Here is a 49,550-nt window from a genome sequence, read left to right as displayed (position 1 = left end):
CGTTACCTAAATAACGGATATACACACCAACACCCACTAGCTCATCCAATTCCCCCCATCAACGTTATACGTCTGCGCCACCACATAATCCGCCTCCGCCGAAGCCAAAAACACCGCCATCCCCGTCAAATCCTCAGCCGTCCCCATCCGCCCAAACGGCACCTCCTCCCCTACCCGCCGCTTCTTCTCCCCCGGCGCCAACCCTTCATGCCGGGCAAACAACGCATCCACCCCATCCCAATGCTCCCCATCCACCACACCGGGCGCGATGGCATTGACGTTGATCCCCTGCTTGATCAGATTCAACCCCGCCGACTGCGTCAGGCTGATCACCGCCGCCTTGGTCGCGCAATACACCGCCACCAACGGCTCACCCCGGCGCCCAGCCTGGCTGGCCATGTTGATGATCTTGCCGCCATGCCCCTGGCGGATCATCTGCCGCGCCGCCGCTTGCAAGGTGAACAACGTCCCCGCAACGTTGATCGAAAACAGCCGCTCATAACTATCCCGGGTGATATCGACAATGGGCGCCAGATCAAACAGCGCCGCATTGTTGATCAAGATATCCAGCTTGCCGACCTCGGCCACCACGGCGGCAATCGCAGCGTCGATGGACCCCTGGTCGGTGACGTCCATTTCCACGGCATACGCCTGTGGCCCCAGTTCGGCGGCGGTTGCCTGGGCCCGTTGCAGGTTGATATCGGCGATAGCGACGCTGGCGCCCTCCGCAATGTAGGCCTGGGCAAACGCACGGCCGATCCCGCGCGCGGATCCGGTGATCAGCGCGCTTTTACCTTCAAGTCGTTTCATGGGGCATGTCTCTGAAGAATTATTTTGGATAACCCGCGCGTTTCATTTCGCGCTCGGTGGTGGACTGGGCCTGGAGCAACGCCTGGTCAACCGACATACCTCCGGTCAGCGCCGCCGAGAACATCTTGCCCACCGAGGTGCCGATGGCCTGGAACTCAGGGATGGTCACGTACTGGATGCCCACGTACGGCACCGGCTTGGCCGACGGGTGCGCCGGGTCAGCGTGTTTCATCATCTCCAGGGTCACTTGGGCAAACGGCGCGGCTTTCAAGTAGGCGTCGTTGTAGGTGGACTGGCGAGTGCCGGGCGGTACGTTGCTGATGCCTTCTTTATCGGCGACCAGTTGGATGTAGTCCTTGGACGTGGCCCAAGTGATAAAGGCCTTGGCCGCGTCTTTGTGCTTGGACGTGGCCGGGATCGCCAGGGACCAGGCGTACAGCCATGAGGAGCCTTTGTCGGTGACTTCGGTGGGCGCGGCGGCAAAGCCTACGCTGTCGGCAACCTTGCTTTGGCTCTTGTCGGTGGTGAAGGAGCCGGCAACGCTGGCGTCTACCCAGATCGCGCATTTACCGCTGTTGAACAGCGCCAGGGTTTCGTTGAAGCCGTTGCTGGACACCCCCGGGGGGCCGTATTGCTTGAGGCTGTTGACGTAGAAATTGGCGGCGGCGGTCCATTCCGCGCTGGTCAGCTCAGGCTTCCACTGCTCGTCGAACCAGCGCGCGCCAAAGGCGTTGGCCATGGTGCTCAGCAAGGCGATGTTCTCGCCCCAGCCGGCCTTGCCGCGCAGGCACAGGCCGTATTGGTCTTTATCCTTGGCGGTGAGCTTGGCGGCGAATGCGCCGAGTTGGGTCCAGGTCGGATGCGCGGGCATGCTCAGGCCGGCTTGCTGGAACAGGTCGGTGCGGTAGTAGGTGACGGTGCTTTCGCCGTAGAACGGCAACGCGTAGAGGGTGTTGTTGACCGACAGGCCCTGGCGGACCGAGGGGAAGATATCGTCGACGTCGTAGTCGGCTGGCAGTTGGGTCAGCGGCTCCAGCCAGTGCTTGGCGCCCCACAGCGGGGTTTCGTAGGTGCCGATGGTCAGCACGTCGAATTGCCCGCCCTGGGTGGCGATATCCGTGGTGAGGCGTTGGCGCAGCACGTTTTCTTCGAGCACCACCCAGTTGAGCCTGATGTCCGGGTGCTGCGCCTCGAACACCTTGGACAGGCGCTGCATACGGATCATATCGCTGTTGTTGACCGTGGCGATGGTCACGGTGTCGGCGGCGTAGCTGGGCATGGCCAAGGCCAGGCCGGACAGCAGGAACAACGCTTGCGGGAGCTTGAGCATGGCGGTATCCACCTGTTGTTTTTGTTGTTGAGGGCCGATTACAGCAGGTTGGTCCAGCCCTCACAAACCCGTGACGGATGCGCGACTGGTACTTTTTTAACCTTGCGCCCCGGGTTAAAAAAGTATCAGTGCCCGGCAAAACGAGGGGTAGCGCCGACACCGCGCAGGCGCGTATTTTGAAGCGCTACCAAGAACAACAAGAAGCCCCGCCATGCCTGTCAGCCGCGCCCAACTGTTCGAGCACCGCCCCGCCGAACTGGAAGTGATCCTGCCCGAACCGGACCACTGCTTTCGCTGGTTCGAACACGACTATCCCTACGACCTGGCGCGCTGGAACCACCACCCCGAGTTTGAGATCCACCTGATCCGCCAAGGCAACGGCAAGCTGGTCGCGGGCGACTATATCGGCGCCTTCAGTGCCGGCCACGTCGCCCTGATCGGCCCCGACCTGCCCCACGACTGGATCGGCGAACTGGCCCCCGGCGAGTACCTCAAGGGCCGCGACGTGGTGCTGCAATTCGACGGCGCCGCCCTGCTCGCTTTGCGCAAGACGCTGCCAGAACTGGGCGACTTGCAACCGTTGTTCGAGCACGCCCGGCGCGGCCTGCAATTTCACGGCGATACGGCGTTGCGTGCCGCCGTGTTGATGGAAGACATCGGCAACGCCCAGGGCCTGCAGCGGCTTGTCTTGTTCCTGCAACTGCTCGACACCCTCAAGAGCGCCCCGCCACCACACGTCCAGGCGCTGGCCAGCCCGTGCTACGCGCCCACCCTGGATGCGCGCAGCGCCGAGCGCATCAACAAGGCCTTCGACTACCTGATGCGCGAGCTTACGGGGGACGTGCGGCTGTCGGTCATCGCGCAGCAATTGGAGATGAGCGAACCGGGCTTTTCGCGCTTTTTCAAGCGCAACACCGGCCACGGTTTTATCGACCTGATGCGCAAGTTCCGCGTGCAACGCGCCTGCCGGTTGTTGTTGCAAAGCGAGATGTCCGTGGCGGCGATCTGCTTTGAAGTGGGCTACGCCAACCTGTCCAATTTCAACCGGCACTTTCGCATCGAGATGAATCAGACGCCGAGCGATTACCGCCGGGAAACCGCGCTGCACCGGTTCAACCCCTCGACAAAATGACACCCAGTCAATTCTGACCAAAAGGTCGACTAATCGCGCTTTTTTCCAGTCTATTCAAGCCAATAGTCAAAGTTGGTACAGCCTATGCAAACGTTTGCGGAACGAACTTGCCAGCCAAGTTCACCACAACCCGAAGAATCGGGTCCAAACCGCGTACGAATAGGGATTTTCAATGCACTCCACTGCAAGACACCCTGCCGCCCTTGGTGTTTCCCTGCTACTGGCCGCCGTTACGGGACTACTCAGCGCGCCCATTTTGGCGCAGGAAAAACCCGTCGATGACTCAGCACAGGGCGAAACCCTCAGCCCGGAAGCCAACCCGACAAAAAAAGGCGTGTACCTGTCGGACTGGTTCAACCAGGACCTGACCTTGATCGGCAGCAAAGACATCAGCTTCGGCCCCAAGCCGTCAGACGATATTTACCTGGAGTACGAGTACTTCGGCCGTAAGGGCCCGTTCGAACTCTACGGTTATATCGACGTGCCGAAGATCCTCGGCATCGGTAACAGTAATGACAAAGGCGTGTGGGACCATGGCTCGCCGGTGTTCATGGAGCACGAGCCGCGTATTTCCATCGACTACCTGGCGGGCCGCAGCCTGGCCATCGGGCCGTTCAAGGAATGGTATGTGGCGTTCGACTGGATCTACGACCACGGCAGCAACAAGGCCAACCGTGCCAACACCCTGTACAGCGGCCTGGGCACCGACATCGACACCCACTCGCGGGTCAATCTGTCGGCCAACTTCTACGGGCGTTACCAGTGGGAAAACTACGGCGCCAGCAATGAATATTCGTGGGATGGCTACCGCGCACAAATGAAGTACATCGTGCCCATCGGCAAGTTCGACAACGGGGCCTCGCTGACTTACATCGGCTTCACCAACTACGACTTTGGCTCCGACCTGCACAAGGACAACCCGGCACGCACGGCCAACTCGTTGGTGGCGACCAATGTGCTGCTGTATTCGTTTACCCACCTGCGGTTCACCCTGGTCGGTCGTTACTTTCATAACGGCGGCAACTGGGAGGATGGCAGTGAGTTGAACTTCGGCGAGGGCAACTTCCGCGCCCGTTCGGACGGCTGGGGCTACTACGCCGGCGTCGGTTACCAATTCTGATAGAGGAGCTTTTGGATGAACGTACTTTCCCGCCTGTCACTGGCTGTCGGCCTGGCCCTGTTGCCCCATGTGGTATTGGCGGATGCGCCGATCAAACCCAAGGTGATGCTGATCACCATGTTCGCCCCCGAGGCACAGACCTGGATCGACCGCCTGGAACTCAAGCAAGAGGTGCGCGTGCCGGGCCTCTCTGCCGAATACCCAGTGATCCGCTGCAACACCCAGGACGTCTGCCTGCTGGTCACCGGCATGGGCCAGACCAACGCCGCCGCATCCACCCTGGCCCTGGCCTTGTCGCCCAAGTTCGACCTGCGCCAGAGCTACTTCCTGATCGCCGGGATCGCCGGCATCAGTCCCAAGCACGGCACCATCGGCACCGCGGCCTGGGCCCATTACCTGGTGGAGTTCGGCACCCAATGGGAACTGGACTCGCGGGATGCGCCCAAGGATTGGCCGACCGGTTACATCGGCATCAACACCAAAGGCCCCAACGAGAAACCGCCGCTGGACTACAAGACCGAAGTATTTGAGCTCAACCCCAAGTTGCAGGCCAAGGCGTTTGCCCTGTCGCACCAGGTTGAGCTGACGGAGAGCAAGGAATCTGCCGCCTGGCGCAAACACTACCCCGCCGCCCCGGCCAACCAGCCGCCTCAGGTCACCCGCTGCGATACCCTGGCGGGCAACACCTGGTTTTCCGGCACGCGCTTGAGCGAACGCGCCGAGGTCTGGACCAAACTGCTGACGGACAACAAGGGCGAGTACTGCACCACCCAGCAAGAGGACAACTCCACCTATGAAGCGCTGCTGCGGGCCAGCCGCGAGGGGTTGGTGGATATCCAGCGCTTGGCCGTGGTGCGTGCGGGCTCGGACTTTGACCGGCCATACCCGGGCTACAGCGAAGTGGACAACCTGCTGAAGTACGCAGATCAGGGTGGGTTTGTGCCGGCGCTGGAGAACCTGTACCGCACGGGTAACCCGCTGGTGCAGGCGATCCTCAAGAACTGGTCGGCGTGGGAAAACGGTGTGCCCGAGGCCTAGTAAACATCAACCTGTGGAAACGCGGTTGTGTGGGAGCGGGCTTGCTCGCGAATGCAGTGTGTCAGTCGCTGGAGATGTTGACTGATCCACCGCATTCGCGAGCAAGCCCGCTCCCACACTGGTTTTCCTACAGTGTTAAGAGCGGGTCAGGGCAGAAAGATGATCTTGTCTGCGCTGCCGCTATTCACTTCCCCATAACTCTGCAACCCCTCTGCCAACGCCACTTCGCGCAGGCCAGTGGGCAGCGGCAGCGAGCCCTCATCAAAAAACCGGCCGAACTGCTCCAGCATCACCGCACACTGCTCGCAGTTGTAGAGCAACGAGTTGATTCCCACCACCGACCCACCCTTGCGGTACAACGCCAGGGCCGGCAGTTGCACCTGGCCGTCCACCGGCGCGGCGATGATCGCGATGCGCCCAAACGGCGCCAACCCGGCGACGGCTGCGGGCAACCAGAAACCGGTGGTGTCGAAGATCACATCGGCGCCGCCCTTGAACACGCGGTTGACCTGCATGCCCAAGTCTTCCGGCGCACCCAAGGCAATCGCCTCAACCCCCTGCCCTTGCAACACCTCCACATGCTCCGCCCGCCGCACCGCCGCCAGCACCTGGGCGCCACGAATTTTCGCCAGGGCCAAGGCCGCACTGCCTACCGCACCATTGGCACCGATCACCAGCAACCGCGTGCCTTTGCCGACACCACTGCGCTCCAGGGCGTCCCAGGCGGTGGTGTATGGCACGCCAAGGCTGGCGGCCTGGGTGAAACTCAGGTGGCTGGGCTTGTGCGCCACACCGCTGGCTGAAACCTTCACAAATTCGGCGTGGGAACCGTCGGCAAAAAAGCCGAGATCGCGACCCGTGCCCCAGACCTCCTGGCCAAGCAAAGCCTGCGGGCCTTCGACGACAACGCCGGCAAAGTCACGCCCGGGAATGCGTGGCAAGGTGGTGTAGGGGAAACGACCGAGCACGTTTTTCACGTCGCTGGGGTTCAGTCCCGCCGCCTTGATCTGCACCAAAACTTCACCGGCGGCGGGCACCGGAGTGGGGACGTCGACGAAACGCAGGGAGGCGAGATCGCCAGTAGCGGAAAATTGCAGGGCTTTCATGGCCAATATCCATCGAAGGGAAAAAGGGGATCAGGACAACCAACCGCTGACCAGTTGCCGCCCCATGGGCCAGAGCTTTTCGCCCAGCAGCATGCCCATCAGGCCAACCAGGGCGATGGCCGGTGGCGCGGGCGAGCGGAAGTCCAAGGCGCCGTAGAGCACGCCGACAAACAGGCCAATGGCGAGGGAAATCAGGTAACTCATGGGATGGCGCCTGGTGGGTGGATGGGCTCAGTGTAGAGAGCCCATTCCTGAAGCATCGGCCAAGTGCTTCAGGATTTCGGCCAAACCCTCAACCGACGTAGTTCGACGGCGCCACGCCGAGTTCGCGGCGGAACATGTCGCTGAAACTGCTCGGCGAATAGCCCAAAGACCGCGCGATACGGCTGACCGGCTGGCCCTGGATCAACTCCGCCACCGCCGTGGCCAGTTGCACCTGGCGCCGCCATTCGGCGAAACCCATGCCCAGGTGGTGCTGGAACAGCCGCGACAAGGTCCGCACGCTGGCACCGGCCGTCTCGGCGTGTTGTTCAAAGGGGACTTCCAACGAGGGCGCGGCCATCACAGCCTGGCAAGCGTTGATCAAGCGCCGGTCGGCCTCCACCGGCATGGCAATGCGGATCGGCGAGCGGCGCGCCCGTTGCAATTCCAGCAGCGCCAGGCGCACCACTGCGTCGTAATAGCCCGTTTCAGCGCTGTCGCCCTCTTCCACCAGCGTGACGATCAGCTCGCGCAGCAAGCCGCCGACCTCGATCACCTGCACCTGGCTGTCCAGCGTCGCCGCCAACGCCGGGCGCAGGTAGATATTGCGCATCTGCAAATCCGACACCACCCGAATCCCATGCTCCACCCCCGGCGGCAACCACACGGCACGCTGAGGCGGGACCACCAGGGCTTCGCGCGGGGTTTCGACCCACATCACGCCGCTCATGGCGTAGAGCAATTGGCCCCAGTCGTGGCGATGGGGCTCCACGTACAACCCACGCGGGTAGGTGCGTGCCAGGGGTTGCACGGGGACGGCGTGATCACTGAGGTCGGGAGGCGCGGCCAGGGCCATGGGGAGTACGTCAGTCGGGATGTGGGCGTTCATGGTAATCAGTGACGCCCGCCAAGCCGAGCTATTTTCCTAAACTGGAAACCCGCTCCCACATGGATCACTGCCACATTTTTTGACCGCGTCAGTCCGCCTGGCGGGTGTTACTGCGATACATGAACACCAGCGCCAACGCCAGGCACAGCATCGCCACAATCCGGCTCCCTGACAGCTCGATCGCCGGGTTGCCCAACCAGCCAAAGTTGTCGATCAACATCCCCATGCCCAACTGCCCGACGATCACCGCCACCGTGGCTACCGCCGTGCCCACAATCGGCACCGCGCCGACCATCACCATCATGTACACCACGCCAAACAAGGCACCGGTCAGTTGCCATTTCGGCACGTCCAGCAAGCTCACGGCCTGGGCGGGTTCAAAGAAGAAAATCAACAGCGCCGTGGTCAGCGCACCCACGCTAAAGGTCAGCAAACTGCTGCGCAACACGCCCACCGTCTGGCCCAGGCGCCCGTTGATCGCGGCCTGCACACTCAACACTGCGCCGGCGGCAATCACCAGCACCAACAATAGAATCAGATTCATCGCCTTACCCTCGTGCAATCAATATCAGTGCCGCCACAATCAACGCCAACGCAATCCAGCGTTCACCATTGACCCGCTTGCGCGCAGTGCCGAACCAGCCGAAATGGTCGATCAACACACTCTTGCCCACCTGCCCGGACAGAATCGCGATCATGGTCATGGCGATGCCGATATGCGGCGTGGCCAGGGTCAGCACCACCACGTACATCGGCCCCAGGAAGCCGCCGATCAATTGCCAGCGCGGCAGGTCGGTCAACGCCGGGCCCTTTTGCGGGCCGCTGAACAACAACAGCACATACAAAATCGCCGAACCGACGCCGAAGATGCTCAACGTCGCCCATAAATGCCCGACCTGCACACCCAATGGCCCCAGCAACCCGGCCTCCACTGACAGGCCCATGCCCGCCAGGATCACCAGCGGCAGCAACAACAGCCGCAAAAGGTTTTTCTTCGGCACGGCCAACGCCGCACCCTCGATAGAACTTGCCTGCATACATCACCTGCGCTTCAAGAAAGAGACATGGCGCGCATTATCCGGTGGTGGTTCTGTGCGATAAATGGCAGCATGCGGACAACACCTTTGCGCAACACGCACAGCACGGAGCCACGATGCAGGGTTTGAATGAATTGAGTTTCAAGGCGCTGCGCCTGTTCGTGGCCGTGCTCGACCATGGCAGCTTTTCCGCAGTGGCCCGCCGCGAAAGCCTGGCGCCCTCCTCCATTTCCCGGCAGATCCAGCTGATGGAACAGGCCCTCGGCCAGCAATTGCTCTACCGCCACACCCGTGCGGTCAGCCCCACCGAGGCCGGGCGCCTGCTCGGGCATCACGCACGTTTGCTGCTGGAGCAACTGGAAACTGCCGGTCAGGCCTTGCAGGAACAAGAGCGCGAACCGAGCGGGCTGGTGCGCATCAACGCGCCGATGGTGTTCGGCCAGCGCCACCTGTCACCGTGGCTGGGCGAGCTGTGCCGGCGCTATCCCAAGTTGCAGCTGGACATCCAGCAGACCGACACCTACGTCGATCCCCTGCAAGACGGCACCGACCTGCTGTTTCGTATCGGCGTGCTCAACGACTCGGGCATGCAGGCGCGCATCTTCGCGCCGCAGCGCTTTCGCATCGCCGCCAGCCCCGCCTACCTGGCCCGCCACGGCACGCCCAAGCACCCCGACGAACTGGCCAACCACCACTGCCTAGCCTACAAAGGCATCACCGGCCAGCAACGCTGGTTCTTCCGCCGCGACGGCGGCGACTGGACGCCCTACAGCGTCAAGGGCCCGATCACCGGCAACCACGCCGACACCCTGACCCACGCCGCCGAACAAGGCCTGGGACTGGTGGTGTTTCCGTCCTGGCTGATTGGCGAAGGCTTGCGCGCGGGCACCTTGCAAGCGGTGCTCACGGACTACGAAGTGGCGACCACGCTGGAGCCGCAACAGATCGCCGCGCTATGGCCGGGCAGCCGGCGGTTGTCGCTGAAAGTGCGCACCGTGATTGATTATTTTGTGGAGTGTTTTGGGGCGGTGCCGTATTGGGATCGGTGATTTAAAACACCCACTGCCCAATCAACCACCCATTCGCCCCACTGATCACCGCAAACAGCAACCACGCCAACACCCGGGTCGGTAGCTTATTAACAAACGGCCCCATCAGCTGTTTATCCCCGGTCATGCGGATCAACGGATACAACGCAAACGGCAACTGCAGGCTGAGCACCACCTGGCTGAGAATCAGCAACTTTCCAATCGCACCATCGCCCAGCAGCCATACCCCGAGAAACGCCGGGATCAGCGCCAGCCCTCGGGTAATCAGGCGGCGTTGCCAGCATGGAATACGCAGGTTGAGATAACCCTCCATGATCACTTGCCCGGCGATGGTGCCGGTGAACGTCGAGCTTTGCCCAGACGCCAGCAGTGCAACACCAAACAGGATGCTGGCAAACGCGCCGCCCACCAGCGGGTCGAGCAAGTGGTAGGCGTCCTGGATTTCGACCACATCGGTATGGCCGGTCTTGTAGAACGCCGCAGCGGCCAGCACCAGGATGGCGGCGTTGACCAGCAAGGCCAGGGCCAGGGAGCCGATGGTGTCGATGCGCGCCAGCTTGACCGCGTCCTGTTTGCTGGCGAGGTCCTTGCCGATCAGGCGAGTCTGCACAATCGAGGTGTGCAGGTAGAGGTTATGTGGCATGACTGTGGCACCCAGGATGCCGATGGCCAGGTACAGCGGTGCAGCATCGCTGATGGCCGAGAGTGACGGCGTGAAGCCGCTCAACACATCCGGCCAGTACGGCTTGATCAGCAGCAGCTCGATGAAGAAACACACGCCGATAGTCGCCACCAGCGCCAGCATGATCGCTTCCAGGCGGCGGAAACCACGGTTTTGCAGGGCCAGGATCAGCAACGTATCGAATGCGGTGATGACAATGCCGGTGGTCAGCGAAACGCCCAGCAGCAGGTGAAACGCCAGGGCGCAACCGAGCACTTCGGCCAGGTCGGTGGCGATGATGGAGATTTCCGCCAACAGCCATTGGGTACGTGCAGAACGCTGGCTATAACGCTCGCGGCACAGCTGCGCGAGGTCCTTGCCGGTGGCGATGCCCAGCCGCGAACACAGGCACTGCACCGCCATCCCCGCCAGGCTGGCCAGCAGCACCACAAACAGCAGGCTGTAGCCGTAGCGCGAGCCCGCTTCGATGGCCGTGGCCCAGTTGCCGGGGTCCATGTAGCCGATGGAAATCAACAGGCCGGGACCGGCAAACATCAACATCCGCTTGAAGAACGACGCCTTGGGGTCAACGGCAACGGAGCCGGCCACCTCCGGCGGGCAGAACGGGGCGGTGGCGATTTTCGGCAGGCTGAATTTCACGCGGTATTCCAGGCAAATGCATATATCGGGAAGCTTATCAGTCGGATGCAACCGTGCGCATCACCGTGTCCCGGGGCAGGTCAAACGCTTCCACCACTTGTACCACCAGATCCATTTCCTGGTTCAGCGCCTCGCGTTCCATGCGCTGGCGGATCACGCCCACCACCAACACCGCCAAGGTGGTGATCGAGTAAGCCGGGCCGGAAAACGCGCGCACCCCGCTGACCAATAGCATCGCCGCCGCCAACGCCTGGCCCACCACCGGAATCGCCGTGGCCGCCCCGCGCCGCAGGATAAACCCGGTGAGCCCCGCCAACGCCGTGCCACTCAACGCGGTGGTGGCCGAGCGGCCTACGCTGAAGCGCGCAAACACCCCCTGTTCCTTTTGCGCCGCCGCCTGCAACTCGACGTCGAAGGCCTGCCGGTCGGCGCTGTTGAGTTTGTCCTTGTATTGCTCGATCAGGTGTTCCGCGACCTGGGCTTCGATATCCGCCAGCTCGACGGTGTCAACGGGCTGATCGAACTTGATCCCCAGCCGCTGCGCGACATCTTCGGCGATCTGGCGGTAACTCACGCCATGGCCACGGGCGAGGTTCATAAAGCTGTCGCCGCCCATGCGCTGCAACTCGATGGCCAGTTTCAACGGTTCGCGCACGCTGGCATCAATCGATGCACTGCGCTTTTGCGCCATCAGTTCGGCGAGGAACTTCAACTCATCCGGCCGTGCCTGCACCAGCGCCGGGAACAGTTCCCCATCCTCTTCGGCAAACCGTACTTCGCTGCTGCGCTGGTCAGCGCGGATCATGCCGCGCCGTTCCTGCAACAGGTCGGTGTACTGCACCACGGTCTTTAATTGCGGCCAATACGCGGCATGATCGAAGGTGGCCAGGTGCACATTGCTCACCTTGGCCTTGAGGGCGGGCGTCAGCGGGATGGCGTAACGACCGATGCAACGCTCGTTATCCGGCTTGATCGCCAGCGCCCAGTCCTTACTGGAATGACAGTTGATCACCCGCCCCTGGAGCGACGCCGACACTTCATCCCAAGGGCTCGACGTACAAATCGCCCCGCCCATCAGCAACACGTTGTTCAACGGCAGTTCACGGGCCGCCTCTGGGCTGGCCAACAGGCTCTTGACCAGGATGCGTGCGCCCAGGGAATGGCCGACCAGGTTGATGCGCCGTACCGGCAGGGCTTCGGCATGCAGGTAGTTGGCCAGCTCGGGCAGCAAGGTCTGGGCGACCTCATCGACACGCGCCTCGACACTTTTGTAATGGTCAAGAAAGTAGGCAATCGCCTTGCCCACGCCCACGGTCGCCGCGCCCAGGCCACCACCGCCGAGCAATGCCCCGATCACCTCCTTGAACGGAGCGAAGAGGTTTTCCAGGAAATGCCCGGCCGGCCAGAACAGCATCACATTGGTCGAGCCTTCGATGCTCGCCAGTTGCGCGGTGAAATTGCCCAGTTGCTGGCGGTTGAAGAAGGCCGAGTAACCGTGAACGTAGAGATTGAGCACATCGCCCTGGGGCTCGCCGCACATCACAAAAGTGGGCTTACGGGTGCGGTGCATTTCATCCCACTGGTGCTGCATGGGGCGGTGACTCCTGGTGACGAAGGACGGCGATAGTAACAAAGCGTGGCTTGGGCGAAGGTGAATCCTGACCGGCGTGGCCTCAGAACAACGACGCGGCCTTGGATTTGGCCAGGTAACGCGCCGGAGAATCCCCCAGGTTGCGCCGGAACACCGAGGTGAACGCGCTGGAGCTGCTAAAGCCCAGCCCCAGCGCCACATCGGTGATGGACACACCGTGGCTGAGCCGCGCCGTGGCTTCCAGCAGGCACACCTGCTGGCGCCAGGCCACAAAGGTCATGCCCGTGTGCTCCAGGAACTGTCGGGTAAAGGTGCGCCGGCTCATGCTCGACCACGCGGCCATGGTGTCGAGGGCAATGGTCTGCGTGGGTGCGTCCAGAAAACGCTGGCAGGCGCGGGCCAGGCGCGGCTCTGCGGGCAACGGCGCACTGAGGGGCAACTCGGGCATGGCGCCAATTTCATCCACCAGCAGCGTCAGCACACAGCGTTGCCGAACACTGAGCCGCGCCGTCGGCTCGATCGTCAGTGCCGCTTCGAGCAGATGCCGCAGCAGCGGCGAGACTTCGAACACCTGGCAATGGCCCTGCAAGCCCGCACGCCCAGCGGCTTCGTCGTCGAGGTAGGTGTTGAGCATGAGCACATCCCCGCGCATATGCATTTCGTGGGGCACTCCGCCAGGCACCCAGATCGCGCGCTGCGGCGGCACCACCCAGTTACCGAGGTCGGTGAACATCTTCAAGGCGCCGGTGGACGCATAGGCGAACTGCCCACGGGCATGGGTATGCCGCGCAAACACGGTACCGGACGCGTATTCGTGCAGCGTCACCAGCGCTTCGGGGTCGTTGTCAGCAAAGGTCGGAATCATGGCCCGATATTGTCAAAGGATGACCTGAGATAGCAAGCGGGCCATTCAGCTGCGACTTAACATCAACGCCTTTGAACATGCCTGCCCGCTTAAGGAAAAGCCCATGCAGAAAAAACACCTGGCCCTCGCCCTACTCGTCACCCTCGTCTGGGGCCTGAACTTTCCGATCACCAAGCTTGGCCTGCGCGGCATCGATCCCTTTGTGCTCACCGGCATCCGTTTCGCCCTCGCCGCCTTGCCACTGGTGTTTTTCATCCGCCGCCCGGCCGTGCACTTCGGCTACGTCGCGGCGTATGGCGTGATTTTCGGCTTGGGCATGTGGGGCGTGATCAACTACGGCATCCAGGTCGGCGTGAGCCCTGGGATCGCCTCGCTGATCATCCAGCTCAGCGTGTTTTTCACCCTCGGCTGGGGCGTGGTGCTGTTCAACGAAAACCTGCGTGACGCACAACTGGTCGGCGCCGGCCTGACCTTGCTCGGCCTCGCGGGGATCGTCGTCACCCAGGACGGCAGCCACGCGGTGCTGGGCGTCATGCTGATCGTCCTCAGCGCGTTTGCCTGGAGCGTGGGCAACGTCATCATCAAGCAGTCAGGCGTGAAGGAAATCTTCGCGTTCATGGTGTGGGCCAGCCTGTTTCCGCCGATCCCGCTGTTCCTGATGGCCTGGTGGATGCGCGGCAGCGCCGCGTTCGAAAGCCTGCCCGCCAGCCTCGACGTGATGGCCATCGGCTCGATCCTGTTCCAGGTCTACCTGGCCACGCACTTTGCCTACTGGGGCTGGAACTCACTGCTAAAAGCGTACCCCGTCTCGACGGTGGCGCCCCTGTCATTGCTCATCCCCGTGTTTGGGATCGCCAGTTCGATGCTGATCATTGGTGAACGTATCTCCACGCTGGAACTGATCTCGATAGCGATCATTCTGGTGGGGTTGGCGGTGGGGTTGTATCGCCGGCCGGTAACACTGACCACACAGAAAGAAACACAGCCGGGCAGCGCTCAATAGGCGAAGTTGTCGATCTTGACCTGACCATCTGGAAACGTCGCAATGATCTCCAGTTCGCCGCCCATTGCGCGGATGTAGTCGCGCAATGTGCTGATGTACATATCCGTGCGCCGCTCCATCTTGGAGACCGCAGCCTGGTTGATATTCAATGCCTTGGCCAGGTTTTCCTGGCTCAACTGTTGAGCCTTGCGCAGCTCGTGCAGAGGCATTTCCTTTAGATGTTGCTGGAACAACTGCTTGGCTTCGGCCTGAGATTGCGGCGTCATGCGTGCTTGCAGTTCAGCGAATTTTTTAGCCATTGTTTTGGCCCTCTTTAGCCAATGCATCCAAATGTACGTCGTATAGCCTTTCTGCTAGCGGGACGTGTTTTTCATACCATCGGTTCTTACCGGTCTTATCCCCACCGACCAGCAATAATGCGCATCGTCGTGGATCAAACGCGTACAACACCCGATAGGGCCTCCCCGTGTGCTGTATCCGCAGTTCACGCAGGTTCCCGTGTCGGGAGCCCTTGATGTCGCTGCTGTGGGGATAGCCTAGACCCGGCCCCAAAAACCCCAGCAGATCCACGCTGGCGGATACCGAAACCTGTTCCTTTTCCCCCAGGCCATCCCACCAGCCTGCGAATTCATCCGTGTATTCAATGTCCCAGCCCATGCGAATATGCCATCCAAGGAATATAAACTCAAGGGCATAAAACTAGGTGATGAATCGGCCCGCCTCCACCCGCTGCGCCAGGACAATTGTTTGTACATCCTTCAGAAACACCAGGAGGACGGTAAAAAGAGCGCGACAGGCGCAACACTCACCGCAAAAACACAATTTTCGACACGTAAAAAGCGCTCTAATACGCTCCTGTTGATTCGTTTTTTAGATCCTGGAGTCCCCAATGCCCCATGAAGGCAACCTGTTACAAGCAGCCGTGGTGTTCCTGCTCGCCGCCGTGTTGACCGTGCCGCTGGCCAAGCGCCTGCAATTGGGCGCGGTGCTCGGTTATCTGTTCGCCGGGGTGATCATCGGCCCGTCAGTCCTGGGTTTGGTGGGCAATCCGCAAAGCGTGGCGCAATTTTCCGAGTTGGGCGTGGTGTTGCTGCTGTTTATCATCGGCCTGGAATTGTCGCCCAAGCGCCTGTGGGTGATGCGCAAGGCGGTGTTCGGCGTCGGGCTGGCCCAGGTGTTGCTCACCGGCTTGGTGATGGGCGTGGTGGCGTTGTGGCTGTTTGGTCAGTCGTGGAACAGCGCGATTGTGCTGGGCCTGGGCCTGGCGTTGTCGTCCACCGCGTTTGGCCTGCAAAGCCTGGCCGAGCGCAAGGAGTTGAACCAGCCCCACGGCCGCCTGGCCTTTGCCATCTTGCTGTTCCAGGACATCGCGGCGATCCCGTTGATCGCCATGGTGCCGTTGCTGGCCGGCAGCGATCACCCGACCACCGAAGCCCAGGGCCTGCAACATGTGCTGCAGATCCTCGGCAGCATCGCCGTGGTGATCATCGGCGGGCGCTACCTGTTGCGGCCAGTGTTTCGCATCGTCGCCAAGACCGGCCTGCGCGAGGTGTCCACCGCCACGGCGCTGCTGGTGGTGATCGGCACCGCGTGGCTGATGGAACTGGTGGGCGTGTCCATGGCCCTGGGTGCCTTCCTCGCCGGCCTGCTGTTGGCGGACTCGGAATACCGCCATGAACTCGAATCCCAGATCGAACCCTTCAAGGGCCTGCTGCTGGGCCTGTTCTTTATCAGCGTGGGCATGGGCGCCAACCTCAGCCTGCTGCTCAGCTCGCCGCTGCTGGTGCTCGGCCTGACCCTGTTGTTGATCGGCCTGAAGTTGCCGCTGCTGTACGCCGTCGGGCGCCTGGTGGGCGACCTCAACCGCGAAAGCGCCCTGCGCCTGGGCGTGGTGTTGGCGGCGGGCGGTGAGTTTGCCTTTGTGGTGTTCAAGATCGGCCGCGACCAAGGCCTGTTCGAGCCCCACCTCTATGACGTGCTGGTGCTGACCATCACCCTGTCCATGGCCGTGACCCCGCTGCTGCTGTTGATCTGCCCGAAGCTGTTCAAGCCCAAGGTCAAGCCGGTGGAAGTGCCCGAGGAATACCGCACCATCGAAAGCGATGCGCCCCGCGTGGTCATTGCCGGCATGGGGCGGATGGGCCAGATCGTCGCGCGGATCCTGCGTGCGCAAAACATCTCGTTTATTGCCCTCGACACCTCGGTGGAAACCATCGAGCTGACCCGCAGCTTCGGCGGCATGCCGGTGTTCTACGGCGACCCGCAACGGCCGGAGATCCTGCACGCGGCCAAGGTCGACCAGGCGGAGTTCTTCGTGATCGCCATGGACGACCCGGAAATCAACATCAAGACCGCCGAACTGGTGCGCAACCTCTACCCGCACATGAAGATCATCGCCCGCGCCCGTAACCGCCAGCATGTTCACCGCCTGGTGGACCTGGATGCGTCGCCGGTGCGCGAAACCTTCTACTCCAGCCTGGAAATGAGCCGCCGCACCCTGGTCGGCCTCGGTTTGACCCAGGCCCAGGCCGACGCGCGCATCACCCGCTTCAAGAACCACGACCTGCAAGTGCTGGCCGCGCAACACGCGGTGTATGACGACGCGGCCAAGGTGATGCAGACCGCCCAGGAAGCCCGGACGGAACTGGCGCGGCTGTTTGAGATGGACCGCCTCGAAGAAGAGTCCGACAAGGTGTAAGACCCAGGGTGAACGACATTGCGAAATTTCTGACAGAATACGCCGCAATTTCGTTCATCCCTGGAGCGCTTCATGGCCACTTTCACCCAGACCGCCGCCCTGCTGGCCCTCGTGCTTGCCGCTGGCAGCGCGTTCGCCGCCACCCCGCCGGCCACACAGAGCATCTCCACCTTGGGCGGCAAATTCACCTTCAGCCTGCCCAAGGCCTACGTCGCTGACACCCTGCCTGTCAGTCAGGCCGAAGATAACAGCACAGCCACCCAGGGCACCCTATACGCCAACCAGACCACAAAAAGTGTAGTGATCGTCGCCGAAACCGTGCGTACCGATGGGGTAAACATCGGGGATAACGACGCGCCATTCCTCGACGGTGCCGTGGCCGGTTTCGTCAAGGACCAGAGCGCCGCGCTGCCGGATTTCAAGAAGCAGAATGAGAAGAAGCTGACCTTCAAGGGGTTGGGTTTGCGTCAGGTGGACAGCACTGCGACACAAGGCGGGGGCAAGACGTTGAACAGCACCTTCCTGGGTGGTGCGGGTAATCACATGCTGGTGATCCAGGCGATTTCCCGTGGGGATGATGCCAAGGGGCATGCCGAGCTGGTGAAGCAGATTACGGGCGGCAAATAAGCCAATCCGCCAAGCAACACAAAACCAATTGTGGGAGCGGGCTTGCTCGCGAATGCGGAGTGTCAGTCAACAGATTAATGGACTGATCCACCGCATTCGCGAGCAAGCCCGCTCCCACATTTTTTGACCGCGTTTACTTGAGGCTTTGCTCTAGCCAGGCCCTTAGGTCCTGCACCTCAGCCTCACTGATGGTATGCGGCATCCCCACATACCCATGAAACTCCGGCTTCAACCCCACCCCCAGCAACACCTCATTCGCCCGGGTCGCCGAGGCATACGGCAGCGCCTGGTCCAACGTCCCATGGCCGATAAAGATCGCCAGCTTGTCCAGTGCCGCATCCGCTTTCAGCTCAGCCTTCAGCACCGGCAACACACTGCCACTCAACGCCGCAATCCCACGCACCAGCGCAGGCTTACGCAACCCCACCTCGTAGGACATGATCGCGCCCTGGCTGAACCCCACCAGAAACACCCGGTCCGGTTGGGTGTGGTACTTGGCAGTGGCCTGCTGCACAAAGTCTTCGATCAGTTGGGCGCTGCGCTGCAAGTCGGCGGTCTCGCCGTCGTAGTCGCCGTCGCCGGGTGTCTTCGCAAACCAGCGATAACCGCTGGCGTCCACCGGCATCGGCGCCCGTGCGGAGAGGTAGGTCCAGGTGGACGGCAAGGCGTCCTTGAGCCCAAACAAATCTTCCTCGTTACTGCCAAACCCGTGCAGGAAAATCACCAGCGGCTCGTTGCGCGCATCACCCTGGGTCTGTTCCAGGTACGCCAGCGGCAAGTCGCTGTGCAGGGTGTCGTCGGCATGGGCGGCACCGACCAACAGGGCCAGTGTCAGGGCAAACAGCTTGAGCATGGGGCGTTCCCTCAGGGTTTGCGCAACAGATAGGTGTCCATGATCCAGCCATTGGCCAGACGCGCGGCCTTGCGCACGCGCTCGATGTCGTCGGCCACTTCAGCGACTTTGCCGCTGATGAGGATTTCGTCCGGCGTACCCAGGTAGGCACCCCAGTAAATATCCAGGTCTTGATCAGCCACCGTACGGTAGGAATCTTCCGCGTCGAGCATCACCACCAGCGTATCCGCATCACTCGCCTGCCCCGCCGCCAACCGGCGCCCGGTGGTGATCTCGATGGAACGGCCAATGCGGTTCAGTGGCACTTTGTGCTGGGCGGCCAGGGCCTGCACGCTGGTGATGCCGGGAATCACTTCAAATTCAAACGCACAGCGGCCACTGGCCAGGATCGCCTGCAGAATGCGGATGGTGCTGTCGTACAGCGCCGGGTCACCCCAGGCCAGGAATGCGCCGACTTCGCCGTCGGCCATTTCCTCATTGATCATACGCTCGAAGGTCTGCTGCTTGTCGCGGTTGAGGTCCTGCACGGCCGTGGTGTAGTCAATTTCACCGCGCACGCGCTCGGGGCAGTCGGCCTCGACGAAGCGGTAGCCGGGCTCGGTGATGTAGGTCTCGCAGATCTCGCGGCGCAGGTCGATCAACTTGTCTTTGCTCTGGCCCTTGTCCATCAGGAAAAACACGTCGGTGCGATTGAGCGCCTTCACGGCCTGCATCGTGATGTAGTCAGGGTTGCCGGCGCCAATGCCGATGATCAGGATGCGTTTCATGGGTTGCTCTCATTGCGGGGCGTGGATTTTGCCATGTTCAGGGGCTCAGGCGTGAGTTTCCAGGCGCAGGCGCCAAACGCCATTAAAACGCAACTCGGTGGCGGACAGCGGCTCGACGTCGATCAGGTAGAACATCGACAGCGGAAACTGCATGACGTACAGCATTGCGGCGCGGATCACAAAGGGGTGGGTGATGGCGACGATATGGCCGGGCTGGGTTTCGAGGGACTGCATCCACTGCGCTACGCGCGCGCAGACCTGATCCACCGATTCGCCAGCGTGGGGGGCGCTGGCGCTGGTGGTCAGCCACTCCTGCAACTGATCACTAGGCAAGCGGCCGACGTCCTGGCCTTTCCACCGCCCGAAGTCTGCATCGCGCAATGCGTCCTCAACCACCGCGTCGCGGCCAAACAAGCCCGCGGTCTGCCGGGTGCGCGCCTGCGGCCCACACAACAGGCGACGGGGTTTCTTGTAGCGCCCGGCCAGGGACAGCGCCGCGCGTTGCCAATCCATCGCCACCGACTCGTCATCGGGAAAAAAACCGCGTTTTTGCAGGGGCGTGACGGCATGGCAGATAAGGGTCAAGCGGGTGGCCTGCATGAAATTCGCTCCGCCGAATGAAGGCCATTAAGACTGGCGCAGTTATTCGCGGCGTGCAACGTCTTGTGCTGGGTTGTGGGGGGCGATGGCGGTGGGTCAGCTGCATCTATGTTGGCTGACAGGCCGCCTTCGCGGGCAAGCCCGCTCCCACAGGGGATTGGGTTACCACTTTGGAACAGGTGCACACTGGCCAAACTGTGGGAGCGGGCTTGCCTGCGATAGCGGTGGGTCAGCTGCATCTGTGTTAACTGGCAGGCCGCCATCGCGGGCAAGCCCGCTCCCACAGGGGATTGGGTTACCACTCTGGACCAGGTACACACCGGCCAAACTGTGGGAGCTGGCTTGCCTGCGATAGCGATGGGTCAGTTGCATCTGTGTTAACTGACAGGCCGCCATCGCGGGCAAGCCCGCTCCCACAGGGGATTGGGTTTGCAGGCCAGATCAGGTTTACACCGATCAAAAATGTGGGAGCTGGCTTGCCTGCGATGGCGGTGGGTCAGTTGCATCTGTGTTGGCTGACAGGCCGCCTTCGCGGGCAAGCCCGCTCCCACAGGGGATTGGGTTTGCAGGCCAGATCAGGTTCACACCGGGCAAAACTGTGGGAGCTGGCTTGCCTGCGATAGCGCCCGGTCAGCCGCCACCATCACCTCACTCAAACCACTCCTTGCGCCCCTCAAACGTCCCAACGATCAACTCGACAATCACCTGCACCGCCTGGGCATCCTGCACCTGGGCATTTACCGCCAGCCACACCTGGCGCTGCATGCTGTCGGCCAACAACCCCGGCAGCGCCACCAGGCCGCGGTCGAAGCTGCTCATGTAGTGCGGCAGCAAGCCGATGCAGGCGCCGCAGCGGATCATTTCCAGCATCAGCGAGTAGGCCTGCACTTGCACCACGGCGGCGCGGCGTTGGTCTACCACGTGGTTCCACGGTTGCAAGGCGTCGACCTGCACGTCGGGCTGCCATTGCACGAGCATGTAGTCGTCGAGGTCATCGACGCTGTCCGGGCGGGTGGTCAGCCGTGAGTAGCGCTTGGCGATATGCGGCAGGTAATGCAGGCGCGCCAGCGGGCGTGGCGGTTGGATGGGAAAGCTAGGGCCGGGCGCTGAGCCGTCGGTGTCGGACAGCCACAGCACCACGTCCACGTCCACCGCTTGCAGGGACAAGTGGCTGTCGATAGAGATGATCTCCAGGCGCACGCTGGCGTTGCGGCGCAGCAAGGCGATCAGGTCGCGACCAAGGATGTCGTGCAGGATCGGTTCGGCCACCGCCAGGCGGATCAGCGGCTGTTCCACCACCGGCAGGCGCCGTTCATGGGCCAGCGCAATCAGTTGCGCCTGCAATTGCAGGCCGTCGCGACTGAGCACCAGGCCGTTGCCCTGATAAGTGAACAGCGCATGGCGCACCTGCTCTTCCAGCTGCGCCAGGCGCTTGCGCAACAGCGTCGATTTGATATTCAGGCTGCGCGCCGCCTGCATGAAACAGCCACAGCGCGCACTCACCAGAAAGTAGCGCGCCACCTCCGGTTCGATCTCGCAGGCCAAAGCCGGCCAACTGCGGCGCGGCTCGCTCGCCCCACGATAAGCGGTGGGCGCCTGGGGGCCGGACGGTTCTAGATATGCCATGGGAGACTCCCTGTCTTGTTGGTCTGTGCATCCAATGCGGGTTGTCGCGTACTACTCCAGCACCTTGTTCAGCTCGGCACCGTCGATACTCAAGGTGGCGGTGTTGAGCATGCCCTCCAGGTAGGCCTTGGCGATCTGCTCCTGGCGTTGACTGCGCTAGGCCTCGGTCAGGCGTACGCGCAGTTCATCCAACGTCGCCGTGCGCGCCGGTTGCTGGGCAGTGAGCTTGAGCACATGGAAGCCCGCCGCACTCTGCACCACGTCGGACACACCACCGACCTTGAGCCGCGCCACCGTCTCGCGAACCTGCGGCACCAGTTGCTGCAACGGCTGCATCCCCGAATCGCCGCCACGCGGAGCGGTGTTCGGGTCTTGGGAATATTGCGTGGCCAGGGTGGCGAAATCCCCCGGCGTGGCCTGGGCCTTGCGGCTCAGTTCCTGGGCCTGGCGGCGTACCGCTTCGGCAGATTGCGGGTCGTTCACGGCGAGGAAAATCTGGCTCACCCGAACCATCGGCGGCGTCACCCACTGCGCCTTGCCGGCGTCGTAGGCCTGTTGCAGCTCAGCCGCGCTGGGATAGCCCGCCGGCACTTGGCTGACCGAGAGCATGTAGTCGCGAAACACGATCTGCTCAGTGGCGGCGCGGGTCTGTTGCTCCACCTCCGGGCGCTGACGCCAGCCCTGGGCGTCGGCCTGTTCCAGCACGGCCTTTTGCGCCAGGCGTGAACGCAGCCAGGTTTCCAGTGCGCCACGGTTGCCGCGCAACTGCTCGCGGGTCTCGGCCGGCAGGCTCGCCAGCACGCTTTGCATTTCCGTCAGGTCGATCTGCTGGTTGCCCAGGCGCGCCACCGCCGGCCCCCCCGCCGGCGTCGCGAGCACCGGCGCCGGCTGCTGCGCCGCCACCGGGTCGCTGCCCGGCCGCAGGCTCAAGCCCACGGCCACCACCAGCAAGGCCAGCGCACCCGCGCCGACCATCAAGGTTGGCTTTTTCACAATACCGCCGCCTCTTCGCCCACCGATTGCGCGGCGGCCTGCAACTGCGCGGCCTGCTGGCTGTATTCACGCAGGTAGACAATGAATTCCTGCAACAGGCGGTCCCACAGTTCCAGCTGGCTGCGCAGGTAGGTGACGCTGACGCCCGCCACCACCACGTCCATTTCCATCAGCAGGAATTCACCCTGCACCGACAACCGCGCAAAGCGGCGCGAAGCGTTCCACACCTGGGCCAGGCCTTCCGGCAGTTCGCCCTGGATGCGCAGTGCACAGCTGTAGGTGAAATCCACATAGCCGCCCTGCTCGCCCGCCGGGTTGCCGAAGCGCACGGCAAAGCCGATGCCCTGGCTGGCGCTGAGCAATTGCACGATGCCGTTCTGCTCGCTCGGGTTGACCCGGTAGCCGGCTTCTTGCAGCAGCTCGGTGAGGCTCTGGACGGTGACGCTGGTGATCAATTCGCTCATGGTGAAGTCTTCCTTGTCGATCAGTGATTGGCAGTTGCCTGGGGCGCATCAAAACGGCTCTTGTACAAATCGTCGCCAAAGCCCTGGGCCAGTTCCTCGAACTTGACCCGCGCACCGCTGGCGAAGGGCTGGCGGATACTCATCACCTCAGCCACATCGATTTTTTCGTAGGCCGCCAGCAGTTGCTGGGCCACGCCGTACATCTGTTGATTCTTGACTGCGCATTGCTGCACTTGTGTGTCACGTTCGCTCAGCTTGGCTTGCAGGCCGGCGCGCTCGGCTTCCTTGCCCTTGGCCAGCACCAGCAGTTCCTCGTAGGCCTTCTTGAACTTGCCGATCTGCTCGTTGCTCGCCGCCACCTGGGCTTGCGCCTGGCTGTGCAGGCTTTGTTGCTGGCCGGCCATTTGCTCGGCGACGCCACGGGTCTTTTCCAGCTCGGCAGTCAATTGCTTGATCTGCGCCTGGGCCTGTTTGGCCTGGGTTTCAGCGGCGATGCGCGCGGCACTGGCCTGGGCCTGTTCGCTTTGCAACGCCTGCAACTGCTGGGTGGTGCTGCGCAGTTGGGTACGCAGGCGCTCTTCCATGCCTTCGGCGCTGGCGCCGGTGGCGACGAACAACAACAGCAGCCCGCAGATTCGCGTGTTCATGTGGCATCTCCTGTGCGCATCAGAAGCGCGTGTTGAGTTCCAGTTGCATCACATCCACTTCAAACGGCTGGCCGTAGACTTCCGAGGCGCTCAACCAACGCGCACTGGCGTAGATGTTCTTTTCGATGCCGTAGTTGGCACCAATGAAGTAGCCCTTGGCGTTGGTACCACCGAGGTGGAACGACGAGTCGTTGAAGCCATCAGGCAAGGCGTCGGGCTGGATGTATTTGTAGCCAGCCAACACGTTCCAGTCGCCGCGCTTGCGCATCTCCAGGGCACTGCCGAGGGTGAACGAGACCATCAACGCATTGCCGCCACTTTCAAACTCGCCGTTGCTGTTGAGGTTGTTGACGATGTGCCCTTCGCTGCGCTTGAGCATCTCGCCCTTGTCGTAGCCCAGGTTGTGGATGAAGTTGGCTTGGCTGCGCAGCTTGAAATCGCTCGGCAACTCGCTGTCCCACACCGCGTTGAGGTCGAGGATGTTGAACTTGGACGCAAGGCCCACGAACTGCGGCTCCGGCGTCTTGCCTGGGGTGGCCGGGTTGGGCGCGATGTCGCGCAGGTTGAACACGCTGTTGCCCTTTTGCATAAAGGCCACGCGCGAGCCGTCGGTGTCGCAACCCGGCTTGCCTTCCCACGGTTTGCACAGGCTGGAGCGCTCGCCTTCGATGTTCTGGAACTGGTAGTAGGCGCCCGCAAGCTTGAGGTTGTTGCTGCGGTTGATCTTCCAATCGGCGCCGATCTGCCCGCCAAACAGCCATTTGGTGTCGCTTTCTTCCTTGTCGAAGCCGTTGCTGCTGGCGGTGTCCGAGGTGTATTCCACCGGGAACGCGCCGAGGGTGCCGAACAGGTTCCAGTCGCTGGCGAGGCGGTGGTTGAAGATCGCCGCCACGCCGTCGAAGTTGAGGTCGTTGGAATACATCATGTCGGTGGAATAGAACGGGTTGGCAATCCGCCCGCCGGTCAAAGTGATCATGTCCGAGGCTTTCCAGCTCAGGTAACCCTGGTCGAGCCAGATGTCCTTTTTGCCAAAACCACCGCCGAGGGTCTGGGTGGTGGACACCGGGTTGTTGTCGGAGCCGGTGCCGAGGCGGATGCCGGCGGTCCATTCCGGCGAGATCACCGCCTTCATGCCCAGGCGGGCGCGGATGCGGAACAGGTTTTCGCGGTCTTCGCGGGTGTTGAGCAACGGCGGCAGTTGCGTGCTGGAGTTCGGATTGACGTCATACGGCCCGTTGTTGTTGAGCTTGGCGTAGTCGGTGATGGTGTCGTCGTTCTTGCCCGAAAAGTAGCGCGACTCGTCACGCAGGCGGATATCGCCATCAAAGGTCACGCGGGATACCCAATCCGGAAAGGTATTGGGCTGGGCCCAGTTTTCCTGCTTGGCGGTGGCCATGACTTCAGCTTTCACCTGGTCGCGGATCTGGTCACGCACCGCTTGCGGCACGTACTGCACGCGCACATCCCCCGGCGCTGCCGCAGGCCCTGCGGCGACCACCGGCGCGGCATTCGCCTGGCGCGCTTGCAGGGCTTCTTTTTCCGCCTGGGCAATCAGCCCGTTGGCGGTGTCCTGGGTCAACACGCCCTGCTGCACCAACAGGCGGATCAGGTTGATGGTGACGTTTTCCGAAGGTGCAACCGGGGCGGCCGTCGCTTGGCCAACCAGGGTCGCGATGACCATGCCGACCGCCAGGGTCAGTCGATTCACGGGGGAAATCATGTGTACGCAACTCCTGTAAAAAACCGTAGAAAAGGGTTCGATCATTCCGGGCGCCGGCCCTTGAGGGACAGGCGTACCGGCATCGTTACGGCGGCTGGCACCCGTTGCGTGGCATGGGGCGCCCGCAAGGCGGCCAACACCTGGGCATCGGTCTCGGCATCACCGCTGGACTTGGCCAACTCGGCACGGGTGACCTGGCCATCGGCGTTCAGCCACAAATCGGCCTGCACCGCGTACGCCTTCTTGCGCAACTCCGGGTCTTCGCGCAGCAGGCGCTGAAACACCCCTGCCAGGTACTGCTTGTAAGTGCCGGTACCCAAACCGCCACCACCGGAACCGGCCATACCGCCGCCTTTGCCGGCGCCGATGTTGAAACCGTCATTGCCCGACTGGGCATCGCCGTCGATCTGCATCGGGTTGGCCAAATCGTCCGCCGGTGAAGGCGGTGCTTCGTCCGCGGGCTTGACCTCTTCCGGCTCGGGCGTGGGCACCGGCTCGGGGATTTTTTCTTCGACCTGGGGCTCAGGCTCCTTGGGCTTTTCCGGTGGCGGCGGTGGCGGTGGCGGCAACGGGATAATCGTCGGGATCTTTGGCGCTTCGCGGCGCACGCCACTCATGTCATTGGCCCACTGCCACAAGAACCAGGCCGCCACAGCGCCCAGCAAAAGGCCTGCGCCCCACTTCAACGGGCGCAGCGGCGGCTTGTTCTTGACCGGCAGTGGCGGCATCGGGATCTGTGCGGTCATGGCTCAGCCCTGGCTCGGTTTGCCGGTGACCAGCCCGACCTGGGACAGCTCCAGCCGTCGCAGCAAGTCGAGTACCTCGATCACCTTCTGGTACTGCACCAACGCGTCGCCGCGCACGATCACCGGGAAGTCCGGGTTCTGCGCTTTCTCGATGCGCAGGCGCTCTTCCAGCTCGCCGAGAGTCACCGGGTAGGCGTCGAGGAACACCTGGCCGCCGTCGTTGACGGAGATCGCCTTGGTCTTGGCCTCCGACAGCGACACCGAGGCGCTGGCCTTGGGCAAATGAATCTGAATGCCCGAGACCTGGGCGGTGGCGGTGAGGATAAACATCACCAGCACCACCATCAGCACGTCCACCAGGGGCGTGATGTTGATGCTATCGACGGCGGCATCATCGTCATCGTCGTGGGAGGCGTTTACGGAAGCCATGCTGATTCTCCTCAGGCCGGTACGGCAGCGTGATGCTCGCGGCGGTGCGCGGCTTCACTGGACTGGCTCTCGCCGTGCATCTCCGCCAGGCGGGTGATGAACTCATCGACGAACACACGCATGTCCGCGCTGACTTCCTTGTTGCGCGTGATCAGGCGGTTGTAGCCAAACAGCGCCGGGATCGCGACGAACAGGCCCATGGCCGTGGCCAGCAAGGCCGCAGCCATACCCGGGGCGATGGCGTTGATGTTCACGTCACCGGCCATGGCCGTGCCGAGGAACACCACCATGATCCCCAGCACAGTGCCGAGCAGGCCGATGTACGGGCCGCCGGCGATGGCGTTGGACAGGGTCGAGAGCTTGGAACTGAGGGCCTGGTTTTCGCGGGTGCGCACGCCGTCCATGGAGCAGCGGATGGCTTCGATGGTCGCCGCCGAGACGGACGAGGTGTCGGCACCCTGGGCGCGGCGGGTGCGGATTTCCTTGACCGCCACCAGGTACAGGCGCCACAGCGACGAATGCTGCAAGCGCGCGCCAAGCTGGGCGTCATCGGCATACATCTCCAGGCGCGTGCCGATCTGCGCAAAGTGCTCGCGGAAAATCTCGTTGGCACCGCTGACGCGACTGACCTGGCGGTTCTTGCGCAGCATGATGACCCACGACTGGAACATCATCGCCACCAGCACCAGGATGATCACCCAGGCGTCCACCGGCACGGCGTTGAGCAAGAAGCCCAGGCTGCCGAAACCGAAGCCCGACTGTTCTTCATCCACGCCGTAAGCCACCAGTTTCGACTCCGCGCCTTGGGCGCTGGCATCGGCCAACAGCAAGGTGGCCGGGCGCGCAACCTTGGACAGGCGCAGCTCATCGATGGCGCCGGCGAACGGCAGATGCGCGGTTCCGGCGTCCGGCAGATCGCCGCCGATGGCCAGTTGAGAATTGAACGCTGGCAGCGCAACCGCCAGGCTGGCCGTCTCGCGGCCATTAACAAACAGGGCGATTTTTTCACCCTCGGCGGTGAACGCCAGGTGCTGCCATTGGCCAGGGTTCAGCGGTTGGGTGGAGACCACGCGTTGGCCATCGACTTCCACAAACGGCGTGCCCTGGTTCAGCCCCAGCAGCAGGCTATGGGGACCGTCGCGGCGCGCCAGGACGATCTGCTCGCCACTGGCCTGATCCAGGCGCAACCAGGCGCTGAAGGTGAACGCGCCGCCCGCGGCGTGTTGCAGCGATGGGCTGGCCGGCAACAGCAGCGGCTGGCCGCCGAACTGCAAGGCGCGGCCGATCACGCCGTCGATGCTCGCGCCAGTGGCGTTGAGAGACGTGTTGGCGTAAGCCGTGGTGTCGCGGGCCGGGGTGCCGTTGGCACCGTCAAAGTGGTACAGCGCGGTGTAGTTCGGGTCGAACGCCAATTGGCCGTTGCTGGTGGCCGGGGCTTTCTGGTTGCCGTAGTACATCCACAGGTCCTGGCGCTGGCCGCCTTCGACCTTGGGCACATCGACCCAGATCAGCGCCATGCCCATCAGCGGGTCGAAGCTTTCGATCTGGTGGTTGAACACGGTCTTGTCATCGGCGCTGACAAAGCGTAGGTCGGCGCCGTCGTCCTTCACCCCATCAAAGGTGAAGTTGCCGGTGTGCAGGCGCACCAGCAGCGAGGTGCGGCCCAGGGCCTGGTTGATCGCGGCGCCTTGGGCGGTGGTGTCCACGGTGATCTGTTTGCGGTAGTGCCAGTCGTCTTGCCACCAGGCATGGGCGGTGGCCGGGAGCGTGAAGCCCAGGCAGATCAACAGGCTCAGGATTAGGCGTTGCATGGGTGAAGTCTCCGAAAGAAAAAGTCAGAAAGTCGCCTGCACACTGAAGTGCAGTCGCGAGTCCTGTTTCTGGGTGTTCGGTCCATTGAGCAGCGGGTAGCCCCAATCCAGGCTGCCGGATAACCATTTGCTCAAACTGGCGCGGGTGCCCAGGCCGACACTGGCCAGGCTGTATTCGTCTTCTTGCTCGGGCAGCGGGTCGTGCAGGCGCAGGCGTGCGCCTTCGGCGAACGCATAGAAGCGCCACTCCTGCACATAACTGCCGAGGTACTTGGCCACCGACGGCGTGCGCAGCTCCTGGGACAGCAAGTAACCTTCGTCCCCAGTGCGCTCTGCCGCCAGGTAACCGCGCACCGAGGTGGCGCCGCCGGCGGAATACTGCTCGTTGGACACCAGCGGCCCCGAGGCCAGCTGGAACGCCGCCTTCGACGCCGACTGCCAGTTGTTGGCGAAGGTGTAGGTGTAATTCAGGTCGCCCTTGAGCACCGCAAAACTGGCGCTGGCCTTGTAGCGCTTGTAGTCGAACTCTTCGGCATCGCTGCCGTAGCCAAAGAACGCACGGGTGCCCACCACCAGGTTCAGGCCCAGGCCCAGCTGGGATTGCTCGGTGTAGCGATAGCCGTTGTAGCCAAGGGTGAACGGCGCGTACTTGAGCGGCACCTGGTCGCGGCTGGCGCCGAATTGCATCTCTTCGTCGAAGTCTTTGAAGTCGATGCCGAACGAGAAGGAGTTGGCCCAGACATTGGTCGCCGGCAGGTTGTAGATCGCCGACACGCCGTAGGAATGGCCCTTGCCAAGCACGTTGCTGCCGCCGATGGTGGCGATGTTGCTGTCGGACTGGTAGCCGGTGAACTGCAAGGTCCAGCGCTCATCCAGCGGCGCGCTGTAGGAACCGGACCAGACCTTGGCGTTGCTGCTGTCCTGGGGCGCGGTGAAATAGGTCAGCGACACGCTGTGGCCCAGTTGCCAGAGGTTGTCGTAGCCCAGGGTAGCCACCGAGCGCAGCTTTTCAGTGTCGGCGCTGTAGTCGTTGTTCAGGCCGAGGCTGGCGTGCCAGGGGTTCTGGTCTTCCACCTGCAAGTCCACGTCCATGGTGCCGGGGCGCTGGCCTTCGTGCACCAGCGGCGTGACCTGGCGCCCGACGCCGCGGTTGAGGCCGGCGAGCTGGGTTTGCACGGTGGCAAAGTCCGGCACTTCGCCTTCCTTGAGGGCCGGCACTTCGTCGCGGATTTCCACCGGCGAGTAATGCTTGGCGCCGACCACTCGCACACGGCCGATCTTGGTTTCGCTGACTTGCAGGTAGACGATACCGTCATCGACCTTCTGCTCCGGCAGCTCGACAAACACCGACTGGTAGCCGCGCGCCTGGTAGATCTTTTGCAGCGCATCGCGGGCGCCTTCGATATCGCCCAAGGTCTTTTGCGGGCCGAGAAACGGGTACACCGCCTCTTCGATCGCCGCCGCATCGAGCACGGTATTGCCGCGCACGAAGTACTCGTTGACGTCCACCCGGCGTGCCGCGCCCTCCTCCTCGGCCTGCGCGGGCAAGGCCAAGGCCCCCAGCGTCAGGCAGCACAGCGCCAGCGTTGACTTGAACAGATGCTCCACACCGCCCCCTAACTTTCCAAGATTCTGCGCCGTCGCCGTTTGCACGGCGTTTGGCCTGCTCAATTGCTGGTTGTCGAAAGGTGGCTGTGCCGGGCCAGCCAGGTGTGCAGCAAGGCGAAGTTCAGCGAGAACTCCGGCATGTGCAGCAAGGCGCCACAAAACACTTCACCGATGATGGTCTGGATCAACTGCACCGCACGCGGGTTGCCCAGCACGCTGGCGATGTCCCGTTGCAGGACATGGATGCCCCACACTTTCTGGTTCAGGTCGAGGCCGACGAACCAGCGGAACAGCAGGTTGTAATTGAGTTGCTCATGCAGTTGTTGCTCGCTGGGCACCGAATACAGCAGTTGCAACAGGAGGATGTGCACCACGGTGTGCGGCGCAATCAGCATGCCCGGCTCGGGCTGGAGCCAGTCGCGATGGCTGTCGAGCACCTCGTCGATCTGCGGGCGCAGCAACACCAGCGAATGCCCCGCCGGGATAAAGCTGGAGACTTCCTTCAACGCGCCCTGCCAATCGTCCTGGGAGACGATCCACACCCACGGCGCGCCGTAGCGGTACACCGAAACCGGCTTCTTGCGCGCGGCTTCGACGATCTTCGACAGGCGCTGATCGAGCTCCTGCATACCGACTTTCGAGTAACGTTCCATAGTTCCCATTTGCCCCACTCCTGGCGTCCTGCTGACGGCTTTGGCGACGACTTTTGATCGTATCCAGCGCGTTACATAGGAGAGACGGGGGTGGGCGGGAGCTACCGAACTTTTGTCATGAAAGCTTCATTTAGGATTGGCTGGGGGGCAATTCCCAGGCCCCGACACGGTAGAAAATGTGTGCGGGCTTTTGTGTGGGAGCGGGCTTGCTCGCGAATGCGGTGTGTCAGTTGATACATGTACTGGCTGACCCACCGTCTTCGCGAGCAAGCCCGCTCCCACACAAGCCCGCTCCCACATTTGGATCTGCGTACATTCTCAAGCATCAAAAAAAAGGGCGATCGGTGATCGCCCAAAGCTACATCGAGAGGTCCTTCAAAAAACGCTACAAACTGATCTGTTGGCGCTCCTCATCCGTCAACCGCGCCCGCGCCTGTTCGCTCAGCGGCCCGGCGCCCAGCACCTGCACCGGGCTGTTGGGGTTGTAGCTGGAGCTCTTCTGCTCCGGCTCACGCGGTACCGGCTCCGTGCCAAAGCTCAGCACTTCCACGGTGACAATCGACGGCCGCCCCTGCTTCGCCGCCGCCTGCTGGTTGCGCGCGGCGTCTTCTGCGGCCTGGGACGCCGCCGCCCCCGCCGCGCTGGCCGAGCTCATGGCGCCGGTGTTGACCGTGGCCGAGACCGGCACCCCGGACGACTTGCCCTGGGTCTGGATGTTCGCCGCGTTCACCACCCGCAGGGCCGCGATGTTGATGTTGCCCGACACGCGAATGCCCGCCTCGCCCGCATCGATGGTGCCCAGCGGTGCGATCAAGTCGATGTCCCCCGCCGGCACTTCCGGGATCGGGTTGAGCGTGGCGATGCCCGCGCCGGTACTCGGCACCGACGGCGACAGGCTCACGTTGCCCCAGTTGTCGTAGACCCGCTTGGGCGGCGTGTACACCACGGTGGTCTTGGAACCGCGCCCGGCGTTGATGTCGCCCGCGGCGGTCCAGCCCATGATCGAGCCGCCAAAGGTGGTCATGATGCGGCTTTGCCCGAGCAGGATGCTGCCCATGGAGTACAGCTGGATATCCCCGGCGCCCTGGGTGATCACCCCGGCCGTGGACGGTGGTGCCGCGCCTTCGATGCCGAAGGTCTGGCCGCCGCCCGGGGTGAACATCTGGATCGAGCCACCGGCATTGGTGTGCACGCCCGAGCCGTTGAACAGGGTGATATCGCCCTGATAGGTGATCGGGTTGCCGGCCACATCCTTGTCCGGGAACAGCGCTGCAATCGCCGTACGACCACGCAGGTAGCTGCCCTGGCGCACGCCGCCGTCCTCGTTGTACTCGCGGCCAGCGGCCTTGAGTTCGGCGAAGTACACGTCGCGGGCAAACACCCGTTGCTGCTCGGCAGGCAACGCCGCGTAGTAGGCCCGCGCCTGCTCGCTGTCGCCGACAAAGCCGAAGCGCTCGGCCAGCCAGGTGACCAGTTCGTTTTCGTAGGTCTTGGCAACCTTGATGCCCTGCAGCGACTCACCGGGTTGCGCCTGGTTGAGCGGGTTCAGGTAGGTCGCGACGAAGCGCTGGTAATCCGGCCCGTTGGCGCCGACACCGGCCTGCATGACGATGCTCGCACCGGGGCGGGTATCGCCCGGCAGGATCGCGCCGAGGCTGGTCACACTGTGCTCGCCGCCGGCGCCGGTCAGCAGGATGTTGCGCCCGGCCGATACTTCCAGTAGGCCGGGGCCAGCGACTTGGAAGTTGCTGAAGAGGATGTCGCGGCCGGCGGAGACGATGGAGATGTCGTTGGGGTTTTTGTGGATGAAGAGGTTGTCGGTCGGAATCGAGCCAAACAGCCCCTGGAGGCCAAAAATACGACCACTACTGACGATATCCCGCCCAGCCATCATCCGAACCGCGCCATTCCCTTCATACCAGGTCTCACCTTGGTGCGGATCACTTGGGTTCGTGCCAAACGTGATACCCCTGCCACTGCTCACCCCGACCAGATCACCGTCCATCGCATAAAAGCGTGCCGGCTCAGTACTGCCAGCGGATGAAGCCGCCGTCGTGCCAGACCCGAATGCGAACAACGCCCGGGTAACCAAGTTGCCATTGACTGACAGGTTACTGGTAACCACTGCGTTACCAATACTGCCTTGATACGCAGGGTTCCAAGGGGTCGCCATCGCACTCTGCGCCGTCCCGGACTGGCTGACCGCCATGCCGCCAGCGTAGATCGAGTCCTGGGCGAGGAATTGCAACTGGCCATTCTGCCCAGGGGCCAGCAGCAGCGGATAAGTGAAACTGTTGTCCGAGTTGCTCTGCTGCTCGGCCGCTTTGCCGTAATACAAACTGCCACCCGCCGCCGTTGCTCGTAAAATTGACGGGTAGACCACGGCCAGGTCAGTCGGCGTACTGGATCGACTGAGGGGAGTCAGGCTACCGCCCAGGGAAAACAGGTCGATGGCCGTGTCCTTGGTCCACAACGTGAACCAACTGGCGCCGGTGCCCAGGGTGGTGCCTTGTGCAAACGGCGAGGCATAGTTGATTGGCACTCGGCCCGGGTCTTCAACGTTCTGCACCACCAGATCGCCCAGGGTCTGCACATTGAACGTCGCGTCACCCGGCACCAGGGTCAGCCCACCACGCGCCACGCCACGGGTCGAGACCAGCGGGTCGAATGCACGCGTCTCGCCGGGGCTCTGTTCGGTGGACGTATTGCCGTACAGCAGATCGACGCTGCCCAGGGTGGCGCTGCGCAACTGCACATCCCCGCGAAGGTTGACCAGCACGCCATCACGGTGGTCATCGGAGCTTGCAAGACTGGCAGGGTTCAAGCTGCCGCCGATACGCACCCGAAGATCGCCGCCGCCGGTCAACTGCAAGCTGCCATCGCCGGCGACCCTGCCCGTACTGCCGACTGCCAGCACCAGGCCTTGGCTATGGGGGTTCATCGCCGTGTTGCTGAGGCCATAACCTAGCGTATTCAAGACCCCGGCGTTGCCGTCGACATTGACAGTCAGGTCACCGCCACCGAGGGTGCCAAATCCGGTGAAGCCAAGCATGGTATCGGCCCCCGAAGGCGTCGCAGCGTAACTACCGAAGTTGATCCACCAGGCGCTCGGTTGCGCCTGCCCTCCGGTCGCCACCGCATTGCTGCCCTGGCGCCATAGCCAGTTGCCGACGCTGGCCGAGTCGGTCCCGATATCTTTGGGATCGGGACGCCCGACAGTGTTCAGAGTGGTGCTGGTGATATCACCGGTCAAATCGCCCCCGGCCGTGATCGTCAGATTACCCCCAGCCTCTGGATACCACGCCCGGTACAGGCTGGTGGGCGAGCCGTTGACGAACTGCTCGAACAGGCTGCCCGCGCTCAACACAGTTTTCGCCACTCCTTGCTTCGCCCTGGGCTGGTTATACGGGTCGCCCTCGAACGTGCCCGACGAGGACGTGCCGGCGGTGTACACCCCATACAACGAGTCCATGCTCAGGTTGCCTGCACTCAACAAGTCCAGGTCGCCGGTGCCGGTGCGGATGACACTCAAGCGGGTGCTCGCGGGTGCGGCGGCGTATTCCGGCGGGAATTTAAGTTGGCAAAGCGCGGGCGCACCGACACACACGACGGATACGGCAGGGTAGCCGATACGACTGAACATCTCGTCGGTCAAATCGGCGCCAAGCGCTACGGTGATGCCGCGTTGCGCGAATACGTTGACCGCCGACTGAGTGGCAGTGTACGGAACCTTAGACAAACAGAACTGCGGGGACGCACCACAGAAGTCCTCGACTGACCCCTTGTTCAGGCCATCAAGTACGGCCTGATCGACCGGGTCACCCACCTTGGCGCTCACCCCGACACCCGCCAGATACGTCACTGCAGCTGCCGTCCAGGTTTGTACGCCGCGAGGCGGCAATTGCTTGGAGAACATGCCGTAATGCGTATCCGCCAGGTGCAGGTCGCCGCTGCGCGGATGCGCTTGCAGGATACGGTTGTCGGCGGCCTCGGTATCGGCGCCTGCCACCAGGCGCAACGACCACGACTGCGTGCCCTCGGCCAGCATCGGCGCGATAGCCCAGAGCTGCCCGGACCCGCCAGCACGCAGTTGCACCGACTTCACGCCATCGGGCAATTTCACATTGGTGCCAGCAGGAATCAGCGCGCCTTTAGGCAAGTCCTTAATGCCATCGAGCAACACAAGGTTGTTGCTCGGATTGGCCTGATGCACGCCTGGCAACGGCACGCCTTTCGGCCAGAGCATGCCCTGCAACACGGTGCCCTCGGTCAACAGCGTACCGGCGCCCAGTTGCGTGCCCTCGGCCAATGTCTGCGCCTCGCTGAGCAAGGTGCCAGCGGCGAACAACAGATTGCCGCCCGCATCGCGCACGTCGGCCGCGACGACGCTGCCGGCCGGCAATACCAGCTCCTGGCCCAATGTCGCCGTTACCGGCAACCGGGTGTTGGCCGCGACCGTCAGGCCCTTGATCGGCAGGTCATAGTTCAGCGTGGTGCCCGCCGGGAACGCCGTGCCGTCGGCCAGGGTCACGCCGTTGCCCGGCACCACCACCGTACCGCCCCGGTAGTCGATACCCGGCAGCAATACCCAACCCTTGTCGTCCGCCGACACTGGCGGCGGCGCGAAGCCGTCGTTGATGCTACCGTAGATATTCAGGTCGCCACCGGCACGCAGGATCAGGCTGCCGGATTCACCGGAACCGTAGACCGCGTTGTCCTGCTGGCTATGGGGGTTGAGGCTGGCGTAGCGATAACGGGACAGGTCCAGGTCGCCCTGCACCACCAGGTCACCGTCCGCCGTCTTGCTGACGATTTCCACGCCGGGGCGCACATGGAAAGCATCGGCGTAGGTGGCGTTGTTCAGCCCAGCGAGTTTGTTTTGCAGCAAGTCGGTGTTCTGCAACGCGGCGTTGATGAAGTCGTTGCTCAGCGCGTGCTTGCCATCCAGGTAGCCCTGGGTGATCTCCTGATAGGGCTTGCCGCTGGCGGTGGCGTCAGTTTTTTCCGGGGCATCGTCGTAGGTGGCCATGCCATTGAGGCTGATGGAACGCGCGCCCTGGATCGTCACGCGGCCGCTGGCGTCGATGGCGATGTCGTTGCTGCCAAGGCGTGGTGCGTTGAGTTCCAGGGTGCCGCGATTGCGCCCGTCGTTGCCGGCCGCGCCGTCGGTGCCGTGGCGCAGGTCGATGCGGGCGCCGCTGGCAAGGGTCAGTTGGCCGTCGCCAGAGCCCAGCACCACCATGGCGCGGTTGGGCGAGTCGATGATCTTGCCGTAGCTGTCCACCCGCAGCTTGCTGCCGTGGGCGTCGAGCACCGCGGTGCCGTCAAGGGTCAGGCCGTGCTTGCCGGCCAGGGTAATGCTGCCGACGCGCTCACCGCTGGCATCCACCAGGCCGTTGACCCGCAGGCGGCCGTTGTCGAGGGACACGCTGATATTGCCGGCCTTGAGGCCGTTGCCGATGGTCAAGTCGCCCTGCTTGAGCTGGAAGCTGCGGCCACCATAGACCGCGCCCTGATTGAGGCGCCCGTTGAGGTCGGCAAATTGCTGGTCGAGGGAACCGCTGCCGCCCAGGTGCTGGGCCTGGAGTTCCACGGTCGCGGCCTCGTAGGGCATCGACGTGCCACCGGCTGCGTAATAGCCGCTGCTGCTACCCAGGATCTTGCCTTGCAGATCGACGATCCCGGCCGCCGCGTCGGTTGCCACCGCGCGCAATTTACCGGCCTGGTTGTGCTGGGCCGACAGGTCGATGGTCGAACCGGATGCCTGGCGGATATTGCCGTTGCGGCTGTCGAGCAACACGTCGCCGCCCCAGCCGTATTGGGTCACATCGTTGAAGGCGATGGGGCGCCCGGCCACGTCGATCAATGCGTCATCGGTCAACACCACATCGCCACGGGCACTGAGGCTGACCTTGCCGCTGGGCAACACCACCGCCCCGGCCACGCGAATGCTGTCGCCTTGCAAGGCCAGCTCGGCACCCTGGCCGCTGGCCGTGCCACGGGAACCTGCGGAGGCGCCGATATCAATCGCGCCACCGGCGGTAATGCGGTTGACCGAGCCGGCGACACCGGTCATCAGCGGAGTGCGAATGGTCAGGTTGCCGCCGCTGTACTGGAAGCCGGTGACCGGGTCATAGGCGCCCTGGCTCTGGTACACCTTCAGGCTGCCCTTGTGGTTGGCGGTGACGCGCTCGCTGGCGTTGAGATTGACGTTGGCAAACCCGAGGGCCAGGCGGTCGAAGCTTTTTACATTGCTCGGCTGGCCAAAGTCGCCATAGCCGAACTCGATGCGCTCGGCGTTGATGTCCAGGCGCCCGCTGCCGGTGCCCGCGCCGCCTGTCACCACGGTGCCAGGAGCGTTGGTGGCGCCCAGCCAGATCAGGTTGGCGGTGTGGATCGTCGCCACATCGTTGGCGCCTCCGGCGCCATACATCGCCGGGGTGGACAGCATCAGGTTGCTCAGCAGCGACTTGCCGGTGACCGGGTCGTAGGTGTCGAGGCGGGTGCTGCCGTAGAAGTTGAAGCTGTCACGGGCGGACAGTTGCAGGGTTTCCAGGGCGGGTGCGCCGAATTGCGTGTCGCCGCGCAGCAGGCGGTCGAGCAGCGCTTGGGTCAGGGTCAGCCCGGCGGGCACGCGGTTCCCCGCTGCGGCCAGGGCTTCGACGCTGCCCAGGTTGATCGCGCTGACACCCAGGTTGAGGTGACGGGTGCCGTAGCGCACCGAGTCGCCCAGTTGGAAGGTGCCGTCGGTCAACGCGACGATGCTGCCATCGGAATACAAGCCAGTCCCACCACTGCACGCGCCACTGTCGCAAGCACCCACGTTAATGCCCTGACTGACAATGCTTTGCGGGCGCGCACTGACCACATTGAGCAGCCCGTTGGACACGGCCAGCATGTTCAGCACCTGGTAGATAAACCCGTCACGCGCGTCGTAGCTGGCCTTGCCACGCCCGAGGGTGTTGATCGAGGCGCCCTGCTCGACCACGATGCCGCCCGTGTCACTGACCAGGAACACTTCCGGCGCGGCAAGGGTTGCGCCTTCGCGCAACGTCACCGTGCTGTTGGCGCCATTGAGGCCCCCTGCCAGCCCGATGAAGTTGCCGGACTGGCCGTACTCCACCACGGTCATCCCGCCCACCACCAGGCGTGAGGCGCCCAAGGCATTGAGGGTGTCGGCCTTGAGGGTGATGCCGGCGTAGTCTGCCGTGGCGGCCTTGCCGGCGCCGATCACTTCAATGCCCTGCCAAGTTGGGTCCGTCACGGCCACCGTACCGCCGTACCCGCCTGAAGCAGCCTCAAACCGCCCTACGCCCTCGAACGAAAAGCCATCGGCACCCGCACCGGGACGCAGCGCCAGCTTCAAGGTCTTGGCATCGGCTTCCAGCATCGGTCGCGGCACACCTAGCCGCGCGGCATCGGCCTTGGCGAACTGGGCATAGCTTGTTTCGTTGTATTGGGAGTAACGGCGCAGGGTATCGGCCGAGGTCAGGATCAACTGGCTGGCGATGCTGTTGCTGATCCCGGTATTGGCAATCGACAGGTGCCCGGAAGTGGCCCACGAGCCGTTGCGCATCAAGGTGGTCGCCGCGTCGCTGCCAAGCCCGGCGAGGCCATTGACCTCCACGCGAAAGGCCCCCGGCAGCAACGCGTAGGTGGAGGGCATCAGGGTGTAGGTGCCCGCCGGCAACCCCGGCACGCCGGCGCCGATCGTGACCTGCTGGCCGACCATTGGCGCTGAAGCGCCGCCCTCCGGCGCCACGGGCGCTGCACCCGTCTGAATCCCCGGCACAATCGCATAAACCGGGTTGGTGGCCAGGCCCGGCAGCACAAACCCACCGTTGGCGCCGAACTGCACCAGCGGGTTGAAGCGCGCATCGGTAGAGCCGCCACGCCCAGAAATAAAACCAGCCCCGAGCAATTCGCCGCCGCCGGACAGATCCAGCGTGGCCTGCGGCTGCACGGCCACCGTAGTACCGCCGAGAATCACCCCGACGCTCAGATCGCTCATCGCCGTGGCCACGCCACCCTGGCCGATAAACGTGACCTTTTGCCCGTTATAGCGGTACTCCTGGCCGTCCAGCGTGCCGCCATACGGCAGCACCAGGCCCTTGCCGCTCACCGAGGTGAGACTGCCCGGCAACAATTGCACCAGGCTGCTGCCCATGCTGCCGATATCGATCAGGCCCAATGGCGCACGCACCACACCGCCCTGGCGAACCGTCGCCGCGCCCAGTTGCAGGCGGCCGAAGGCCGAATACGGCATGGCGGCATCGGCAGTGCCGGTACGGCCGATGGTCAGCGTACGCAGCGGGTCGAATTGGATCGAGTTGTTACCCTCTGCCCCCAGATAGCCCGCAATCACCCGCGCACTGGCCTGGGTGCCCGGATACAACTGGGCCGCGCGCAGGGTCATATCACCCTGGGTCAGCAATTGGGTGCTGATACCCGGCGCAATTTCGTTCTCATTCGGCCCGGCGAGGAAGCGCAGGTCGCCCTGGCTGGTCAGGTTTACCTGATCAAAACCGCGACGTTCAATATCCAATAAGCTCCAGTCCGCCTGATTCAGGCTGCCCTTGAGGCCAAACAACACACTGCCGCGCACATCGATCAGGTTGCCACTGGCATTGAACTGCGCGACCGTCTCCAGAAACGACGGCTTGGGCAGCTCGATAATCGGGCGAATGTACTGGTCCTTGCCGGGCGTGTTGATACCGCTCAGCAATAGATACGGCGCCGACAGGCTGACCCGCGAATCATCCGCAGCATTTTCACTCAGGGCAAACGCCGAACCGAACAGGCGCAGGCTCTGCCCCATCGCCAGTGCAACGTCGCCGTCAAAGCCCATGATGCCGTTGCTCATCAGCGCCAGGTTATCAAAGCCGCCCGCACTGACTTGGTCCACACCCAGGCGCCCATGGCCGTATTCCAGGCCTGCGGCTGCGTCCTCTGGGGTGCCCGCCAGGTCGTGACGCTGATGGGTCTGGCTGATCAGCAATTCACGGCCCTTGAGCACCTGATCAACGGCGGTAAACCGCTCGTAGTTCGGGCTTTCCAGCGCCACGGCCAGGCTACCGCCCGCCGCGCCAGCGCCGCCCGCCCGGGCGACAAAACTGCCGTCCAGGTACAGGCCGTTATTCGACGCCAGGCTGATGCTGCCGCCATTGCTGGCCTGCTGCACCAGGCCCTGCCCGGCAATATTCAATGGCGCCTGGGTGCCGGAAGCGTCGAGGCGCGCACCTTCGCGCACCACCACAAACAAATCACTGGCGGTGGCAATGCCCGTCGCCAGGTCGAGGGTGCCGCCGATATTGATCGTGCCGCCGTCGCGGACCACACCATAGGCGCGGCCACGGTTGTCCAGCGCGGTCGCCGCCCGCGCTGCGGCATCGATCAGCGCGTGTTCGCCGACCCAGATCGATCGGCCATGGCCGAGGGAGTTCACCGCATCAGACGCGGCTGCGCGCAGCCCTCCCAGGGTGATGCTGCCGCCCCAGGCATTCAGCGTGCCGTCCATGTTCAATTGGCCGACGCTGCGCAGGTTGATGGCCTGACCCGGGTCGACATTGATCACCGCGCCTTGGCCCACCGTCAGCACGGTGCTTGCCATTTGCTCGGCGGTGGAATTGATCTCGCCGGCGTTCAAGCTCAGGGTTGCACCGCGACGCTGGGTCAGTACGCCCTTGATCGCGTCTTCCTGGTAGAGCTCGGGAGTCCAGCGCTCCAGGCCGATGGCCGGATCGCTGCCGGTGACGGCAGACAGCGCCTGCTCACCCGCGCGCAGCACCGGGGCGCTGACATCGACCTGCGTGCCGTCGGTGACCAGCAAGCCTTCGTTGCCCGTGATGTCGTAGGCGGAGAAGCCCTTGTTGAAGAAGTCACCCGCCAGTTTCAGGGTGTCGGCATCCGCAGCCACGGCGCTGTCGCCGATCTGCACCTTGCGCGTCTGCAACGCCAGGGTGCCGCCGCCGTTGACGCCGTAGCCGCGCAGCTCACCGTCCAGGCCCAGGGCGCCGAGTGCGCTCAAGGTCACGTTGCCGCCCTTGCCGCCTGCCAGCTTGCCGTCCACACCGAGCGTGGCGCCGGAAGACGCATCCACCACGCTACCGGCCGCCAGGCTGATGTTGCCGGTGCCGCGCAACGAGACCTTGCCGCCGTTCACATAGGCCACGCCGGTGTTGTTGGCAGCGTCCAGCAGCAGGTTGTTCCAGCGCCCGCTGACGTCCAGCTTGACCCCTTCCGCCACCGTCAGGCTGCCATCGCCCGGCAGGATCGTGTCGGCCACCGCGCCGTCCTTGAGCGGATCGACCTGGCTGAGAATGTTCCCGGCATGAATGCTGCCGCCGTGGGCCGTGAGGTTGGCGTTGACCGCCACCCCCGGCGCGAACAGGGTGATGGTGCCGCCGTCGGCGACGTTGAGTGCGCCGTTGACGCTGACCTGCTGATTGGCCGCAACCTTGACCGCGCCCAACTGGTAGCCGTTGAGCTGCTCACTGTCGAGCACAATCTGGCCCTGACGCTCGGTCGGCAGTTCCGTGGTGAGGTCGAGGCCGTCGGCGATTTTTTGCGTATTGCTGTCGATCAACACCTGCTCGGCCGTCGCGCCCAACGCATACCGCAAGGTGCCCGTGGTCTTGTTATAGATCGGCACGTACTGGCCAATGATCAACTGCGCGCGCTGGGCCATCGCGTTCTGCGATTGCTGGTAGCCGTCAAGGTTGATCGCCGGCGCCTGCATCTGCCGCTCGCCCTGGAACACATCGCTGACCACCTGCCCTTCGAGCACCGCACTGGTGGTGCCGACCACCAGCTTGCCGGCATCACGACCCACGGTATAACCGGCCTCGTTGCGCCCCTGCGGCGCGATCAGCGGGTTGTAGTAGTACTCGGTCTGGCCCCAGCGCACGCTGGTGTCTTCATAACCCTTGTAGATCCCGGAATAGAGAATGTCCCCCGGCGCCCGCGACAGCTCATACAGGCGGCGATCCGGGCCCTTGAGCCAGGTCTGTCGGATGTAGCCGTCCTGCACATCCACGGTGCCGCCCGACAGGTTGATCTGCGCGCCCTGCTGGGTCACCACATCCTTGCCGGTAAACGTCACGGTGCCGCCCTGGGCCATCCACTCGCCCACCGAGTGGCCCTGGGTGCCGAGGTAACCGCCGACTTCCAGCAAGCCACCCGCGGTGTACCAGCGGTCCGTGGCATAACCGTTGGTGCCCGCCGCGACAAACACCAGCTCGCGCAAGTCCACCCACACGTCGTTGTTGATCAGTTGCCCATTGTCGCGGTTGACCGCGACATCGCGCTGTTCGTTGCCCTGCACGTTGATCTTGATGTTGTTGGCTTCCATCGCCACCTTGACGCCGACCGCCCCCGACACGTCGATGACCGCGCCATCGCGCACCAGGCTGCGCTGGCCGGCGCTGACTGCGACCTGCCCCCCGGTGGCCAGGGTGATCGAGCCTTTCTGGAAGTCCACGGTGCCGCCGCTGACGATCTCGATGCGCGACTGGTCGGTGCGGTCGGCCACCGCGCTAAGGTGGTCGAACTGGCCGTCAATCAGGTTGGCGGGTTTGCCGTCGAGCAGGGTCAGACCGTTGTTTTTCTGGGTATTCAGGGCCGTGCTGCCGCTTGCATCCAAGAGGATCGCGGTGGTGCTGCCGGCGCCGAGGGTGACGCTGCCGGTGGTGTCGCTGGCCGAGTTGAGCAAGTGAATCGTGCCGCGTGTGTCCACCGAGGTGCTGGCCAGCGCCACGCCGTTTTGCTGGACCTGGTGACCGGTCAGGGTGATGTCGCCGGTGGAGGCCATGATCAGGCCGCTGTTGCTGACCTTGCCCGCCGCGCTCTCGAAGTTGAGGGCGGTGGCGACTTCATTGCCACGGGTGGTGGAGCGCTCGTTGCCCGCCGTGCCGACGCCTTTGCGGATATAGAAGCTGTCACCGGCCGCCAGGGTGGTCTGGCCCTTGGCGGTGATGATGGTGCCGGCGTTTTCCACCTCGGTGCCGAGCAGCAAGGCATAGCCGCCGGCATCGGTGGAGGTGGCGGCGTTGTGGGTCTGGATCAGCGCACCGCGTTGCACCTCGACCTTGCCGGCCGCATCGGTGAAGGTCGGCTGGGTGCCGGTGGTATCGACGTAGAGGCCGCGCTGGGTGAACTGCTCATCGGTGATGTTCGCCGCCGCCGCCACCAGGTTGCGCACATTGACCTGACTGGTGCCGCCGAAGACCACGCCGTTGGCGTTGATGATCATCACCGTGCCCGCGCCCTTGATCTGGCCCTGGATCTCGCTCGGCCGCGCATTCGGATCGTTGACGCGGTTCAGCGCGGCCCAGTTGGACTGCTGCTGGAAGTCCACGGTGGTGTTGCGCCCGACGTTGAAGGTCTCCCAGTTGAGGATCGCCTTGTCGGCGGTCTGCTCGATGCTCACCGTGGTCTTGCCACCCGCCTGGGACTGGGTCGGCGCCTTGGCGTTGATCCAGCCCTGGGTCAGGCTGTTGTCCACCTGCAAACCGCCCTTGCCCAGGCCATCGGGAATGTTCGACACCTGCCCCAACGCCGCCTGCCGCCCCGCCGCCTGCGCCGCCTGCTGGGCCGCAATCGCCGCGACGCTGGTGTTCAGCGTGCTGATGGACCGCGCCAGGCGCTGGTTGACCTGCGCCTGCTGGCTCAGCGTCGGCATGCCCGGCACCTGCCCCGCGCTCAAACGCGCAGCGGTGGTGGCGCGCGTCGCGCCTTTTTCGGCAAACCACGCAGCACTGAACGCCTGGGCGGCATGGGCATTGCCCGCCACCATCAACAAGGCAATGGCCTGGGCCAGCGGCTTGAGGCGCAACACGGTCTGGGCACGCGGGCCCTGGGCATTCAGCTTGAGCGTGGGTTTGCAGCGGACCATCGGGAATCTTCCTTCTTTGTTAGCGCCCCGGGGCAAGACAGGCGCACGTATGAGGGTTAGGCGGTTGGCGAGGGGCGCGACTGAACTTCTGTCATGCAAAGTTCATATACGGCTGCTAACGCAAAAAAAAATCAGCAACGGCACAGGCCGTTGCTGATCGGTGTTGCGGGTCGTTGAAAACAGGGGTTACAGCGGACGACCGATTTGGTTGCAGACGCTGGTGTTGCCGATGCCTTGGGCGTTGGAAGCAGTACCGAAGGTGTCAGTTACAGCGGTTTTCCAGTTGTCTGGCAGTGGAACGAAACGGTTGTCGTTGATCGCGGTGTCGTTGTTATCGAACGCACCGTAGTGGCGAGCGAAGAAGCCTTGCACTTGGGCAGTCTGGGCAGCGTTGGCGTAGCACTGGCTGAAGATCAGGTTAGTGAAGCCCAGGATCGGGTAGCCGGTGGATGGGTAAGCGAAGGTGGACGAACCGCTTGCAGTGGCGGCGAATACTGGAACCCAGTTGTCCTGGTCGGTGGCGTCGATGAACGAACCGTTAGGGCGGACTTGGGTTGGAGCAAGGATCTGACCGATAGCAGCCGAAATATTGGCAGGAGAAGGCGAAACACCGGCGACCTTGGCGACTTTTGTGGCGTCTTCCAGGCCAGCTAACGTGGACGCCGCATACGCCGGACTCATATAGGTGATACGACCTTCGCGAGCGTTCAACGCATTCATTGCCGCCTTGCTGCTGTCAGCAGGCACCGCACCGGCTGGCAACGTACCGGCGCTGACGCCAGAGATGAAACCGTAGCTGTCTTTGAAGGTAGTGGTGATGGCGAACTTCTTGGCTTCGTTGCACTTGGCATTAAGGAAGCGTGTAAACAATTCAGTGGTGCCGCTGGACTCCGACTGATAAACCACAATGATCGCGTCAGTACGACCAGAACCGTTGATCTGCTTCCAATTTGTCAGTCGGCCAGAGAACACGCCACACAACTGGTTAACACTCAGGTCAACCGCATTAGTACCTGCCTTGTTGAATGGAATAGCAACTGAAGTGGCGAACGAAGGTACCTGGATCAACTTGCCCCAGGTCGGTTGTTTGTTGGTTTTGTAAGCCAACAGTTCGGCAGCCGTCAGCTTCGAATCACTAGCAACCCAATGCACGTTCTTATTGGTAATACCTGGCCTTAACTTGCTGTAGTCATTCGTCAAGAAGGCAACCTTGCCCCGACCACTACCGACACCAAGGTAGGGAGCGAAACCGGCAGTCAATACGCCAGCCGTCTGATAGACAGTTTCTGGAAGCGTAGCACCGCCGCCGTTAAGGTCGGCCATGGCAGCCGGTGCTGAGCCCAATGCCGCAAGGGCCATGGATACCGCGAAAATCTTGGTGTTGAACATTACAAATCTCCTTTGCGTAGTTTCATCCGTGAGGTGATATCGACGTGCAAATAAAAAATCAGCAACGGCACAGGCCGTTGCTGATCGGTGTTGCGGGTCGTTGAAAGCAGGGGTTACAGCGGACGACCGATTTGGTTGCAGACGCTGGTGTTGCCGATGCCTTGGGCGTTGGAAACGGTCGCGAAGGTGTCGGTTACCGCTTGTTTCCAGTTAGCTGGCAGCGGTACGAAGCGGTTGTCGTTGATGGCAGTGTCGTTGTTACCGAAAGCACCGAAGTGACGAGCGAAGAAGCCCTGCACTTGACCAGTCTGGTTAGCGTCGGCGTAGCACTGGCTGAAGATCAGGTTAGTGAAGCCCAGGATTGGGTAGCCGGTGGATGGGTAAGCGAAGGTGGCTGGACCACTCGCAGCAGCAGCAAACACTGGAACCCAGTTGTCCTGGTTGGTGGCATCGATGAACGAGCCATCAGCACGGGCTTCGGTTGGAGCAGGGATCTGACCGATAGCAGCCGATACGTTGCCTGGAGCAGGCGAAACACCGCCAATCTTGGCAACTTTGGTAGCGTCATCCAGACCGGCCAAAGTAGTGGCCGCGTAGTCCGGGCTCATGTAGGTGATACGGCCTTGGGCAGCGTTCAGTGCAGTCATCACGCCCTGGCTGGTGGTAGCAGGCACTGCGCCGGCTGGCAAGGTACCGGCGCTGACGCCAGCGACGAAGCCGTAGCTGTCTTTGAAGGTCGTGGTGATGGCGAACTTCTTGGCTTCGGTGCACTTGGCGTTGAGGAAGCGGGTGAACAGCTCGGTGGTGCCGCTCGACTCGTCACGGTAAACCACGACGATCGGGCCAGTACGGCCGGAGCCGGTGATTTGGTTCCAGGTGGTCAGGCGACCGGAGAACACGCCGCACAGTTGTGGAACAGTCAGGTCAACCGCGTTGGTGCCGGTCTTGTTGAACGGAATGGCAACCGAAGTGGCCACCGATGGGACTTGGATCAATTTGCCCCAGGTCGGTTGTTTGTTGGTTTTGTAAGCCAGCAGCTCGGCAGCCGACAGCTTGGAATCGCTACCCGCCCAGTGCACGTTCTTGTTGGTCACACCGGCGACAAACTTGGTGTAGTCGTTGTTCAGGAAAGCAGCCTTGCCGTTGCCGCTGCCGACGCCGATGTAAGGGGCGAAGCCGGCAGTCAGTACGCCGGCAGTCTGGTACAGCGGCTGTGGCAGAGTGGCGCCGCCGCCGTTTACGTCTGCGAATGCAGCCTGTGCCGAGCACAGGGCAGCGAGGGTCATGGATACCGCGAGAACGTTGCGCTTAAACATGAAGAAGCTCCTTTCGTCGTGTTTGTACGTTTGGGGTAGATGGCTCTTGCATGACGCCATGGCTTCGGTCCCAAGCCGTCTTGCGGGGGTGGCCAGGGGTGAAAACCATGGGAGAGAAAGTCGCAGTTTCCGATGACGGTTATGGGAAAAAACCTCGGGAGGAAACGCTTGATTTTTAAAAAGATTCTCGGGTGTTTTGGTCATGGTTTTGAGCGGTTTGGGGGTAGGTGACAGCGAGGTTTCAGTGGGTCGGGCTGGAGGCCGTATAGAGCTTGGGATGTGACGGAATGAGGAACCCGAGGTTGGACGGGAGTACCTCAATCCCAGCTGAAAAAACACAAATCCATGTGGGAGCTGGCTTGCCTGCGATAGCGGTGGGTCAGCTAAAAATGTGCCAGCTGGAAGACCGCTATCGCAGGCAAGCCAGCTCCCACAGTTGATTTGTGTTCACACAGCAGGATCAGGTGACGAGTTGGTTTATTTCGATGATGGGCAGCAATACGGCCATGACGATAACGAGCACGACCGCGCCCATCACCACGATCATCAGCGGCTCCAGCAACGCGGTCATGCCCATCGCCCGCCGCTCAATATCCCGCGACAACGTCTGCGCCGCGCGCGCCAGCATCGGCGGCAGCGCGCCGGTTTTTTCGCCGCTGGCGATCAGGTGGATCAGCACCGGCGGGAACACCTTCTCCACCGCCAGCGCCGGGGCGAGGTTGACGCCTTCGCGCACTTTGGCGGTGGCATCAGAGACGCACTGGTCGAGGCGGTCGTTGGACAGGGTTTGCCGCGCCGCCTCCAGCGCGCGCAACAGCGGCACACCGGCGCCGCCAAGGATCGCCAGGGTCGAGGCGAAGCGTGCGGTGTTGAGGCCCAGCACAAAGCGCCCGATCAGGGGCAAGCGCAATACGCGGCTGTGCCAATTCAGACGCGCCACGGGGTTGCGCAAATACAGGCGCCAACTCCAGAACCCGCCGACGATCCCGGCAAAACACAGCCAGCCCCAGGCGCGGATGAAGTCGCTGGCGTTGAGCATCGCCAGGGTCAGCCCCGGCAAATCCTGGCGCGCCTGGGAGAACGCGCTGACCACCTGCGGCACCACGTAGCTCAACAGGAAAATCACAATGCCGATGGACACCAGCCCCACCACGCCGGGGTAGATAAACGCGGTGAGGATCTTGCCGCGCAGGTTGTTGCGTTCCTCGATGTAGTCGGCGAGGCGTTCCATCACCTGGGCCAGGTCGCCGGACTCCTCCCCCGCCGCGATCAGCGCACGGTAGATCGACGGAAAGTCCCGTGGCCGTGCGGCCAACGCCTCCGCCAGGCGCATGCCGCCACGCACATCGGCGCGTACGGCGGCCAGGGTCTGGGCGATGTGTTTTTTCTCGGCTTGCTCCACCGTCGCGCTCAACGCCGCTTCCAACGGCAGGCTGGCGCCCAGCAGGCTGGCCAATTGGCGCGTGGCCCAGGCCAGGTCGTTGTCCGAGAGCTTGGGGGTGAACACACTGCTGCTGCCCGCCGCTTGCTGGTTGCCTTCGAGCTGCACCAGCAACGCGGTCAAACCGCGCCCACGCAGGCTGGCAAACGCCGCGCTCTGGCTGTCGGCCTCCACATGGCCGGACTCGACCTTGCCGCTGGCATCGGCGGCTTCAAAACGATAGCGATTCATCAGGCGTCCCGTGTCACACGCAGGATTTCTTCGGGGGCGGTGGCGCCGCTGCGCACCCAGCGTTCGCCGTCTTCACGCATGCTGAACATGCCAGCGCGGCGGGCGGCCAGGCGCAGGTCCTGCTCGCCGGCGCCCTGGTGGATCAGGCTGCGCACGTCGTCATCGACACTGAACAATTCATGGATACCCGTACGGCCGCTGTAGCCGATCTGGTTGCAGTGCGCACAGCCGACCGGGCGCCAGGTGCCGGGCGCGGCCGGGTCTTCCTGCTTGCAGTGCGGGCACAGGCGGCGCACCAGGCGCTGGGCCAACACGCCCAGCAACGACGAGGCGAGCAGGAAGGGTTCGACGCCCATGTCGATCAAGCGGTTGACCGCCGACACCGCATCGTTGGTGTGCAGGGTCGCCAGCACCAGGTGCCCGGTGAGCGAGGCCTGCACGGCGATTTGCGCGGTCTCCAGGTCGCGGATCTCGCCGATCATGATGATGTCCGGGTCCTGGCGCAGGATCGCGCGCAGGGCGAGGCCGAAGGTCATGTCGATCTTGGCGTTGACCTGGATCTGGCTGATGCCCGGCAGGTCGTATTCCACCGGGTCTTCGACGGTGAGGATATTGCTGGTGCTCGCGTCCAGCCGCGCCAGGGCGGCGTAGAGGCTGGTGGTCTTGCCGCTGCCGGTGGGCCCGGTGACCAGCACGATGCCGTGGGGCTGGCGGATCAGGGTGTCGAGGCGGGCCAACAGTTGCGGCTCCATGCCCAGGGTTTCCAGTTGCAAGCGCCCGGCTTGTTTGTCCAGCAGGCGCATGACCACGCGTTCGCCATGGCCGGTGGGCACCGTGGACACGCGAATGTCGATGGGCCGCCCGGCCACACGCAAGGCGATGCGGCCGTCCTGGGGCAGGCGTTTTTCGGCAATGTCGAGTTGGGCCATGATCTTGATCCGCGAGACCAGCGCGCCGTGCAGCGCCTTGCGGGGGGACACGACGTCGCGCAGGGTGCCGTCGACGCGGTAGCGCACCACGGAGTGGGTTTCGTAGGGTTCGATGTGGATGTCGCTGGCTTCGTCGCGGGCGGCTTGGGTGAGCAAGGCGTTGATCATGCGGATCACGGGGGCGCCGTCCTGGGTGTCGAGCAGGTCGGTGACTTCGGGCATGTCTTGCATGAGGCGGTCGAGGTCGACTTCGTTTTCGGCGGCTCCCACGACGGCGGCGGCGCTGCCGGTGTCGGCGTAGGCGCTGGTGAGGAGGCCGTCGAGTTCGTCGTCGCGGACTTGTTCGATGGTTGACTGGCCGTATTGACGGTGGACTTCGCTGATGGACCAGCCGGGGGTTGAGGGGCACACCGTTAGCAGCATGCCTTCGGCGTTGTTGCGCAGGAGGATGCGTTGGGATTTGGCCCAGGCGTAAGGGAGTAGGCTCATTGGCGTGGCCCTGTTTTTATGGGTACATATCCGTTTTTTGGGTAACGGCGGCTATTGGTTTCGCCCTTACGGCGGCTCACTTTTGAAAAGCGCAAAAGTAAGCAAAACGCTCTTGCCCCAACACTCGGT

The 49,550-nt window shown here is 63.1% G+C and carries 36 protein-coding genes and 1 pseudogene; 7 read left to right on the top strand and 30 right to left on the bottom strand.

The genetic code is table 11. The features are described from left to right. Nucleotides 1–36 precede the first annotated feature (36 nt). On the bottom strand, nucleotides 37–810 hold the full coding sequence (locus DBR46_RS24915) for an L-iditol 2-dehydrogenase (RefSeq protein ID WP_124528354.1): 774 nt from the start codon (nucleotides 808–810) through the stop codon (nucleotides 37–39). 19 nt (nucleotides 811–829) lie between these two features. Beyond that, a complete protein-coding gene (locus DBR46_RS24910) occupies nucleotides 830–2,140 on the bottom strand; it encodes a sugar ABC transporter substrate-binding protein (RefSeq protein ID WP_124528353.1) in 1,311 nt (436 codons plus the stop codon). A 211-nt stretch (nucleotides 2,141–2,351) separates the two neighbouring features. Here DBR46_RS24910 and DBR46_RS24905 point away from each other — a divergent pair, with 211 nt between their 5' ends. From DBR46_RS24905 to DBR46_RS24895, 3 genes are all read left to right on the top strand, one after another. Next, the gene (locus DBR46_RS24905) at nucleotides 2,352–3,272 is read left to right on the top strand and encodes an AraC family transcriptional regulator (RefSeq protein WP_124528352.1); all 921 of its coding nucleotides are present in this window, start codon (nucleotides 2,352–2,354) and stop codon (nucleotides 3,270–3,272) included. A 172-nt stretch (nucleotides 3,273–3,444) separates the two neighbouring features. Next, the gene (locus DBR46_RS24900) at nucleotides 3,445–4,392 is read left to right on the top strand and encodes a nucleoside-specific channel-forming protein Tsx (RefSeq protein WP_124528351.1); all 948 of its coding nucleotides are present in this window, start codon (nucleotides 3,445–3,447) and stop codon (nucleotides 4,390–4,392) included. Between the two features lie 15 nt (nucleotides 4,393–4,407). Continuing rightward, nucleotides 4,408–5,430, top strand: coding sequence for a purine nucleoside permease (locus tag DBR46_RS24895; protein WP_124528350.1), 1,023 nt, complete (start codon nucleotides 4,408–4,410; stop codon nucleotides 5,428–5,430). A 146-nt stretch (nucleotides 5,431–5,576) separates the two neighbouring features. On the opposite strand, the gene DBR46_RS24890 is transcribed toward DBR46_RS24895, so the two are convergent. The 5 genes from DBR46_RS24890 to DBR46_RS24870 form a co-directional block, all read right to left on the bottom strand. After that, nucleotides 5,577–6,536 (bottom strand): zinc-binding alcohol dehydrogenase family protein, encoded by a 960-nt coding sequence (locus DBR46_RS24890; RefSeq protein ID WP_124528349.1) that lies wholly within the window; start codon nucleotides 6,534–6,536, stop codon nucleotides 5,577–5,579. 30 nt (nucleotides 6,537–6,566) lie between these two features. Continuing rightward, the gene (locus DBR46_RS24885; protein ID WP_124528348.1) at nucleotides 6,567–6,740 is read right to left on the bottom strand and encodes a DUF1427 family protein; all 174 of its coding nucleotides are present in this window, start codon (nucleotides 6,738–6,740) and stop codon (nucleotides 6,567–6,569) included. An 88-nt stretch (nucleotides 6,741–6,828) separates the two neighbouring features. Further along, the gene (locus DBR46_RS24880; protein ID WP_124528355.1) at nucleotides 6,829–7,593 is read right to left on the bottom strand and encodes a helix-turn-helix transcriptional regulator; all 765 of its coding nucleotides are present in this window, start codon (nucleotides 7,591–7,593) and stop codon (nucleotides 6,829–6,831) included. A gap of 121 nt (nucleotides 7,594–7,714) precedes the next feature. Further along, on the bottom strand, nucleotides 7,715–8,170 hold the full coding sequence (locus DBR46_RS24875; protein WP_124528347.1) for a DMT family transporter: 456 nt from the start codon (nucleotides 8,168–8,170) through the stop codon (nucleotides 7,715–7,717). A 4-nt stretch (nucleotides 8,171–8,174) separates the two neighbouring features. Continuing rightward, the gene (locus DBR46_RS24870; protein WP_124528346.1) at nucleotides 8,175–8,663 is read right to left on the bottom strand and encodes a DMT family transporter; all 489 of its coding nucleotides are present in this window, start codon (nucleotides 8,661–8,663) and stop codon (nucleotides 8,175–8,177) included. Between the two features lie 116 nt (nucleotides 8,664–8,779). On the opposite strand from DBR46_RS24870, the gene DBR46_RS24865 reads away from it, so the two are divergent. After that, nucleotides 8,780–9,712 carry a LysR family transcriptional regulator gene (locus DBR46_RS24865; RefSeq protein ID WP_124528345.1) on the top strand — a complete coding sequence of 311 codons (933 nt, stop codon included), beginning with the start codon at nucleotides 8,780–8,782 and terminating at the stop codon, nucleotides 9,710–9,712. A 1-nt stretch (nucleotide 9,713) separates the two neighbouring features. Here the strand turns inward: DBR46_RS24865 and DBR46_RS24860 are convergent, their stop codons facing one another. From DBR46_RS24860 to DBR46_RS24850, 3 genes are all read right to left on the bottom strand, one after another. After that, nucleotides 9,714–11,033, bottom strand: a complete 1,320-nt coding sequence (locus tag DBR46_RS24860; protein ID WP_124528344.1) for an Nramp family divalent metal transporter — start codon at nucleotides 11,031–11,033, stop codon at nucleotides 9,714–9,716. Nucleotides 11,034–11,070: 37 nt separating this feature from the next. After that, nucleotides 11,071–12,624 carry a DUF726 domain-containing protein gene (locus DBR46_RS24855; RefSeq protein WP_124528343.1) on the bottom strand — a complete coding sequence of 518 codons (1,554 nt, stop codon included), beginning with the start codon at nucleotides 12,622–12,624 and terminating at the stop codon, nucleotides 11,071–11,073. 82 nt (nucleotides 12,625–12,706) lie between these two features. After that, the gene (locus DBR46_RS24850; RefSeq protein ID WP_124528342.1) at nucleotides 12,707–13,489 is read right to left on the bottom strand and encodes a helix-turn-helix domain-containing protein; all 783 of its coding nucleotides are present in this window, start codon (nucleotides 13,487–13,489) and stop codon (nucleotides 12,707–12,709) included. 103 nt (nucleotides 13,490–13,592) lie between these two features. Here DBR46_RS24850 and DBR46_RS24845 point away from each other — a divergent pair, with 103 nt between their 5' ends. Then, nucleotides 13,593–14,492, top strand: a complete 900-nt coding sequence (locus DBR46_RS24845) for an EamA family transporter (protein ID WP_124528341.1) — start codon at nucleotides 13,593–13,595, stop codon at nucleotides 14,490–14,492. On the opposite strand, the gene DBR46_RS24840 is transcribed toward DBR46_RS24845, so the two are convergent. Together DBR46_RS24840 and DBR46_RS24835 are read right to left on the bottom strand one after the other, a co-directional pair. Continuing rightward, nucleotides 14,486–14,791 (bottom strand): XRE family transcriptional regulator, encoded by a 306-nt coding sequence (locus DBR46_RS24840; RefSeq protein ID WP_124528340.1) that lies wholly within the window; start codon nucleotides 14,789–14,791, stop codon nucleotides 14,486–14,488. The two genes, DBR46_RS24845 and DBR46_RS24840, sit on opposite strands and share 7 nt — an antisense overlap. Continuing rightward, entirely contained in the window at nucleotides 14,784–15,149 is a 366-nt protein-coding gene (locus tag DBR46_RS24835; protein ID WP_124528339.1) for a type II toxin-antitoxin system RelE/ParE family toxin, read from the bottom strand. Before DBR46_RS24835 ends, DBR46_RS24840 begins: the two co-directional genes overlap by 8 nt. Before the next feature lie 232 nt (nucleotides 15,150–15,381). On the opposite strand from DBR46_RS24835, the gene DBR46_RS24830 reads away from it, so the two are divergent. Then, the gene (locus DBR46_RS24830) at nucleotides 15,382–17,190 is read left to right on the top strand and encodes a monovalent cation:proton antiporter-2 (CPA2) family protein (RefSeq protein WP_124528338.1); all 1,809 of its coding nucleotides are present in this window, start codon (nucleotides 15,382–15,384) and stop codon (nucleotides 17,188–17,190) included. Between the two features lie 72 nt (nucleotides 17,191–17,262). Further along, entirely contained in the window at nucleotides 17,263–17,817 is a 555-nt protein-coding gene (locus tag DBR46_RS24825; RefSeq protein WP_124528337.1) for a hypothetical protein, read from the top strand. A 133-nt stretch (nucleotides 17,818–17,950) separates the two neighbouring features. Here the strand turns inward: DBR46_RS24825 and DBR46_RS24820 are convergent, their stop codons facing one another. The 18 genes and pseudogenes from DBR46_RS24820 to gspE all read right to left on the bottom strand — a co-directional run bounded on the left by DBR46_RS24820 (nucleotide 17,951) and on the right by gspE (nucleotide 49,421). Then, a complete protein-coding gene (locus DBR46_RS24820) occupies nucleotides 17,951–18,670 on the bottom strand; it encodes an alpha/beta hydrolase (protein ID WP_124528336.1) in 720 nt (239 codons plus the stop codon). A gap of 11 nt (nucleotides 18,671–18,681) precedes the next feature. Next, nucleotides 18,682–19,437, bottom strand: a complete 756-nt coding sequence (gene cobF / locus DBR46_RS24815; RefSeq protein WP_124528335.1) for a precorrin-6A synthase (deacetylating) — start codon at nucleotides 19,435–19,437, stop codon at nucleotides 18,682–18,684. Nucleotides 19,438–19,482: 45 nt separating this feature from the next. Further along, complete coding sequence (locus tag DBR46_RS24810; protein WP_124528334.1) at nucleotides 19,483–20,037, bottom strand: histidine phosphatase family protein; 555 nt, start codon at nucleotides 20,035–20,037, stop codon at nucleotides 19,483–19,485. A gap of 648 nt (nucleotides 20,038–20,685) precedes the next feature. Next, nucleotides 20,686–21,663 carry a LysR family transcriptional regulator gene (locus DBR46_RS24805; protein WP_124528333.1) on the bottom strand — a complete coding sequence of 326 codons (978 nt, stop codon included), beginning with the start codon at nucleotides 21,661–21,663 and terminating at the stop codon, nucleotides 20,686–20,688. Between the two features lie 51 nt (nucleotides 21,664–21,714). Beyond that, nucleotides 21,715–22,656: pseudogene (locus DBR46_RS24800) on the bottom strand (peptidylprolyl isomerase). Further along, nucleotides 22,653–23,120 (bottom strand): YbjN domain-containing protein, encoded by a 468-nt coding sequence (locus DBR46_RS24795; protein ID WP_124528332.1) that lies wholly within the window; start codon nucleotides 23,118–23,120, stop codon nucleotides 22,653–22,655. Before DBR46_RS24795 ends, DBR46_RS24800 begins: the two are co-directional and overlap by 4 nt. A 20-nt stretch (nucleotides 23,121–23,140) precedes the next feature. Continuing rightward, the gene (locus DBR46_RS24790; RefSeq protein WP_124528331.1) at nucleotides 23,141–23,767 is read right to left on the bottom strand and encodes a DNA repair protein; all 627 of its coding nucleotides are present in this window, start codon (nucleotides 23,765–23,767) and stop codon (nucleotides 23,141–23,143) included. A 19-nt stretch (nucleotides 23,768–23,786) separates the two neighbouring features. Next, nucleotides 23,787–25,487: a putative porin gene (locus DBR46_RS24785; RefSeq protein ID WP_124528330.1), complete on the bottom strand. Its 1,701-nt coding sequence runs from the start codon at nucleotides 25,485–25,487 to the stop codon at nucleotides 23,787–23,789. 41 nt (nucleotides 25,488–25,528) lie between these two features. Further along, nucleotides 25,529–26,233 carry an energy transducer TonB gene (locus DBR46_RS24780; protein ID WP_017738392.1) on the bottom strand — a complete coding sequence of 235 codons (705 nt, stop codon included), beginning with the start codon at nucleotides 26,231–26,233 and terminating at the stop codon, nucleotides 25,529–25,531. A gap of 3 nt (nucleotides 26,234–26,236) precedes the next feature. Next, the gene (locus DBR46_RS24775) at nucleotides 26,237–26,662 is read right to left on the bottom strand and encodes a biopolymer transporter ExbD (RefSeq protein ID WP_017738393.1); all 426 of its coding nucleotides are present in this window, start codon (nucleotides 26,660–26,662) and stop codon (nucleotides 26,237–26,239) included. 11 nt (nucleotides 26,663–26,673) lie between these two features. Further along, entirely contained in the window at nucleotides 26,674–28,473 is a 1,800-nt protein-coding gene (locus DBR46_RS24770; protein WP_124528329.1) for a DUF2341 domain-containing protein, read from the bottom strand. Between the two features lie 24 nt (nucleotides 28,474–28,497). Then, complete coding sequence (locus DBR46_RS24765; RefSeq protein WP_124528328.1) at nucleotides 28,498–30,081, bottom strand: ShlB/FhaC/HecB family hemolysin secretion/activation protein; 1,584 nt, start codon at nucleotides 30,079–30,081, stop codon at nucleotides 28,498–28,500. Nucleotides 30,082–30,140: 59 nt separating this feature from the next. After that, the gene (locus DBR46_RS24760) at nucleotides 30,141–30,734 is read right to left on the bottom strand and encodes a transposase (protein ID WP_017738396.1); all 594 of its coding nucleotides are present in this window, start codon (nucleotides 30,732–30,734) and stop codon (nucleotides 30,141–30,143) included. A gap of 385 nt (nucleotides 30,735–31,119) precedes the next feature. Further along, nucleotides 31,120–43,626, bottom strand: coding sequence for a filamentous haemagglutinin family protein (locus DBR46_RS24750; protein WP_124528327.1), 12,507 nt, complete (start codon nucleotides 43,624–43,626; stop codon nucleotides 31,120–31,122). A gap of 186 nt (nucleotides 43,627–43,812) precedes the next feature. Continuing rightward, the gene (locus tag DBR46_RS24745) at nucleotides 43,813–45,015 is read right to left on the bottom strand and encodes a substrate-binding domain-containing protein (RefSeq protein WP_124528326.1); all 1,203 of its coding nucleotides are present in this window, start codon (nucleotides 45,013–45,015) and stop codon (nucleotides 43,813–43,815) included. 113 nt (nucleotides 45,016–45,128) lie between these two features. Beyond that, nucleotides 45,129–46,331: a substrate-binding domain-containing protein gene (locus DBR46_RS24740; RefSeq protein ID WP_124528325.1), complete on the bottom strand. Its 1,203-nt coding sequence runs from the start codon at nucleotides 46,329–46,331 to the stop codon at nucleotides 45,129–45,131. A 460-nt stretch (nucleotides 46,332–46,791) separates the two neighbouring features. Then, nucleotides 46,792–48,003: a type II secretion system inner membrane protein GspF gene (gene gspF / locus DBR46_RS24735; protein ID WP_124528324.1), complete on the bottom strand. Its 1,212-nt coding sequence runs from the start codon at nucleotides 48,001–48,003 to the stop codon at nucleotides 46,792–46,794. Next, complete coding sequence (gene gspE / locus DBR46_RS24730; RefSeq protein ID WP_124528323.1) at nucleotides 48,003–49,421, bottom strand: type II secretion system ATPase GspE; 1,419 nt, start codon at nucleotides 49,419–49,421, stop codon at nucleotides 48,003–48,005. The genes gspF and gspE overlap by 1 nt, the downstream gene beginning before the upstream one ends. Nucleotides 49,422–49,550: the final 129 nt, after the last annotated feature.

The sequence above is a fragment of the Pseudomonas sp. KBW05 genome, assembly GCF_003852405.1.
Taxonomy (GTDB): Bacteria; Pseudomonadota; Gammaproteobacteria; order Pseudomonadales; family Pseudomonadaceae; genus Aquipseudomonas.
The sequence above is the reverse complement of the archived record's forward strand: the minus strand, read 5'-3'. Positions and strand labels throughout refer to the sequence as shown.

Coding starts and splice junctions, on each gene's coding strand:
- DBR46_RS24915 (WP_124528354.1), bottom strand. CDS start 810: ATGAAACGACTTGAAGGTAAAAGCGCGCTGATCACCGGATCCGCGCGC.
- DBR46_RS24910 (WP_124528353.1), bottom strand. CDS start 2,140: ATGCTCAAGCTCCCGCAAGCGTTGTTCCTGCTGTCCGGCCTGGCCTTG.
- DBR46_RS24905 (WP_124528352.1), top strand. CDS start 2,352: ATGCCTGTCAGCCGCGCCCAACTGTTCGAGCACCGCCCCGCCGAACTG.
- DBR46_RS24900 (WP_124528351.1), top strand. CDS start 3,445: ATGCACTCCACTGCAAGACACCCTGCCGCCCTTGGTGTTTCCCTGCTA.
- DBR46_RS24895 (WP_124528350.1), top strand. CDS start 4,408: ATGAACGTACTTTCCCGCCTGTCACTGGCTGTCGGCCTGGCCCTGTTG.
- DBR46_RS24890 (WP_124528349.1), bottom strand. CDS start 6,536: ATGAAAGCCCTGCAATTTTCCGCTACTGGCGATCTCGCCTCCCTGCGT.
- DBR46_RS24885 (WP_124528348.1), bottom strand. CDS start 6,740: ATGAGTTACCTGATTTCCCTCGCCATTGGCCTGTTTGTCGGCGTGCTC.
- DBR46_RS24880 (WP_124528355.1), bottom strand. CDS start 7,593: ATGGCCCTGGCCGCGCCTCCCGACCTCAGTGATCACGCCGTCCCCGTG.
- DBR46_RS24875 (WP_124528347.1), bottom strand. CDS start 8,170: ATGAATCTGATTCTATTGTTGGTGCTGGTGATTGCCGCCGGCGCAGTG.
- DBR46_RS24870 (WP_124528346.1), bottom strand. CDS start 8,663: ATGCAGGCAAGTTCTATCGAGGGTGCGGCGTTGGCCGTGCCGAAGAAA.
- DBR46_RS24865 (WP_124528345.1), top strand. CDS start 8,780: ATGCAGGGTTTGAATGAATTGAGTTTCAAGGCGCTGCGCCTGTTCGTG.
- DBR46_RS24855 (WP_124528343.1), bottom strand. CDS start 12,624: ATGCAGCACCAGTGGGATGAAATGCACCGCACCCGTAAGCCCACTTTT.
- DBR46_RS24850 (WP_124528342.1), bottom strand. CDS start 13,489: ATGATTCCGACCTTTGCTGACAACGACCCCGAAGCGCTGGTGACGCTG.
- DBR46_RS24845 (WP_124528341.1), top strand. CDS start 13,593: ATGCAGAAAAAACACCTGGCCCTCGCCCTACTCGTCACCCTCGTCTGG.
- DBR46_RS24840 (WP_124528340.1), bottom strand. CDS start 14,791: ATGGCTAAAAAATTCGCTGAACTGCAAGCACGCATGACGCCGCAATCT.
- DBR46_RS24835 (WP_124528339.1), bottom strand. CDS start 15,149: ATGGGCTGGGACATTGAATACACGGATGAATTCGCAGGCTGGTGGGAT.
- DBR46_RS24830 (WP_124528338.1), top strand. CDS start 15,382: ATGCCCCATGAAGGCAACCTGTTACAAGCAGCCGTGGTGTTCCTGCTC.
- DBR46_RS24825 (WP_124528337.1), top strand. CDS start 17,263: ATGGCCACTTTCACCCAGACCGCCGCCCTGCTGGCCCTCGTGCTTGCC.
- DBR46_RS24820 (WP_124528336.1), bottom strand. CDS start 18,670: ATGCTCAAGCTGTTTGCCCTGACACTGGCCCTGTTGGTCGGTGCCGCC.
- cobF (WP_124528335.1), bottom strand. CDS start 19,437: ATGAAACGCATCCTGATCATCGGCATTGGCGCCGGCAACCCTGACTAC.
- DBR46_RS24810 (WP_124528334.1), bottom strand. CDS start 20,037: ATGCAGGCCACCCGCTTGACCCTTATCTGCCATGCCGTCACGCCCCTG.
- DBR46_RS24805 (WP_124528333.1), bottom strand. CDS start 21,663: ATGGCATATCTAGAACCGTCCGGCCCCCAGGCGCCCACCGCTTATCGT.
- DBR46_RS24795 (WP_124528332.1), bottom strand. CDS start 23,120: ATGAGCGAATTGATCACCAGCGTCACCGTCCAGAGCCTCACCGAGCTG.
- DBR46_RS24790 (WP_124528331.1), bottom strand. CDS start 23,767: ATGAACACGCGAATCTGCGGGCTGCTGTTGTTGTTCGTCGCCACCGGC.
- DBR46_RS24785 (WP_124528330.1), bottom strand. CDS start 25,487: ATGATTTCCCCCGTGAATCGACTGACCCTGGCGGTCGGCATGGTCATC.
- DBR46_RS24780 (WP_017738392.1), bottom strand. CDS start 26,233: ATGACCGCACAGATCCCGATGCCGCCACTGCCGGTCAAGAACAAGCCG.
- DBR46_RS24775 (WP_017738393.1), bottom strand. CDS start 26,662: ATGGCTTCCGTAAACGCCTCCCACGACGATGACGATGATGCCGCCGTC.
- DBR46_RS24770 (WP_124528329.1), bottom strand. CDS start 28,473: ATGCAACGCCTAATCCTGAGCCTGTTGATCTGCCTGGGCTTCACGCTC.
- DBR46_RS24760 (WP_017738396.1), bottom strand. CDS start 30,734: ATGGAACGTTACTCGAAAGTCGGTATGCAGGAGCTCGATCAGCGCCTG.
- DBR46_RS24750 (WP_124528327.1), bottom strand. CDS start 43,626: ATGGTCCGCTGCAAACCCACGCTCAAGCTGAATGCCCAGGGCCCGCGT.
- DBR46_RS24745 (WP_124528326.1), bottom strand. CDS start 45,015: ATGTTCAACACCAAGATTTTCGCGGTATCCATGGCCCTTGCGGCATTG.
- DBR46_RS24740 (WP_124528325.1), bottom strand. CDS start 46,331: ATGTTTAAGCGCAACGTTCTCGCGGTATCCATGACCCTCGCTGCCCTG.
- gspF (WP_124528324.1), bottom strand. CDS start 48,003: ATGAATCGCTATCGTTTTGAAGCCGCCGATGCCAGCGGCAAGGTCGAG.
- gspE (WP_124528323.1), bottom strand. CDS start 49,421: ATGAGCCTACTCCCTTACGCCTGGGCCAAATCCCAACGCATCCTCCTG.